Source organism: Rhodococcus sp. BL-253-APC-6A1W (assembly GCF_012843405.1).
Classification (GTDB): Bacteria; Actinomycetota; Actinomycetes; order Mycobacteriales; family Mycobacteriaceae; genus Rhodococcus.
Genome location: NZ_JABAFB010000002.1, coordinates 57,672 through 114,546, shown reverse-complemented (window position 1 = coordinate 114,546; position 56,875 = coordinate 57,672). Strand labels below are relative to the sequence as shown.

The following is a 56,875-nucleotide window of genomic DNA, read 5'->3' as shown; positions in this document are numbered from 1 at the left end:
GACCGAACCGATCTGCTGGCGCGCGAGCTTCGAGGCGATCTCGTAGTTCACGGGGCCGGCCCCGCCGGTGCCCATCGCGCTGCCCATCCCGGCGAGCATCTGGCCGAACTGGCTGAGCATCTGCCCGAACTGGGCGGGATCGAAGCCCTGCGCACCGAACGGGTTGTCGCCACCACCGCCGGGAAGGCCGAAGCCGAACGGCGACCCACCCCCGCCTCCTGAACCCTCGTCCTTTTTGCGGTCGGGGTCGTCGTCGGGATTCGAGAATCCGAAGGGCGTGTCACTCATGTTCTCAACGGTACAAGGCGCGCCGTCGGAGCACGGGCATCGTGGTCACGCTGACCGCGAACACGATCGGCCCGATACTCTGGCCGGGTGAATCGACGCTTCGTGATGCCTCTCGCCGTGCTGCTCCCGGTTCTCACCCTCGTCCTGATCGCATTCAATCTGACCGTTCCCTATGTCGCACTCGGTCCCGGGCCCACGTTCGACACACTCGGCGACGTGGACGACAAGCCGGTCATCGAGATCGAGGGCGTCGAGACGGACGAGACGACGGGCAGCCTGGTGATGACGACCGTCGGTGTCACCGACAATCTCAACCTCGCGCAGACGGTGACGGCGTGGCTCAGCGGCCGGTACGGACTGGCGCCACGTGAGCAGGTGTATCCGCCCAACCGCAGCAAGGACGAGGTGCGAGCAGTCGACCAAGCCCAGTTCGCGCAGTCGGAGCGCAGTGCCGAACTCGCTGCTCTGCACTACCTGGATCTGCCCGTCATACTCCGGGTGGCCGAGATCGCGGACGACGCGCCCGCGTCGGGACATCTGCAGGTGGACGACCGGATCGTGGCGATCGCGGGTGAACCGGTGGAAACGGCCGGACAGGTACAGCGCGCCGTCGGAGCGGTCACTCCCGGCGAGAGCGTCGCGATCACCGTCCTGCGCGGCGACGCCGAGGAAACGATCGACGTCGTGGTGGGGGAGCGACCCGGAGGAGAGGGCGCGGGATTCCTCGGTATCGCAACCGAGGAGATTCCCGACGTGCCGTTCGAGGTGGTCTTCAACCTCGCCGACATCGGCGGGCCGTCGGCCGGGTTGATGTTCAGTCTCGCACTCGTCGACAAGCTCAGTCCCGGCGAGATCAACGGCGGGCTGAACGTCGCGGGGACCGGAACCATCGACTCCGACGGCATCGTCGGCCCCATCGGCGGCATCACCCACAAGCTCACCGCTGCGGACGAGGAAGGCGCCGAGGTCTTCCTCGTGCCCGCCGACAACTGCGCCGAGGCGCTCACCAACGAGCCGGACGATGTCCGGCTCGTCAGGGTCGAGACGCTGGAGGGCGCGGCCGCCGCGCTGGAGTCGATCGCGGCAGGCGGCGACGCGCCCACCTGCTGAGTCCGTCAGTCGTCGTCTTCTTCTGCTTCCAGGGTCGCGTACAGCGCTCCGACCACCTCGGGAGCGAGGTTCTCGTAGGTCCGCAATTCCGCCCCGGCGAACGGATCGTCGTCGTCGAGGGGACGGAGCTGCAGCAACGTCATCGCCGGCCCGTCCCGCAGCACCGCGGCGATGAGCCGCGCTCGTCTGCTGTCGGGGTGCGCGTGCGCCGCGAAGCGGGCCGCCTCGTCCACCGAGTGCGAGTCGGTGACGAGCGGAACCACCGCGTCGTCGAGGTCGGCTTCGGCGTTGGGCGGCAGGACCACGATCTCCTGGACGAGTGCGCAGCCCGCGACCGAGGAAGGCCAGCTCGTGGTCGCGAGGAACTCGCCGAGGGCCGGGCTTCCGCCCTGCACGTCCTCGGGAAACGCTTCCTGCGCGATCGGCGTGTACTCGTGTCCCTCGTCGAGCTGGTCGCCGAGGCTCGGCTCCGACGCCGCGAGCAGCACGGTCGGTACCAGCGCAAACATGACGGGCGGCTGGTCCCATCCCTCGGCGTCGACGTAGTCGATGATCTCGTGGACCGTACGCGACAGGGCGGCTTCGGAAGGGACGGGAAGGTGCTGATTCACACGCCTATCCTGTCATTGGTGGGCCGGATCGGTGTCGGCTGTGGGTCCGATGCCGCCGGCCACGGATCGAGGACCGCGTACCTGTCCTGCGACTAGTCCGTAGAGTGGGGCGAAACGGTCACGCGGTGTGACGCACGAGGTATACATTCGCGGCGTTCTTCTCGCCGCCGGACGATTGGGAGCGTGGCACGTGGGCATGAGGCCCCCGACCGGAGTACCGACGTTGTCGAGACGGAGCAAAGTGCTGCTGGTTCTCGCATTGGTGGCCGCTGTGCTGCTGTTGCTGGGGCCGCGCCTGGTGGATACCTACACCAACTGGCTCTGGTTCGGGGAAGTCGATTTCCGCGACGTCTACATCAAGGTTCTTCTGACCCGAGTCCTGCTGTTCTTCGCGGTGGGTCTCTTCGTCGGCGTCGCCGTATGGCTGGCGATGCTGCTCGCGTACCGGTCACGGCCGGTATTCGTCCCCACCACCGGACCCAACGATCCGGTGGCGCGCTACCGCACGAGCGTGCTGACCCGGATGCGTGCGTTCGGGCTCGGTATCCCGATCGTGCTGGGCGTGCTGTCCGGACTCGTCGCACAGGCGAGCTGGGTGACCGTGCAGATGTTCTTCAACGGCGGAGAGTTCGGCACCACCGACCCGCAGTTCGGGCTCGACGTCGGGTTCTACGCATTCGACCTCCCGTTCTACCGCTTCATCCTGAACTGGTTGTTCGTCGCGGTCGTGCTGGCGTTCTTCGCCAACCTCGTGACGCAGTACATCTTCGGCGGCATCCGCCTCGCCGGGCGTGGCGGCAGCATGTCCACCGCCGCGCGTGTCCAGCTCGCCGTGCTGGCCGGCGTCTTCGTCGCACTCAAGGCTGTCGCGTACTGGCTCGACCGGTACGAGCTGCTCTGGAGCGGACGCAAGGAGCCCACGTTCACCGGAATGGGCTTCACCGACACCAACGCCGTGCTCCCTGCGAAGCTGATCCTGCTCGCGATCGCCGTGATCTGCGCGCTCGCGTTCTTCGCCGCGATCTTCCTGCGCGACCTGCGCATTCCTGCGCTCGCGACGGCGTTGCTGGTGCTCTCGTCGATCCTGGTCGGCGCTGTCTACCCGCTGATGGTCGAGCAGTTCTCCGTCCGTCCGAACGCGGCAGACAAGGAGAGCGAGTACATCGAGCGGAATATCGCTGCCACGAGGGTGGCGTACGGGATCACCGACGACAAGGTCGAGTACAAGGACTACCCGGGGGTGGGCACCACATCCCCCGAGGACGTTCCGGCCGACATCACGACGATCGCGAACGCCCGCCTGCTCGATCCCAACGTCCTGCCCCGAACGTTCACGCAGCAGACTCAGCTGAAGAACTTCTACGGATACCCGGAGTCGCTCGACATCGACCGGTACGAGGTCGACGGCAAGGTCGAGGACTACATCGTTGCGGCTCGTGAGCTCTCGCCGACCAGCCTGACGGGCAACCAGACCGACTGGATCAACCGCCACACCGTGTACACCCACGGCAACGGCCTGGTCACCGCTCCGGCGAACCGGGTCAACGCTGCGGCGAGCACATCGGCGGAAGAAGCCGCGAACAGCAACAGCGGCTACCCGGTCTACCAGATCAGCGACCTCGCGTCGCTCGCCGCCGAGAACCAGGTGATCCCGGTCGAGCAGCCGCGTATCTACTTCGGTGAGGTCATCGCCGAGGCAGACCCGGACTACTCGATCGTGGGTAACAGCGCCGACGCGTCCGGCCCGCGTGAGTACGACACCGACACCGAGAAGTACACGTACACCGGCAGCGGTGGCGTCGGGATCGGCAACTGGTTCAACCGTCTCGCCTTCGCGGCGAAGTACGCCGAACGCAACATCCTCTTCTCGAGCGCCATCGGCGAAAACTCGAAGATCCTGTTCAACCGCGATCCGCGCGAGCGCGTCACCAAGGTCGCTCCGTGGCTCACCGCGGACGGCGACGCCTACCCGGCCGCTGTCGACGGTCGCATCGTGTGGATCGTCGACGCGTACACCACGCTCGACAACTACCCGTACGCGCAGCGCGCGTCGCTCGAGGGCTTGGTCGAGGACAGCATCGACCAGAACACCGGCCGGCTGATCCCGCGCAAGGAGGTCTCCTACATCCGCAACTCGGTGAAGGCGACCGTCGATGCCTACGACGGCACCGTCACCCTGTACCAGGTCGACGAGGAAGACCCCGTTCTGGATGCGTGGATGGGCGTGTTCCCGGATGCGGTGACCCCGCAGGATCAGATCTCCGACGAACTGCGCTCGCATTTCCGGTACCCGGAGGATCTGTTCAAGGTCCAGCGGGAGATGCTCGCGAAGTACCACGTGGACGACCCGCGTGAGTTCTTCACCAACAACGCGTTCTGGTCGGTGCCCGCGGATCCCACCGTGGACACCAGCGCCAACCAGCCGCCGTACTACCTGCTCACGGGTAACCAGGAGAATGCCGAGCCGGCATTCAGGTTGACGTCTGCGATGGTCGGCTACAACCGGCAGTTCCTCTCGGCGTACATCTCGGTGGAGGCCGACCCGGAGAACTACGGCAAGTTCACGATTCTGCAATTACCCACCGATACGCAGACTTTCGGTCCGGAACAAACGCAGAACGCGATGATCTCCGACACGCGTGTCGCCTCCGAACGCACGCTGCTCGAGAGATCGAACCGGATCCAGTACGGCAACTTGCTCACGTTGCCGATCGCCGAAGGCGGGATCCTCTACGTGCAGCCGATGTACACCGAACGCAACCCGACGGCGGGTAGTACCTCGACGTTCCCGCAGCTTTCGCGGGTGCTCGTGAGCTACCGGGAGCCGGGTACCGGTGGTGGCGTGCGGATCGGCTACGCGCCGACCCTCGCGGCAGCGCTCGACCAGGTGTTCGGTGCAGGCGTGGGCGATGCCGCCACCGCTCCGGGCGGGGTGGCTCTCCCGACCGCCGAAGTCGAGGACGAGGCGCGTGAGGAAGCCGTGCAAGGTGCTGCCGAGCCGGCGCCCGGCGACCAGCCGTCGCCGGCTGCGCCGATCCCGGCGGGCCGCGACGCCGCGGTTGCCGAACTGGATGCCGCACTCAGCGAGCTGGCCGAGGCGCAGAGCAGCGGTGACTTCGCCGCGTACGGCCGGGCGCTGGAACGGTTGCAGCGCGCGACGGACGCCTACGAGTCCAGCGGAGGCTGATCTCCGCGTCCGGTTGAACCGCCCGAGTGAGTGCGGACGACGACGAAGCGGGGCCCCGCGGTTTCTACCGCGGGGCCCCGCTTCGTTTCGTGACGGCGGATGCCGAGGGTCGGCCGGATCAGACGGCGGGCAGGGCGTCGAGGACCTGCTCGAACTGCTCGCCGTAGCCCAGCTCCACGGCCACGCCGCGCGCGACGTCGATGTACTGATGGACCTCGGCGGGAACGGCGGGGACCGCGATGTCGACGTACGGCTGCACCTCGGCCGGGAGGGCCGGTGCTTCCTGGACGGGAGCCGGTGCCGGTGCCGGTGCAACCTCAGGTGCCGGTGCGGGTGCCGGTGCCGGCGCGGGTGCCGGCTCTTCGACCGTCGTCAGATACTGACCGCACACGGGCCATGCGCCCGGCCCCTGCGTCTGCAGCGTGTTCTCCGCGACGCGGATCTGCTCTTCCTTCGTGGCCTGGTGCGGCATGCCGGTGCCGCCGTTGGCCTCCCAGGTGCTCTGCGAGAACTGCAGGCCGCCGTAGTAACCGTTGCCCGTGTTGATGGACCAGTTACCACCGGACTCGCACTGCGCCACCGCATCCCAGTTGTGGGTGGCGGCAGACGCGGTACCGGTTGTCAGAGCGAGCGGAACGGTCGCCAGGACTCCGGTGACGAGCACGGTGCCGACAGTACGTTTGCTGAAGAATTTGGTCATCGGTTTTGTGATCCTCTCGCGCTCGCGGACTGCGGTGGCCACGAAGACCGGCGCACTCGAGGTGCTCGAGGTCTGGGCGCGTGTCCGCGCTCTCCGCCCCTCGGACGTGTCGTAGCCACCGGATCCCGCGGGGCAGAGTGGAAGGCGGCGGGCCGGCGGAGGTTCGGTTGTGTCGAACCGGCACCGAAGGTACAAGTCCCTTTCGGCCGGTTCATCCCGCGAATTGTTACGACGCTCGTCCGATATATGGGAAAGAAAAAACATGTCGTCGCAGGTCACGGCGGCGTGTTGCGCTGGTAGAGACAAGATCGTTACCGCAACGTTATGTGTTGGGGATCATGCGATGGCCGTGGCGGCCCTCACTCGTCGGAGGGGCCGCATCTGTGCATTCGGGGTGGCCGACCGAGCGATTTGCTTTCCGATTCCGCGCTCCTGTAGGTTCGATCATGCAACGCGGGGTGGAGCAGCTCGGTAGCTCGCTGGGCTCATAACCCAGAGGTCGCAGGTTCAAATCCTGTCCCCGCTACCACGACAAGGCCCGGGAATCACATGTGATTCCCGGGCCTTGCACGTTGTGTACTGCGGATCAGCCTGTGGGCGCGGCAGACTCGCCCTCGTCGGCCCCGCTGTGTGGCGGCTCCATCTCGACGAGAACCCGCCGCAGCAGTTTCCCGGTCGCGTTGCGCGGCAGTTCGTCGAGGAAGATCACGTCGCGGGGGACCTTGTACCGCGCGAGGTTGGAGCGTACGAAGACCTTGATGTCCTCGCCGTCGCGGGCGGAGGTCGAGGACGGCACGACGAACGCGCGCAGCCGATGCCCGAAATCCGCGTCCGAGATGCCCACCACCGCCACGTCGAGCACGTCGTCGCGCTCGGCGAGCAGGTTCTCGACCTCGAGCGGATAGACGTTCTCTCCGCCGGAGACGATCATGTCGTCGTCGCGGCCGTCGACGAAGAGCCGTCCCTCCTCGTCCCAGTGCCCGAGGTCGCCGATCGAGAGCATCCCGTCGATGCGCTCCTTGTCGCGGCCGTCGGTGTACCCGGCGAAACTCAGTCCGCTGGAGACGAAGATGCGGCCCACGACGCCGGGTTCGGTGATGCGGCGACCGTCCGGATCGAACAACGCGACCCGGCAGGTCACGGGAGGGCGCCCCGCGGTACCCGGGGCGAGGCGGATGTCTTCGGGTGTCGCGACGGTCGCCACGGCGCACTCGGTGGACCCGTACAGGTTGTGCAGCACATCTCCGAACGACTCGCGCGTGCGGCGGCACAGATCGGGGGAGAGCGCCGAACCCGCCGAGAAGATGATCTTCAAGCTCGACGTGTCGTACTCCGCGATCTTTTCCGGACCGAGGTCGAGAATTCGCTGGAGCATCGTCGGCACCACGACCAGCACGTTCGCGTGGTGCCGATCGATCAGGCTCAGTGTGTCCGTCGGCGTGAAGCGGCGCATCATCACGATCGTCTGCCCCAGGGCGAGGGCGATCGCGAACTGCGACACCCCGGTGCCGTGGAACGCGGGAGCGGCCATCAGCATGGTCTGACCCGGACGCAGCGGCACCCGGTCGAGGAACTGGGCAGAGGCGAGCGGCGAGGTGCGACCGCGCGGTGCGCCCTTCGGCGTTCCGGTCGTGCCACTGGTCAGAAGCACGAATCCTCCGAAGACCGGCGGTGCCGGAGGTGCGGAGACGTCGACTCCTTCGATCGCTTCCTCGAGCGTGGGAACACCAGGGACCTCGTCGTCCTTCCACGACACGTAACGACGCACACTCTCGGGGAGCGCGGCGGCGACATCGGCGAACTCGGAGTCGAACACGAACGTCGTGACCGCCTCCCGCTCCGCTACTTCCGCGAGCTGGCGCGGGGCGAACCCGGTGTTCATCATCACCAGCCGCGCACCGAGCTTGGCGGCTGCGAGCATCGTGACGACGAGCCCACGGTGGTTGCGGGCCATGATCCCCATCGACGAGCCGGGAGTGACGCCGGCGTTCTTCCACGCGTGCACGAGTCCGTTCGACCAGTCTTCGAGTTCCCGGTAGGTGACCTCGCCCCGTTCGTCGATGATGGCGGCCACGTCCGACCCGCGGGCGGCGTGAGCGTGCACGGGCCCCGCGAAGGGCCCGTACTTACGTGCGGCGGCCATGGTGGCGAGGCTCTGGTCGACCCGGGGAAAGTGGAGGAGGCCCGCCCGCCGCATCACGGCGAGAGCACCGACCGCGTCGGTGACGCTGTCGAGGGCACCGCGGACATTTTTGGCGAGGTCGAGCACCGGCATCGGGAGGCCCTTTCGGCGGCATACATGGATGGAGGTAACGGCGTGCGCTCCTCACCCTAGTAGTGATACACGTCACATGGGGCGGAATGTCCGTATTTTCGGGAGCGCCGACCGCCCAGCAGTCTGCGCATGGTGGGACATGTCACTGAAGAACGCCGGCGACCAGGCGATTCGCGCCGAGCGGAGGTCGATCGGGGTAATACGGACGCACCGGGCGTCGATGAAATCGGAGAACACTCGATCGACGTCCGTGGGTGACATGCCCACAGAAAGGGTGCAGGTGCTACGCGTGACCCGCTCCGACAACCCCTCACTCAGCAGGCGAACGATGCTCAAGACAGCGTTCGCGGGCGCAGCCGGACTCGCCGGCGCCGCGGCCCTGGCCACCTCCGCACCGGGCGTTGCGAGGGCAGTACCCCGGGGAGGGTACGAAGAGATCTGGGTGCCCTCGGAGATGGGCCCGATCAAGTGCCAGGTGCAGTGGGCCAAGCGGGGCGGCAGTGCGTCGCTGTACCTGCTCGACGGGATGCGTGCCCGCCCGGATGCCAACGCGTGGTCGTTCGAGACGAACGCCTTCGAGCAGTTCGCGCTCGACGACGTCACGCTCGTGATGCCGGTGGGCGGTGAGTCCAGTTGGTATAGCGACTGGTACAACGCGAGCAATTTCAACCAGCAGGGCGTGACGTACAAGTGGGAGACGTTCCTGACCCGTCACCTGCCCGCCGCGCTCGCCGCACGCGGAGTGGACCGCACCCGCACCGGCATCGCCGGGTTGTCGATGGGCGGCACGGCGGCGCTGAACCTCGCGGCGCACCATCGCGATCAGTTCAAGTTCGCCGCATCCTTCTCGGGATACCTCTGGCTCAATGCTCCGGGCATGCGCTCGGCGATCCGGATCGCGATGCTCGACGCCGGTCTGTACAACGTCGATGCGATGTACGGTCCGCCGTGGGACGAGTCGTGGGCGCGCAACGACCCGTTCACTCAGGCCGAGAACCTGCGCGGGTTGCCGATGTACGTCTCGGCGGGCAGCGGAATCCCCGGATATGCGAACCGGGTCGAGAACATGGTGGATGTGGTCAACACCGCCAACGGCATGGGACTCGAAGCGTTGTCCCTCGCGACCACCCGCGCGTTCCAGGCGCGGCTGGACAGCCTGGGCATCGGTGCGACGTACAACTTCCCGAATGTCGGCACCCACAGTTGGCCGTATTGGTCCGAGGAACTGTGGCGGGCCCGGCCGCACATCCTCAGCGCTCTGCGGGCGGGGTAGGAGCTTTCGACGAGCGATGGGCGGCACCCGAAGGTGCCGCCCATCGCGTCTGTCGGCTTGTGGCGCAGTTGCTGTGCGGCCGGTCTACTTCAACTCGGCCGACGACTTTCCGAGTACGCGTCGCGCGACGATGAGCTGCTGAATCTGCTGGGTGCCTTCGAAGATGTCGAGAATCTTCGAGTCGCGTGACCATTTCTCGAGCAGCGGGCGCTCCGAATACCCGTACGTGCCGGCCAGTTCGACCGCCTTGAGCGACACCGCCGTGCCGGTCCGGCCGGCCTTGGCCTTGGAAATCGACGCCTCGAGGGAATTGGGCTTCTTGTTGTCGGCCATCCACGTCGCCCGGAGGGCGAGCAGATACGCCGCTTCCCAATCTGCCTCGAGCGCCAGGAACTCGGCCGCCGCAGCGTGCTGATTGTTGGCGGGAACGTCGTACGACACCTCGACGCCGGCGTCCTTCAGGATCACCCGCAACTCCTCGAGCACCGCGCGGCCGAGACCGACGGCCATGCCTGCCACGATCGGACGGGTGTTGTCGAAGGTCTGCATGACCCCGGCGAAACCCTTTTCGGCATTCACCTCGGGTGAGCCGAGGATGTTGTCCTTGGGGATGCGGCAGTTGTCGAGCAGCAGGACCGCAGTGTCGGACGCCTTGATGCCGAGTTTGTGCTCGAGCCGGGCGACGCTGAGACCCGGTGCTTCCCGCGGCACGACGAACGACTTGATCGCGGCCCGGCCCTGGGACTTGTCCACGGTCGCCCACACGACGACGTGCGTCGAGCGCTCGCCCGCGGTGACGAAGATCTTCTCGCCGTTGAGAACCCACTCGTCGCCGTCGAGCACGGCGGTGGTGGTCACCGCTGCGGAATCGGACCCGAATCCGGGCTCGGTGATCGCCATCGAGGCCCACACCTTGCCGAAGCGCTCGAGTTGCTCATCGGTGGCGACGGCTGCGATGGCGGAGTTGCCCAGGCCCTGATAGGGGATCGACAACGTGAGGCCGACGTCGCCCCAGCAGGTTTCGATCACATTGAGGAGGCCGGCCATGTTGCCGCCGTTGAGATTTCCGGACGCTTCCGTCTTGGCCTTCGCGTCTCGTCCGAGGGTTGCGCCCGCGGTGCCTTGACCCGAGTCGTTGAGGCCCTCGACCATGGCCGCCATCGTGTCGAGCTCGACGGGGTATTCGTGCTCGGCGAGATCGTATTTGCGGGAGATCGGACGGAAGATCTGCGCGGCGACCTGGTGGGCCTGGTTCGCGGAAGCCTTGAGCTTCTTGGGAAGTTCGAGATTGATCATCACAGGTTCCTTGTTCGGATCGGGCCGCTCAGATGAGGACGACGCCTTCGGCGACACCGATGGCACGCAGGTCGCGGTACCAGCGCTCGACGGGATGTTCCTTCGTGAAACCGTGGCCACCGAGCAGCTGCACGCCGTCGAGGCCGATCTTCATGCCCTTGTCCGTCGCGAGCTTGCGGGCGAGCGCGGCCTCGCGGGCGAACGACAGGCCCTTCTCCGCGCGCGATGCGCCGCGCAGGGTCACCAGACGCATGCCGTCCAATTCGATCTTGATGTCGGCGACCATGAATGCGACGGCCTGACGATTGCTGACCGGTTCGCCGAACGCGTGCCGCTCGTTGACGTAGGGGATCACGTAGTCGAGCACCGCCTGGGAGGTGCCGAGTGCGAGCGACGCCCAGCCGAGGCGCGAGAGCCGCACGGCGTCGGCGTACTGCTCGGCGCGCACGTCCGGGTTCTCGTCGCCGAGCAGGGCGGACTGCGGAACCGCGACGTCCTCGAGCAGGAGACGTCCGAGTCCGGCGGCGCGCAGGCCCATGCTGGGGTCCGCCTCGATGACGACGCCCTTACTCTTCGCCTCCACGATGAAGAACGACGGCTTTCCGTCGAGTTCCGCTGCGACGATGAAAAGTTCGGCGCTACCCGCGGCCGGTACGAGCGCCTTGACTCCGTTGAGGCGGTAACCGCTGGGGGAGCGGACCGCCTTGGTCTGCAGGGCGAACGGGTCGAACAGAGCACGCGGTTCCGCGACCACCACCGACGCCTGGGGGACGTCCTCGCTCGCGAATGCGGGAAGGTAGGTCTGCTGCTGCTCGTCGGTGCCCCACTGGGTCAGCGCGACGGCGACACCGCTCGGGGCGAGGATCGGAAGTGCGAGACCCATGTCGCCGTGCGCAAGCGCTTCGGCGACCAGGGAGTTGGTGACGACGCCGCGTTCGGTGGCGACACCGTCGAACGCCTCGGGGACGTTGACCATGGTGATGCCGAGTTCGGCGGCGCGTGCGAGCAGGTCCGCGGGGGCGGCCGCGGCGGCGTCGGCGTCGTAGGCGGCCGGGCGAATGATCTCCGCGGCGAACTCGCGCACCGTTTCCGTGATCATCTGCTGATCGTCGGTGGGCGTGAGGTCGAAGAAGTCGGCGTTCTTCGCCGTCGTCAGGCGCTGCGGCGAACTGCCGCCCGAGACCTTCTTGAAGGTGCGGGTCGCGGCGCCGAGCGTCTTGAATCCGGTCTTCGTGGATTGGTACGTGACCCGGTCGATGGTCTGCCGGATGTTGTACCGATCGGCGAGTTCGGACCCGGTGATCCGCGTGAGAACGCGCATCGCGGCACCCATGGCGTCGCGTTTGAACGGGTTCAGACCCACGGCGGACGTGTCGCGAGGTGTGTTCCGGGGCACGCTGTCTTGCTTGCTCATGATCACCAGAGGTTTCTCGATGCGGGAGCGGACGGTGACCTATCTTACTTCTGAGTAAGGTCCGGTGTCTACTTTTCGGTAAGTTCTTTCCCGTTCCCGCATCGCCACCCGGTCACCTCACGGCCGCAGGCGCCCGACCACCTCGTCCTGCAGGTGCCCGTTCGTCGCGACCGCGCTGCCGCCGTGTGGTCCGTCGGCGCCCTCGAGATCGGTGAACCGGCCGCCGGCCTCGCGCACCAGCACGTCCAGCGCGGCAAGATCCCACAGCGACACCTCCGGCTCGAGCGCGATCTCGAGCGCGCCTTCCGCCAGCAGGCAATACGAGAAGAAGTCGCCGTAGGCGCGCACCCGCCACACGTCGTCGGTGAGGCCGATGAACTGCTCGCGCACGCCCCGCTCCCGCCAGCCCGTCAGGCTCGAGAAACTCAGTGACGACGCCTCGAGTGCGCGTACCTGCGACACCGTGATGCGCCGAGGTTCTCCCGAGTCGTACGAGACGAAAGCGCCCGCGCCCGCTGCCGCCCACCACCTCCGGTTCAGGGCCGGCGCGCTCACCACGCCGACCACGGGCACTCCGTCGTCGAGCAGAGAGATCAATGTGGCCCACACCGGCACGCGCCGAACGAAGTTCTTGGTGCCGTCGATGGGATCGACGACCCACTGGCGGCCGGAGAACACCGCGTCGCCGCCGAACTCCTCGCCGAGCACCGCATCGCCGGGCCGCTCGGCCCCGAGAACCTCCCGCATCAGCCGTTCGACGGCGAGGTCGGCGTCCGACACCGGGGTCAGATCGGGCTTGTCGTCGACCTCGAGGTCGAGTGCGCCGAAGCGGTTGCGGGTGATCGCATCCGCTTCGTCGGCGAGGCGGAGAGCAAGGTCCAGATCTGCGGTGTAGTCGGTGGGCATGCAGCAAACGCTAGCGGCTACCCTTGAAAATCGTGCACCCCGATGTTTCTGCAGACCTGGCCGAGCTCGATACGACCCTCCGCACCGTGGAGTCCGTCCTCGATGTCGAGGAGTTGCGCCGCCGGATCGACGAACTCGAGCACCAGGCCGCGGATCCCGAGTTGTGGAACAACCAGGAGCACGCGCAGAAGGTGACCAGTGAGCTGTCCCACGCGCAGGGCGAATTGCGGCGTGTCGAGAATCTGCGCGAACGCCTCGACGATCTGCCCGTGCTCTACGAACTCGCCGAAGGTGAAGAGGGCGACGCCGCCGTCGCGGCACACGCCGACGCCGACGCCGAACGTGCGAGCCTGCGTGTCGACATCCAGGCGATGGAGGTGCGCACGCTGCTGTCGGGCGAGTACGACCAGCGCGACGCCCTCGTCAACATCCGTGCGGGTGCCGGTGGCATCGACGCGGCGGACTGGGCCGAGATGCTCATGCGTATGTACGTCCGGTGGGCGGACAAGCACGGCTACGGCGTCGAGGTCTACGACACCTCGTACGCGGAGGAAGCAGGCATCAAGTCGGCGACCTTCGCCGTCAAGGCGCCGTACACCTACGGGACGCTCTCGGTCGAGATGGGAACGCACCGGCTCGTGCGCATCAGCCCGTTCGACAACCAGGGCCGTCGTCAGACGTCCTTCGCGGAGGTCGAGGTGCTTCCCGTGGTGGAGACCACCGACCACATCGAGGTCGACGAGAACGACGTCCGCGTCGACGTCTACCGCTCGTCCGGCCCGGGTGGCCAGTCGGTCAACACCACCGACTCCGCCGTGCGACTGACCCACATCCCGACCGGCATCGTCGTCACCTGCCAGAACGAGAAGTCGCAGTTGCAGAACAAGGTTGCCGCGATGCGCGTGCTGCAGGCCAAGCTGCTCGAGCGCAAGCGCAAGGAAGAGCGCGCCGAGATGGACGCGCTCAAGGGCGACGGCGGCAGCTCGTGGGGCAACCAGATGCGGTCGTACGTGCTGCACCCGTACCAGATGGTCAAGGACCTGCGCACCGAGTACGAGGTCAACAACCCGTCCGCTGTGCTCGACGGAGATATCGACGGTTTCCTCGAAGCCGGAATCCGCTGGCGGATGCGGGAGGAACAGAAGTCGTGAGTGGGGGCGAGAGGCGGTCGCATGGTGTTTCCCGGGAGTAGTCTTCTCGACTGGCTCTCGAGCAACGGGCTGCTGATCGTCCTGACCGTGCTGGGTGCGACCTTGATCGCCCGGTTCGTGTCGTGGGGCGGCGGGCGGATCACCCGGCGTATCGACGAGAGCTACGAGCAGTCCGACGACCTCGTCCGGTCGGAGGCCACCAAGCATCGCCACTCGATGGCGCAGGTCATCACGTGGATGCTGATCTCGTTCATCTACATCGTCGCGACGCTGAAGGTGTTCGACCATCTCGACTTGCCGCTCGGCACCCTGGTGGCGCCGGCGACCGTGATCGGTGCCGCGCTCGGTTTCGGTGCCCAGCGCATCGTCCAGGACATCCTCGCGGGATTCTTCATCATCACCGAACGGCAGTACGGGTTCGGCGACACCGTCCAGATCTCCGTGACCGGCGCCTCCGAGGACGCGGTGGGCACCGTCGAAGACGTGACGCTGCGAGTCACGCGCGTCCGGAGCACCGCCGGCGAAGTGATCATCGTGCCGAACGGGCAGATCAACAAGGCGGTCAACCTGTCGAAGGACTGGGCGCGGGCCGTGGTCGACGTACCCATTCCCGTCAGCGCCGACATCTCCGATGTCACCGACATCCTGCGAGAGGTGGGAGTCGCGGCCTACAACGACGCCCGCGTGCGCGAACTGCTTCTCGACGAACCGAGCGTGATGGGTGTCGAGAGCCTCGAGGTCGATCAGCTGAGCGTGCGGATGGTGGCGCGGACCCTCCCCGGCAAGCAATTCCAGGTGGGGCGCCTGCTGCGTGCACGGATCGCACGCGCTCTGCGAGTCCAGGGGATTACCGTTACACCGCAACTCGGTACCGCAAGCGTCGTCGACCGGTCGGAGGCCGCCCCATGAGCGACGAGAAGCGGTTCTGGTCGCGCATCCCGTCTCACCTGTTCGGTGGAAAGGTCCGCACCGCAACGCTCGGGCTGTGTGTGCTGTGGCTCGCGCTGTGGATGCTCTACCTGTTCCTCAACCAGCCCGACAAGCCTGCCGAAGTTCCCCCGTCGGCGGTGATCATCTCCGAGACGCCCTACGTTCCGTATGTGCCTCCGGCGTCGACCGCACCGACGGCAACGACACTGCCTCCCACGGCGACCACCTATCCGTCCGGGACCGGCACCCCGCCGTCCGTGACGACGACGGTGCCGCCGAACCCGGGCGTGCCGACCGCCACGAGGACCGAACCTGCTCCGCCGGCACCCACGACCGGCACGACCACGACGACCAGGCAGATGCCCTTCGATCTGCAGATTCCGGGACTCCCGAGCGTGGACGAGCAGAGCGACACCTCGGAGACCGGTGGGCCGGAGCAGTAGATCACCGTCCGGTAACGGCTAGCATGGCGTCGTGATCCGGCTGGAGAATGTGTCCAAGTCCTACAAGACGTCCACGCGTCCTGCCCTCGACAACGTGTCCGTCGAAGTGGAGAAGGGCGAGTTCGTGTTCCTCATCGGGCCGTCCGGCTCCGGTAAGTCGACGTTTCTGCGTCTGCTGCTGCGGGAGGACCGGCCGACGAGCGGAGAAATCCACGTCGCGGACTTCCACGTCAATCGGCTGTCCGGTCGCCGGGTGCCGAAACTGCGGCAGAACCTCGGCTGCGTCTTCCAGGACTTCCGGCTGCTGCAACGCAAGACCGTCGCCGAGAACATCTCCTTCGCTCTCGAGGTGATCGGCAAACCCCGCACGGTGATCGAGCGCACCGTCCCCGAGGTTCTCGACCTCGTCGGGCTCTCGGGTAAAGCCGACAGGCTTCCCGCGGAACTGTCCGGCGGCGAGCAACAGCGCGTCGCGATCGCGCGGGCGTTCGTCAACCGTCCGCTCGTGCTGATGGCCGACGAGCCCACCGGCAACCTCGACCCGGAAACCAGCCAGGACATCATGCTGCTGCTCGAGCGCATCAACCGCACCGGCACCACGGTCCTGATGGCGACGCACGATCACCACATCGTCGACTCGATGCGGCGACGGGTCGTCGAACTCGATCTCGGGCGGCTCGTCCGCGATGAGGCACGCGGCGTGTACGGCGTCGGCCGCTAGCACCAGTCCCGCTCCGCCTTCCACCCGGCAACCGAAGGATCCCCCACCCGATGCGTGCCAGTTTCCTGTTCAGCGAGGTCACCACCGGCCTGCGCCGAAACCTCACCATGACGATCGCGATGATCCTCACCACCGCGATCTCTCTCGCGTTGTTCGGAGCCGGCCTGCTGGTGGTCCAGATGGCGGGCAAGACGCAGCAGATCTTCCTCGACCGCGTGGAAGTGCAGGTGTTCCTCACCGAAGACGTCTCCTCACTCGACCCGGAGTGCGAGCAGGAGATCTGCAGCACGCTGCGCAGCGACATCGAGAACACCGACGACGTCGTCTCGGTGCAGTACCTCAGCCGCGACGACGCGGTGGCCGACGCGACGGATCGCGTGTTCGCGGACCAGCCCGAGCTCGCCGAACTCGTGAGCGCCGACAGCTTCCCCGCATCGTTCAAGATCAAGATGTCGGACCCGGACCGGTTCGCCATGATCCAGGACGAATTCGGGACGCGACCCGGAGTCGACAGCGTCCTCAACCAGCAGGACCTCGTCGAGCGGCTGTTCGGCGTGCTCGGCGGTATCCGCAACGCCGCCTTCGCCATCGCGACCATCCAGGCGATCGCGGCGGTGCTGCTCATCGCCAACATGGTGCAGATCGCGGCGTTCACCCGCCGGACCGAGGTGGGCATCATGCGGCTGGTCGGCGCGACCCGCTGGTACACCCAGCTGCCGTTCCTGCTCGAAGCCGTGGTTGCCGCGGTGGTCGGTGCCGCGCTGGCCATCGGAGGGCTCTTCGCGGCCAAGAGCATGTTCGTCGACGACATGCTCTCCGAGGTATACGACGCGAACATCGTCGCCCGCATCACCGACAGCGACGTCGTGTTCATCGCGCCGTTCCTCGTTCTCGTCGGCGTGGGAATGGCGGCGTTGACCTCGTACGTGACCCTTCGCCTGTACGTGCGTGAATAACGAGTTGCCGCGGTTCCTATGCTGGACTGTGTTCTGTATCGACCGTTCGAGGACCGGAAGGGCCTGTAAGTGAAGGAAAAGGGCCGGAAGGTCATCGCGACCAACCGCAAGGCACGTCACAACTACGCCATCATCGACACCTTCGAGACGGGGATCGCTCTCGTCGGGACCGAGGTGAAGAGCCTCCGGGAGGGCAAGGCATCGCTCGTCGACGCATTCGCCACAGTCGACGACGGTGAGGTGTGGCTGCGCGGACTGCACATCCCGGAATACGGGCACGGCACATGGACCAACCATGCTCCGCGCCGCACCCGCAAGCTGCTGCTGCACCGCCGCGAGATCGACACTCTCGTCGGCAAGACCCGCGAGGGCAACCAGACTCTCGTGCCGCTGTCGATGTACTTCTCCGACGGCAAGGTCAAGGTCGAGCTTGCGCTCGCGCGCGGTAAGCAGGATTACGACAAGCGTCAGGATCTCGCGCGCCGGACTGCCGAACGTGAGGTGACCCGCGAACTGGGACGACGCGTGAAGGGTATGCGCCGCTGATCGCGGTCGCCCTCGCGCTGGTCGCGGCCCTCGCGTACGGGCTCAGCGACTTCGCGGGTGGAGCCTCTTCGCGTCGTGCCAGCGCCCTCGGCGTCGTCGCGGTCACCTATCCGATTTCTCTCCTGCTCGCGTTGGCGGTCGCGCCGCTCGTGGGCGGCGAACCGACCGTGTCGTCCCTCGGGTGGGGAGCCGTTGCGGGCGTCGCCGGGGGCATCGCGATCTGGTGGTTCTATCTGGCACTCGCGTCGGGCCCGATGTCGGTGGTGTCCCCGCTCACCGCGGTTCTCGTGGCGGGCATCCCGGTGGTCGTCGGCATCTCGCTCGGTGAGCGGCCGGGCGCACTTTCCTACGTCGGCATCCTCGTTGCCGTCGTGGCAGTCGCACTCGTCAGCTGGGAATCCGACGAGACCGTCGTCGGCACGGAACACCCGCGCTTCACCGCGAAGGTGGCGTGGCTGACCGTGGGATCGGGCGTCGCGTTCGCCCTGTCGTTCATCGCCCTCGGCCGGATCGAGGAGGGAACCGGGCTGTGGGGGCTCGCCGTATCGCGCGTGACCGCGACGCTCGTCGTGTGGTGTGTCATCGGTGCCGTCTGGCGCGGCGTGGTGTGGCCGACGAAATCGATGATGCCGGTCCTGATCGGGATCGGTGCGCTCGACGTCCTCGCGAACGGTGCCCTCATCTTCGCGTACCAGCAGGGCATGCTGTCCCTCGTGAGCGTCGTCGCAGCCTTGTATCCCGCCGCGACGGTCCTTCTCGCGATGATCGTGCTGGGCGAACGCGTGGGTCGGCTCCGGCTTCTGGGCATGGTCGCGGCCGGTGTCGCGGTCGGGCTGATCAGCGTCGCCGCGTAGCTTCCTGCTCCGCAGGTCACGGTTTTCCCCCGCCTATCCGGGGTAGTCGCCCGTGTGAAGGCGCATCCGCGCGAAATCACCGGCGAGGAGGAAGACCGTATGGCGTTACGCGAGGTGGGCGAGGAAGCAACGGCGACCGGCGAGCGCAAGGCCGCGGTGACGGATGTCGCCCGGTTGCTGAGCACCGTCGGAGCCCCCTTCCTGGCGGGCGGTCCGATCGCGCGGCGTCGCCCCGTGATGGGTCTGCTCGAGCGCATGAACTCCGACGCCGCGACCGTGCGCGAGGTCGCCCGGTTGCGCGGCCGATACGGCTCCGCCCCTTTGCCGATGAACATCGTCGGCCGTGACGTGGCGGTCGTGCTGTCGCCCACCGACGTCGACCGGATTCTGCGCACAGAGGCGGATGCGTTCACCGCGGCGAACCGCGAGAAAGAGGCGGCACTCCGGCCGTTCCAGCCGCGAGGCGTGCTGATCTCGCGGGGCGAGATGCGGGCGGAGCGCCGTTCGGTCAACGAGCGTGCCCTCGACACCGACCGTCCCCTGCATGGGCTGGCAGCGCCGTTCGAGGAGGCTGTGGCCGACGAAGCCGAGCGTCTTCTGCAAACCGCCCGTTCGACGGGGACTCTCGATGCGGAGCAGTTCACGGTCGCGTGGTGGCGGCTGGTCCGCAGGATCGTCCTCGGCGACGCCGCTCGCGACGACGACACACTCACGGACGAGCTGTGGACACTCCGGTCCAACGGAAACTGGTCGTTCGCACATCCCGTCCGGCACCGGTTGCGGGACAGATTCACGCAGCGTCTCCAGCACGCCGTCGAGGCGGCGCCGAGCGACAGCCTTGCCGGCGTCATTCGGGATATGCCGGTGAGCGCGTCCGTGGACGCGGTGGGGCAGATCCCGCACTGGCTGTTCGCCTTCGACGCCGCAGGAATGGTCACCGCCCGCACCCTTGCGGTACTCGCCACACATCCGGAACACCGCGAGCGCGCCCGAGACGACATCGCGAGCGGAGACCGGACACAGCCGAGGACCCTGGATTTCGTCCGCGCCTGCGTCCTCGACACGACTCGCCTGTGGCCGACCACTCCGGCGATTCTGCGTGATTCCCTCGTCCGCACCGAATGGGAAGACGAGCGTGGCCGCTTCGCGATCCCTGCGGGAGCCGCGTTCGTGATCCTCGCGTCGGCCTTCCATCGCGATCCGGATGTAGTCCCCTTCGCCGATCGTTTCGACCCCGAGATCTGGCTCGACGGACGCGCCGAGGAGTATCCCGCTCTCGTGCCCTTCAGCGCCGGCCCGGCAGGGTGCCCCGGCCGGAACCTGGTGTTGTTCGTGACCAGCACACTGCTCGCATCGCTGCTCGACAAGGCGGATTTCACCCTCACCTCGGGGCAGCGCCTCCGCCCCGACGAGCCGCTGCCCGCGACTCTGAACAATTTCGGGCTCGAGTTTGCCGTGAAGTGAGGGCACCGCGGACGCAGAATGGACCGACGACCGGTTCGAGCCCTACGCGCACCCCGGAGATGAGCGATGACGCAAACCCCGACCCTGTCCGAGACCGTCGCGCGCAGGCTCCGTGACGAGTCGGTGGTGTGGCTGACCACCGTGAACGCGCAGTCCTCGCCGGTACCGACCCCGGTGTGGTTCCTGTGGACCGACGCCAGTTTCCTGGTGTTCTCCCAGCCCGGCACCCACAAGCTCGCCAACATCGCGGCGCACCCTCGCGTGGCGCTGAACCTCAATTCGGATGCATACGGCGGTGAGGTCGCGGTGTTCACCGGGCAGGCCGTCGTGGATGCCGGGGTCTCGGAGGACGAATGGAACACCTTCGTGGGCAAGTACGAGCGGCAGATCGCGTCCCTCGACTACACGCCGCTCGGCTTTCGTGACGATTACTCGGTCCCGATCCGGGTGACTCCGGTCCGGGTCCGCCAGTGGTAGCGGATGCGGTGTGAGCAGGCTCATTCCCTTCGGTCGGCGCTCTGCGACAATGAGAATGACAACGGACGGATTCGTCGCTAGAGTGGGTAGTCCTGCGGGGTTACACGACCTCGCAGGGACGTGCGGGGCTGAACGGTTTCGACTGCGTACGTTGAGCTAGGGGAAGCGTGTCGGTGCAGGCAAGAGACCACCGTAAGCGTCGCTGCAACCAATTAAGCGCCGAGACCACTCAGCGCGAGTACGCCCTCGCTGCCTAAGTAGCGATTGCGTCTCTGTCAGACCGGGTTTGCTCTCGACCCGGATCCTGGCATCGACTAGAGAGCTTTACCGTTCGGCTCGGTCGCGGAGTCGGATGGGACATCAAACAGCGACTGGGATCGTCATCTCGTCTTGTTCGCGGGAACGGGAGATCCAAGTAGAGACATAGCGAACTGCACACGGAGAAGCCCTGGCGAGGCGGCGGAGGACCCGGGTTCGATTCCCGGCAGCTCCACCGAAACCCCGGGTGGGAGACCTTTCGAGGTATCCCACCCGGGGTCCTTTTTTTGACGAGGGAAGGCTAGCTAGCTCGTCAGCAGATCCGTCATCTTGTCGAGGCATTGCTCGAGCCCTGCCTTCGACAGGTCGCGTGCCTGTTCATCCGCGTACCCGAACTCCGTGACGGTCAGCATTGTCCGGCCGTCGCTGCCCGGCACGAACGTGATGACGTGCCGCACGTCTTCGGGGACCCCGGGCGGGGATGCGACCCGCGTGCCCGACGCATCGGTGAAGGCGAGGTCGAACTCGAGGAGACTGGTCGGCTCGATCCTGCGGTAGGTCCAGGTGTTGAACATGTCCTGTCCGCCGTACTCGGCCGGAGCGCGCATGCCTACCAGTGACGTGCCACCGACTCGGAAGTCGAGGTCCGCGACCGGAACGGTGAAACCGTGAGGTCCCCACCACCTCTTGACATGTTCCGGGTCCTGCCACGCGCGCCACACCTCCTCGGCGGGTGCACTGAACGTGCGGGTGCTGACGACATCGAAGGAATCGGGCACGGTGCCCTCCTGTCGGGGTGGATCGGACGCGGTCGTCGGGTATGACCTGCGGGCCGGGAAGAAATCATCGGATCCCGCGGCTGTGAGAACCGAATACGTGTGACCGCCGACGTCGACGGATGTTCCGCCGGCGGGTCGCTCGATGGATACAGTCGGCAGGCATGAGGACCGCCCCCGCTCCGCTGCCCCGTCTGCGCCTGGCGTCGGCCGTGTACCGATTCCGGGAAAGCCTGTTCGCGTTGCCCGCGCTCATCGTCGTCGCAGGCGTGGTCGCCGCGGAGGTGACCGCGGTGCTCGACCGAACCGTCGAGGACGCGGACTCGGCGCCGTGGACCGTGGACATGCAGACCAACGCGGCGACGTGGTTGCTCAGCACCGTCGCCGGCGCCACCATCACCACCGCGGGAGTGGTTTTCTCGCTGACGGTCGTGAGCCTGCAACTGGCGAGCAGTCAGTTCTCTCCTCGCGTGATGCGCTCGTTCATCCGGGATCGCTTCAGCCAGACCGTAATAGGCATGCTCGTCGCGACGTTCGTATTCTGCGTCCTCACCCTGCGTCACGTCGGTGGTGACGCCACGTCGCCCGCACCGAGCATCGCGATGACGGTGTCACTTGTCCTGACCGTCGCGACGGTGATGCTGATCGTCGCGTACCTCGACCGGCTTGCACACCGGCTACAGGTCGGCGAGGTGGTCCGGTCCATCAGCAACGAAGCGGACCTGGTGATCGAGGCGATGACCCGTGCGGCAGAACGAGAAGTCCCGGCCGGGCCGGTGCGGTTCGACGAGTCCGCAGACGACGTCACAGTGCTGGCCCATGCGGACGGGTGGGTCTCGCAGGCGCCGACCGAGTACATCCTCCACGCGATCCCGCCGTCGACGGTCGTGCGACTCGAGACGCGACCGGGCGCGTATATCCGCCGCGGGGAAGTTCTCATGCGCATTCATCCCGCACCGCAGGACGCCGAACGTGTACGCGCCCGCCTCCTCGCCACGGTCACGATCGGCGACGCCCGAACCATGCAGCAGGATTTCGACTTCGGACTGCGGCAACTCGTCGACATCGCGTTGCGCGCGCTCAGTCCCGCGATCAACGACCCCACGACGGCAATCGAGGTCGTTCTGCGACTGGGCAGTCTGCTGCGAATCGTCCTCGTTGCACCGGAGCAGGAAGTGTCGGTGGGTGGCCCCGACGGGCGGGTGCTGGTGCGACCGTGGCTGCTCTCGCCCGACGAATACATCGGGCATGCGTTCGACGAGATCCGTCGCACCAGTGCCGGTCAGGTGCATGTGACGCTGGCGCTGATCCGGGTGTTGCGGATGCTGGTCGAGCACGTCCGTGACGCGGGCCGGCCCGAGCATGTGCCCGCCCTCGAGCGGCAGATCCGGATGGTTCTCGAAACCGCCTCCGACCGCACCGACATTCACCCGGAAGATCTGGCGCTGCTCGAGGCGGTGGCCCGGTCCGCGGTCGATCCGGCCGAGCACCGTCTCGACTGATCGCCCAGCTTACGTCGGTGGGTACTCCGCGCATGCGTAGCTGATCTTGTGGGCAAGAACAGATTTCGACGGCACTGGTCGGTTGTCCGAGTGGCGCCGACGACCGAACAGAGGTAGAAAGAATAGGTCTTCTCCGGCGCGATCGCGCCGGGAGACCCGGGTACAGCCAGTTGCCCGCCTGTCTGGGGTTCTCTCCCGGAGCGGGCTTACCCGTCCTCATCGAGGCGGTTCTCCGGTCAGGCACAGAGGTCGTATCGAGCTATTGCCCTGAAAGGACCACCCGGTCGAGATGAGTGATTCCACGTTTTCAGCTATCGGCACGTCGTCTGGTTCGTCCTCGGACCCTGTTCGCCATACCAGCCGAAGCGGATCGATGAGTACAGCAGAGATCAAAGCGCGCCTCGCGGTCATGTTCGGCGACGCCGACGAGGCCTCGTCCTCCGCAGAGGATGGGGATTCCCGGTAAGTACGAAGTGGATCGGGACGTCCGGTCGCCTCACGGCGAAAGGCATATCGCAGCTCCAGCCCAACGGAACTCTGCGACGGCAACGGGATTGAGCCCGGGGGACACGGTGCCGTCCCGATCCGCCCCGTTCAACACACTCTCGTTCCGCGGTATTCCGGGTACGCGGGTGTGATCGCGATCAACAGGGACCGGCGACATCGTGTGCCGCCGACCGGTCTACTGCCACGAACACACCGGAAGGGCCCGGCATCATGCCGGGCCCTTCCGTGCGTGGGCTACGAGTTACCGCCGCCGCTGTTCTCGCCTCCGCGGGCCTTGGCCTCGGTCGGCTGCGCCTGGGCGCCCTTGCTGCCGGCCTCGCTGGGGTCGGCACTGTTCTGGTCGCCGAAGCTTCCGGTACTGGCTTCGCCTCCGCGACGGGCCTGATCTTCGGTGTCCTCACGATTGCCGAACTGTCCGGGATTGTTCGAATCTGCCACTGGAACAGCTCCTTTCGGATGAACTTCCTGTCTTGCGAGAGCCCTCATTGCGGCTCGTTCGGATCTATACCCGAGTCGCCGGGGCATACACGCGAGACCGGAGATTTTTTTCGGGTCCGGCGCAACGGGGCGTGGGATGCCGCCGTGCATTGGTTGGACAGTGTTTGGCATACACGCCACCGGCTATGCCTTCGGAATGCACTGGTTCGACACGCGCTGTGTAGAAGGAGGCCGACGATGACAGAAGAAGATCTGTTCGGGCGAATCGAACAGTTGGTCCAGCGGGAGCAGGAGTTGCGCAGACAGGCAGGTAGCGACGGGGTCACCGGCGAGGACCGCGAGGAACTGCGCATGGTGGAGCAGCGTCTCGATCAGTGCTGGGATCTGCTGCGGCAGCGGCGGGCCAGGGCGGAGTTCGGTGGCGACCCCGACGATGCGGAGCCGCGCCCGGTGGGAGAGGTCGAATCGTATCGGCAGTAGGCGCGAGTGTTCGTCCCGAAAATTTTGGGGCACCGTGGTTTACGGGACGGCGGCGCCGGCAGGTGGCGATATGAGCGGGTGAACGGTGCTGCACCGAGATCAATCGAACGCGGGAGGGTTCGGCATTTCTGCCGAGCCCTCCCGTCCCTGCATGCGAGGTTACGAGGTTCCGCTGTTCTTGCCGCCGCGGGCCTTGGCTTCGGTGGGTTGCGCCTGCGCGCCCCTGCTGCCCGGCCTCGTTGGGATCGGCACTGTTCTGGTCGCCGAAGCTTCCGGTGCCGGCTTCGCCACCGCGACGGGCCTGTTCTTCGGTGTCCTCACGGTTGCCGAACTGTCCGGGGTTGTTCGAATCAGGCATCGGTACTTCTCCTTTCGGATGATCGTCGTTCGGTCCGAGAGCCCTCTCGCGGCGTCTCGCCCGCCGCGGTACCCGGCACGTGAGGGGCTACGCCCGTCGTTCGAATCGTGTTCTGTCGGCTCTCGATCAGGGGTGTACCTCGCGCATGCCTCGGCGCACACGGGCAAGATGAGACCTATACCGTCGACGAGGAGGTCACATGGCGCACGAACGAGCGGGGCAGCGGGCGACTGCGGAGGATCTGGAAGACCTCGCACACTTGGTCACCGCGTACTACACCGTGAAACCGGACCCGGAAGACCCACTGCAGCAGGTGGCATTCGGAACGTCCGGGCATCGCGGTTCGAGCCTCGCCGGTGCGTTCAACGAAGACCACATTCTCGCCACCACGCAGGCGATCGTCGAATACCGCGCGGGGCAGGGCACCGGGGGACCGCTGTTCCTCGGCCGCGACACGCATGCACTGTCCGAACCCGCGTGGGCCACCGCGCTCGAGGTGCTCGTCGCCAACGACGTCGAAGTCGTCATCGATTCCCGCGATCGTTACACCCCGACGCCTGCGGTCAGCCATGCGATCCTGCGGCACAACGCAGGGGCAGGCCACCGTGCAGACGGGATCGTGGTGACCCCCTCCCACAACCCTCCGCGCGACGGCGGCTTCAAGTACAACCCGCCGTCGGGTGGTCCTGCCGACAGTGACGCGACCTCGGCGATCGCGGCACGCGCCAACGAACTGCTCGCCGCCGGACTCGCCGGAGTGAAACGGGTTTCGGTGGCTTCCGCCCTGGGCGGGGCAGGGCGATACGACTTCCTCGCGACCTATATCGACGACCTGCCGAACGTCGTCGACCTCGGTGCGATCCGCGCCGCAGGACTGCGCATCGGTGCCGATCCCATGGGCGGCGCGAGCGTCGACTACTGGGGCGAAATCGCCGAACGGCACGATCTGGACCTGACGGTCGTGAACCCCCTCGTCGACGGAACCTGGCGTTTCATGACACTCGACACCGACGGCAAGATCCGCATGGACTGCTCGTCGCCCAATGCGATGGCGTCCATGATCGAGGCGCGTCACGATTTCGACCTGGCGACCGGCAACGACGCCGACGCCGATCGGCACGGCATCGTCACTCCGGACGCCGGTCTGCTCAATCCGAATCACTACCTCGCGGTGGCCATCGACTACCTGTTCCGGAACCGGCCCGGGTGGTCTGCCGAAAGTAAGGTCGGCAAGACCCTGGTCAGCTCGTCGATGATCGACCGGGTCGCCTCGGGTCTCGGCCGGTCCCTGCTCGAGGTACCGGTCGGTTTCAAGTGGTTCGTGCCCGGCCTGCTCGACGGCTCGCTGGGTTTCGGAGGTGAGGAGAGTGCGGGTGCGTCGTTCCTCCGGCACGACGGCTCGGTCTGGACCACCGACAAGGACGGCATCGTCCTGGCTCTGCTCGCTGCCGAGATCACGGCCGTCGCGGGCAAGAGCCCCTCGCAGTACTACGGAGACCTCGCGGCCCGGTACGGCAGTCCGTCGTACGCCCGGGTCGACGCACCGGCGACGCGCGACCAGAAGGCGGTGCTCGCGAAACTGTCTCCCGACCAGGTCGACGCCACCGAACTCGCCGGGGAGCCGATCACCGCGACGCTCACCACCGCCCCGGGCAACGGGGCCCCTATCGGTGGCCTGAAGGTGACCACGGAGAACGCATGGTTCGCCGCCCGGCCCTCCGGGACCGAGGACGTCTACAAGATCTATGCGGAGTCCTTCCGGGGACCGGAGCACCTCGCGGAGGTACAGCAGGCGGCCCGGGACCTCGTCTCGTCGGTCCTGTCCTGATCGGTCCCGTCCCGGTCGGCGTGCGGCGCGGGGATCCGCGGCGCCGGCCGGGTCGTGCGCGTAGCTAACATCGTGGGCATCATGCGTACACGTGAGGCGGCGTTGCCGCGGGAGATCTGGGTTCTGGTCGCGGCGAGTTTCGTCATCGCGCTCGGCTTCGGCCTCGTCGCCCCGGCACTTCCGCAATTCGCACGCAGCTTCGACGTGGGAGTGACCGCCGCATCGGTCGTGATCTCGGCGTTCGCCGCGATGCGCCTGATATTCGCCCCGTTCAGCGGGCGGCTCGTCCAGAAGCTGGGGGAGCGGCCCATCTACATCACGGGGCTGCTCATTGTGGCCGTCTCGACCGGCGCGTGCGCTTTCGCGGAAACCTACTGGCAGCTGCTCGTCTTCCGGGGGCTCGGCGGTATCGGTTCTACGATGTTCACGGTGTCGGCACTGGGCCTGCTGGTGCGTATCGCGCCGCCCGATGCCCGTGGTCGCGTCTCGGGCCTGTACGCCACCAGCTTCCTGCTCGGAAATATCTTCGGCCCCCTCGTGGGCGGCGCTCTGACAGGCCTCGGTCTGCGGGCACCGTTCCTGATCTACGCCGTGGCCCTGCTGATCGCCGCCGCTGTGGTGGGCGTGATGTTGCGCTCGTCGCACCTGGCGCAGCCCACCACGGGCGAAGGGCTCCGGATCATGGGGTTGCGGGAAGCGCTGGGCTCCCCGATCTACCGCGCCGCTCTCGGTTCGAACTTCGCCAACGGCTGGGCCGTGTTCGGGGTGCGCGTCGCGATGGTGCCGCTCTTCGTCGTCGAAGCCCTGGGGCAGGGAGAGGCGTTCGCAGGCATCGCTCTCACCGCATTCGCCGTGGGCAATGCTGTCGTGCTCATCCGCGCGGGCAGGTGGTCCGACCGGTACGGACGGCGGCCGTTCGTCCTCGCCGGACTGATGATCTGCGGTGTCGGCACCATCGTGATGGGACTGACCGAGAGCGTGGCGCTCTTCCTCATCACGTCGTTCGTGGCAGGGCTAGGGTCGGGTCTGTCGAACCCGTCACAGCAGGCCGCGGTCGCCGACGTCGTCGGCAGCAAGGCGCGCGGTGGCCCAGTCCTCGCCACGTTCCAGATGACGGCAGACGTCGGCACGGTGATCGGGCCGGTCGTGGCGGGACTGCTCGCCCAGCACCTGTCGTTCTCGACGGCGTTCGCCGTGACGGGCGTGATCATGCTGGTCGCCGCGGTTCCGTGGTTCCTCGCCGGCCGCCGCACCCCCGACCGCATCGCCCCGGCGGACGAGGTGATCAAGGACACTGGCAGCTGAGCACGGGATCGGTAGTGTCGAACCTGTGTGGATTCGCATCGTCTCGACGGCTGCGCGCGTGGGTTTGGCAGCCGTGTGGCTGGTGTCGGGGTGGAGCAAGTTCTCCGACCCCACCCAGACCGTAGTCGCGGTACGGGCATACCAACTCCTTCCCGCCGACCTGGTGCGGCCGTTCGCCGCAGTCTTCCCGGTGGTCGAACTCATCCTGGGACTGTTGCTGCTCATCGGGCTGGCGGTACGCCCGGCGGCGGTGGCGAGTGCGATAGGCCTGGTAGTGCTCATCGCGGCGATTGCCTCGGCATGGGCACGCGGCTTGTCGATCGATTGCGGATGCTTCGGTGGTGGTGGCACCGTCGCCGACGCCGGCGCGTGGGATTACGCCTCCGAGATCCTGCGAGACCTGGGATTCCTCGCGGCAGCCGTCTGGCTCATGGTGTTCCCGCGCACCCCCGCCGCGCTGGGCCCCGGATCGCGGACGCTCTCAGTGCGTCCTCAGCCCACAGTGGCAGAGTGAACCCGGACATTCTCCGACGAACAAAGGGCAGAAGTCGTGAATGCGAAGAAGGTCAAACCGGTGAAGTACACGCCGGAACCGACGTCGAACAAGTTCACCTACATCCTCGGCGGCGTCGCTGTCGTGGTGATCGCCGCGCTCGTCATCGGCGGCGTGCTGTGGACCTCGGGCGGTAGTGACGCCCGGAACGACGGATACGGGACGGTGCAGAACGCCGCGGTGGAGGTGAGCCTCGACGACGGAGCGATTCTCCTCGGTCGGCCCGACGCCGCGGCCACCATCGATCTGTACGAAGACCCGATGTGCCCGTACTGCGCCGAACTCGAGCACAAGCACTCGCAGGAACTCGCCCAGGCGATCGACAACGGCGAGGTTGCTGTCCGGTACCACATTCTTGCGTTCCTCGACCGGCTGTCCAGCAGCGGCGATTACTCGACACGTTCTGTGGCCGCAGCGCAGTGCGTCGCGGAAAGCGGTGACGCGGTGGTCTTCTCCAAGTTCCACGACACGCTCCTCTCGCCCGATACGCAGCCGGCGGAGGGCGGCGACAGCGACCTCGACAACGCTGCACTCGCGCAACTGGCACGCGATGCGGGCGCATCCGACGAAACCGTGCAGTGCATCGCCGACGGAGCCCGCGTGGAGCAGGCGGCCGCCGACGCGGAGGCCGGTCGGCAGAAGCTTGCTACGACCGGCGCGACCGGCACGCCTGCCGTGATCTACAACGGCACCGTCATCGATGCCCTTGGCAACGAGAACTGGATCGCGGAACTGTCCGGATAGCGGCGCGGTGGGAGGCCCCGGCAGGGCGCCTCCCACCGTTCCCCCGCCGACCAGGCGATTTGTTGGCGGCGAGCGCAATGGTGTAACTTTCTTTCAGCGCACGGGGTTGCCCCCGACGCGCAGAAAATGGATACGGGGCTATGGCGCAGCTGGTAGCGCACCACACTGGCAGTGTGGGGGTCAGGGGTTCGAGTCCCCTTAGCTCCACGTAACCCGAACACAAACTTGCCCCGCCTGATGGCGGGGCAAGTTTCGTTTGTGGGTGGGTCGATGAGGTCGACTCGTTCATCGCTCACCGTGCACCCCGTAGTCAGCTTCGCGGAGTCGCCGCCACTTCAGAGATACCGGCCCGTGATGCTGTCAGCGTCCGCGGCGATCTCGTCCGGCGTTCCCGTGGCGGTGATGCGTCCCCCTGAGGTGCCCCCTCCCGGACCGAGGTCGATCACGTAGTCCGCGTTGCGGATCATGTCGAGATCGTGCTCGATGATGACGACGGTGGCGCCGCGGACGATGAGACGGTCGAGCACACGGAGAAGCGTCTGCACGTCGAGGGGATGCAGTCCGATCGAGGGCTCGTCCAGCACGAACAGGGTGTCGTGCTGATCTCGGTCGATGTCGGCGGAGAGCTTGAGCCTTTGTGCCTCACCACCGGAAAGGGTCGTGGTCGCTTCACCGAGGGTGAGATACCCGAGGCCGAGGTCCGCGAGCACCCGGAGCCGGCTGTGCACCTTTCTGAGGTCGGCGAGTTCGGGAAGGGCCTGTTCGACGGTGAGCCGGAGTACCGCGGGTAGCGAGAGTGCTTCTCGTTGCTCTCCGTCGGCATGGCGCACGGTGCGGACGATGTCGTGGGCAGCGGCGTTGTAGCGGGCCCCCTCGCATCCGGGACAGACGATGTCGACGTCGGGGAGGAACTGCACGTCGAGAGAGATCTGCCCGGTGCCGTCGCAGTCCGGGCACCGCAACGACCCGGTGTTGTAGGAGAAATCGCCGGCTTTCAGGCCGCGTTCCTTCGCGTCGGGGGTGGCGGCGTACGCGCGCCGCAACTCGTCGAGGACGCCGCTGTAGGTGGCCACGGTCGAACGGACGTTCAGTCCGATGGGGGCGGCGTCGACAACTGCGACGCTGCCGATGCCGGCGGGATCGACGCTCGTCACGTGTGGGGGAAGCCTGTTCCCCGCGGCGACCGCGGTGAGCGCCGGGACGAGGCTCTCGAGGATCACGGTCGTCTTACCCGAACCGGACACGCCCGTGACAGCGGTGAGTCGTCCTTTGGGCAGGTCGACGTCGAGGGCATGGACCGTGTGGATCGGGGTGGTGGACATCCGGATATGCCCGTGATCGAACACCGCACCGGCCTCGGCCAGTGAACGGACACGCTCGTGCACCGTGTCCGTGAGGAACGGCGCGATACGGGACCGTGGGTTGCCCTCGAGTTCCGGCAGCGTGCTGGATGCGATGACGGTGCCGCCCTCTGCGCCGGAGCCGGGACCGATCTCGATGAGCCAGTCCGCTTCCCGGAGGACCTGGGTGTCGTGGTCTACGACCACGACGGAGTTCCCGTCCGCGAGCAGCTTCCTGATGACCGCGATGAGCCCGTCGATGTTGGACGGGTGCATCCCGATGGAGGGCTCGTCGAGCACGTACAGAACGCCGGTGGTGCGATTGCGGACGGCGCGCGAGAGCTGCACGCGCTGACGTTCCCCCGTGGAGAGAGTCGACGACGCGCGGTCGAGGGTGAGGTAGCCCAGCCCGAGGCCGAGCAGCATCCGGGCGGTCTCGACCATCTGGGTGACGATGCTGTCCGCCATCGCCGTCATGTCCGCGGGCACGAGGGCCGGGAGAGTCCGAACCCAGGCCGTGACGTCTTCCAGGGTTTTCGCTGTCGCGTCGGCGAGGGATATTCCGTCGACGAGAGTCGAGCGGGCCCGGGTGCTGAGTCTCGTGCCCTCGCAGGCCGGGCAGGTCTGCACGCTCAGGAATCGCTCGATCCGTCCCAGACCCTTCTCCGTCTCCGCCTTCTTCAACGCTTCGACGACGGACTGGTGGGCATTGCGGTAGGTGACGTTGAGGTCGAACAGCTTCCCGTTCTTCGACGGGTACAGGATCGAGCGCTTCTCCTCCGGGCCGGCGAACACGATCTTCCGTTCCTGCTCGGTGAGTTCGGCGAACGGCACCGTGGTGCGGACACCCATCTCGGCGACAACTTTCGGGTTCGCCACGAGTCCGAACATGCCCCAGGGCGCGACCGCGCCCTCGTCGATGGTCAGCGACTCGTCCGGGACCAGGGTGGTGTCGTCGACGTCGCGCACGATGCCGGTACCGCCACAACGCTCGCACGCGCCTTCGCTGTTGAACGCGAAGGACTCGGCGCTCGGCGGGCCGAACACGACCCCGCACACCGGGCAGGTCAGTGGCAGATCGCGGGCGACATCGATCGTGGGTTCCATCAGGTGCCCGTTGGGACACCGATGGTGGCCGAGGCGGGAGAAGATCAACCGGAGGCTGTTCAGCAGCTCTGTGGAGGTTCCGAACGTGGATCGCACGCCGGGGACCGCGGGCCGCTGGCGGAGTGCGAGCGCGGCGGGGACGTGCTCGACGCTGTCGACTGCCGCGCGCGTTGCCTGCGTCAGCCGCCGACGCGTGTACGTGGACAGCGCCTCGAGATAGCGTCGCGATCCTTCCGCGTAGAGCACCCCTAGAGCGAACGACGATTTTCCGGATCCGGAGACGCCCGCGATGGAGACGAGCGTGTTCAGCGGTAGATCTACGTCGATGTGCCGCAGGTTGTTCACGTGCGCGCCACGCACGCGAATCGAGGTGGGGAGGGAACTCTGCGGTTCGTCGTGCTCGGCCATGCTGTGAGTCCCTCCGCGCAGGCGGTGAAGAAGCAGCCGCCTCGCCGACCCTTCTGGTCAGGGGAGCGCGCTGTCGAGACTGCCGGTAAGGGATTCCGTCCGGAACACCTACCGGTGTCAGGATTCGGACCGGTCTGTCCTCACGGTACTGGAGCAGAAGAAAAAACTCGGCGCCAGGACTCGCGGTACGGCCGCGGCGCTCGGGGAGGCCGGGGTCGAAGCTGCGAGTACTGGCGCCGAGTTACCTGGTGGTCAGGAAACGGGCTGCGGCGACGGGGTCGTCGTAGGCACCGTCGTGGTGGCCGGGGCGGTGGTGCCCGTCGGCTGCTCCGTCGTCGGCTCACCGGTGGTCGGCTGACCGGCGGTGGTCTCGCCCGTCGCCGGCGCCGGCGCGCCGGCACCTTCGGGAGCGGGAACTGTGCCCGGAGCCGGTGCGACGACGGGCGGCGTGCCCGACGGTGCGGCCGGTGCGGGGGCGACGCTCGGTGCGGGAGCACCCGGTGCCGGAGCGGAGGGTGCCGGTACAACGCCGTCCTGTGTCGGCGAGGTGTCCGTCTGCTCGCTGGGAGCGGGCGCGGGTGTCGTCTCGGAGGTCTCCGGGGTCTCGGAGCCTTCCGCAGCCTCGGCGGCGGCCATCATCCGCATCGCCTTGGCTTCGGCGTCCCTGGACACGGGCTTGCCCTGCTTGGCCTGCTCGGCAAGGTGGTTGAGCCATGCGGCCGCATAGTCGACGGTGCTGGTGCCCTTGCCGTCGATGTCGTCGTCCCAGTAGTCGAAGTGGTGACCGTAATGGTCGTCCGTCTCCTTGTTGTAACCGAAGGTCTGGTCGTACGGATCGCTCATGATCACCGCGAGGGTGTTCTGGTTGCTCCGCACAAATCCGACGACTTCCTTGAGGAGCTTCTCCGGGAGGTACGCGAGGTTGGCCAGGCGGTCCGCCGGGATGGGTGCGGAGCCGTCGGCTGCGACCGGCGTGGTCTTGGGAGCCGCCGGGACGTAATCGGGGTCGGACACCTTGATCAGAACGTCGAGGAACGTCTCATCCGACTGCATCCAGTCCTCGTTGGCGGAGACATCGGCGAGGGCCAGCAGCGCGACCCGGCCCACGACCTGCGCGAGATCGGCACCCGTGGCAGGGGACAGCCCCTCCCGCTCGAATGCATCGCCGTTGACCTGACGGCCGAGGTTGACCAGCAGTTCGATCAGGGCGATGTTGTCGGGCGTCGAGCATGCGAAGTCTCCCTCGGAGCAGAAGGAGGCAACCTTGCCGTCCAGATGGCCGAACCCGCCGCCCGTTCCGGGCAGCACTCCGCCACCGGGAGCGGGGCCCGCGCCCGGCTCGTAGGGACGGTCGAAGCCGTTGGGGTTGCTGGGATCGTCGGCGCCCGGGAAGAATCCTCCGTCGACGCCGCGGCCGGCGTCGGACAGAATGACGACTCCCGTGACCGCAGAAGGATCGCCGTTCGGCCAGGTGCCGTCCGGGTTCTGCTCCTGGTTGCCGATCTGCATCGCCGCACGCCGGGCGACATCCGCGCCTTCGCTGAAGCCGACGATGGCGAACTGCGTATCGGGGCACGAGGCCTGGATCGCCTTCATGACCTTGATGGTGTTGTCGGCGCCCGTGTTCACGGCGTCTTCGTAGCTCGACAGGTCGGCGGGGTACTCGACGTAGATCGCCGCGTACCCGTTCTCGCCCTCGTGGTCCTTCATCGGCGCGTTGATCACCGGATCCACCCAGTGGCTCCGGTACGCGCCCTGCTGCGCCGCGGGCAACCTGTTGCCGTTCTCATCGACGAGCATCTTGGTCTGGTCGCGGGGGGTGTCTCCACGTCCGCCGACGCCGATGCTGACCATGTCATGGCATTCGGTCGTCGAGGCCATACCCGCCAGAGCGGGGTCGGCGACGGTGGGCGGGGTCGGTTGCGGCCACGCGATGGCGACTGCCGCCGCGACCCCGAGCGCGAGAGGCGCGAGCACGCCCGCGAAAATCTTGCCGCGTGACGGCGACGTTCCATTAGCCATGGGCTTTTCCAATCCGTTTCACCTGTCGAACATCCGGTGCGAGGATGCGGGCGGGTCACATCACACGTCGTACAAACCCGTCCCTGTGTTACATCGAAGCCCGCGGCGGAGGAGAGACGCATGGACACATCCGACGGCTCGTCCGGGACCGAGCTCCCGGCCGCGATGGGAAAGGTGTCTCGGCGTGCCCTGTCCAAGCACGGATACACGCGGTTCGACGACCTGACCTCGGTGACGTCGAAAGAACTGCTGACCATCCACGGCGTCGGCCCGAAGGCGATCCGCATTCTGGGTGAGGAACTCGCCGGACGGGGCCTGCGCTTCCGGGACGAGTGATCCAAATCCAGCGTTCGCCCGCCGGGCTGCCCGTTCTGATCTTTCCCCCGGCCGGGCTCCTCCTCGACGACGCGTTGGGGCCTGCCGGGAGGCGATAGGGTCGATATCACCGATCGGCGCGAGCCACAGTACGAAGGAGACATCACCATGTCGCAGACAGTCCGCGGAGTTATCGCACGCGCGAAGGGAGTCCCCGTCGAGGTCGTCCCCATCGTGATACCCGATCCCGGGCCGGGCGAAGTCGTCGTCGCGATCGCTGCGTGCGGTGTGTGCCACACGGATCTGCACTACCGCGAGGGTGGAATCAACGACGAGTTCCCGTTCCTGCTCGGACACGAAGCGGCAGGTGTCGTCGAATCGGTCGGCGAAGGTGTCGAGTCGGTCGCCGTGGGCGATTTCGTGGTCCTGAACTGGCGTGCCGTGTGTGGGCAGTGCCGCGCGTGTAAGCGTGGTCAGCCCCAGTACTGCTTCTCGACGTTCAACGCCACCCAGAAGATGACCCTCGAGGACGGCACGGAACTGAGCCCTGCGCTGGGTATCGGCGCGTTCGCCGACAAGACCCTCGTGCACGCCGGCCAGTGCACCAAGGTCGATCCGAGCGCGGATCCCGCCGTGGTGGGCCTGCTCGGCTGCGGCGTGATGGCGGGCCTCGGTGCCGCCGTGAGTACGGGGGGCGTGACGCGCGGCCAGTCGGTCGCGGTCATCGGATGCGGCGGCGTCGGCGACGCCGCGATCATGGGTGCCCGGCTCGCCGGCGCCGGCAAGATCATCGCCGTCGACCGCGACGACAAGAAGCTCGAGTGGGCCACCGACTTGGGAGCGACCCACACGATCAACTCCACCTCGACCGACGCGGTCGAGGCGATCAAGGAGATCACCGGGGGCTTCGGTGCCGACGTCGTGATCGACGCCGTCGGTCGCCCGGAGACTTACAAGCAGGCCTTCTACGCCCGCGACCTGGCGGGCACCGTCGTTCTGGTGGGTGTTCCGACTCCGGACATGACCCTCGAGATGCCGCTCATCGACTTCTTCTCGCACGGCGGCTCCCTCAAGAGCTCGTGGTACGGGGATTGCCTGCCCGAACGTGACTTCCCGACGTACGTCGACCTGTACCAGCAGGGACGTCTGCCCCTCGAGAAGTTCGTCACCGAACGTATCGGCATCGACGATGTCGAGAAGGCGTTCGAGACCATGCACCGCGGTGAGGTTCTCCGATCGGTGGTGGTCTTGTGAGCACCGTGTCCCCGATCCGGGTGGATCGGGTCGTCACCCGCGGGATCTTCGCCCTCGACGGCGGGGAGTGGGAAGTCGACAACAACATCTGGCTGGTCGGCAACGACGACGAGGTGGTGGTGATCGACGCCGCGCACACAGCGCAGCCGATCATCGATGCCGTCGGCGGCCGCAACGTGGTGGCGATCGTCTGCACCCACGCGCACAACGATCACATCACCGTCGCACCCGAGCTGTCGGAAAAGCTCGACGCGCCGATCCTCCTCAACCCCGCAGACGACATGCTCTGGGAGATGACCCACCCGGGCGTCGCCCACGGCACAATCGAAGACGGGCAACGGATCTCGGTGGCGGGTACCGACATTCAGACGATCGCGACACCGGGTCACTCACCGGGTTCGGTCTGCCTGTACCTGCCCGAAGCCGGCGAATTGTTCACCGGCGACACGTTGTTCTCGGGCGGCCCGGGTGCGACCGGACGCTCCTTCTCGGATTTCCCGACGATCATCGGGTCGATCCGCGACAAACTGTTCGCGCTGCCCGCCGAGACCACGGTGCACACCGGGCACGGTGACGGAACCACGATCGGCACGGAGTCTCCGCACCTCGAAGAGTGGATCAAGCGGGGTAGCTGACACCTCTCGCGGGTGGTTCCGGGGCCGGACGCCGCCGGAACCACCCGCGTGAGCGCCGTAGTGCTCGCCGCTACCCTCACCGTATGGCGAAGAAGCAGATACCGGTGGTGGTGGTCGCCGGGTTCCTCGGCTCGGGAAAGACGACCCTCCTCAACCATCTCCTGCGCAACACTCGCGGCGCGCGGATCGGTGTGATCGTCAACGATTTCGGCTCGGTCAACATCGACTCGATGATGGTGGCCGGCCAGGTCGACTCGATGGTCTCGCTCAGCAACGGATGCCTGTGCTGCGCAGTCGATGTCAGCGACATGGATGCGATGCTCGACCGGCTCGCCCATCGGTCGTCGGATCTCGATGTCATCGTCGTCGAAGCCAGTGGTCTCGCCGAACCCCGGAACATGATCCGTCTCGTCGTCGGGTCGGAGAATCCGTTCGTCACCTACGGCGGCCTCGTACTCGTTGTCGACGCCGTGGAATTCGACGGGGTCCGGGCAGCACATCCCGAGATCGAACAGCACGTCGCGCTCGCAGACCTGGTGCTGCTCAACAAAACCGACCGTATCGACAGCGACGCGCACGACGACCTGCTCGGCGTAGTGTGCGGCCTCAACTCCCGCGCCGCCGTCGTCTCGACCGAGCACGCGCGGATCGATCCGGCTCTGCTGTTCGACATACCCGACCGGCCCGAACCGCAGCCGGGCGAACAACTCACCCTCGACCGGTTGCTCTACCCGGAAGACGAACACGACCACCTGCATCTGCACGACGGGTACAACGCCGTCACGTTCGAGACCCGGGACGCACTACACCCCCGCGCGCTGGTCGATTTTCTCGAGAACCAGCCCGCAGGGGTGTTTCGTATCAAAGGCTATGTGCGCGTCGCCGCCGGACTACGAGTGAGCACGTACCTGGTGCACACGGTGGGCGATCACATCGGGTTCGAACCCGTCGGCCGCGGCGAGAGCGTCCCCGACTGCACCACGTTGGTGGTGATCGGTGCCGATCTCGACACGGACGCTGTCCGCGAACGATTGACGGGATGCATTGCGACCGAACCGGTGTCGGGCGACGCACTGTACGCCGTCCACCGGTTCACGCCACGCTGAACCCGGCTGGGGATCAGCGCGGGGTAGCAGTCGGACGCGTCGAACGACGACGACCGGTGGCAGCGACTCCGCCGTGTCCGGTCGAGGAGCGCTGTCCGGCCGGCGCACCCTGGCGGGTGGCGGAACCGGCGCCCTGACGGGACGAGGAACCCTGACGGGACGAGGAACCCGAGCCCTGACGTGCTGCGCCGCCCTGGGACGGGGTGCGACGGCGTCCGCCGGCGGACCCACCGGACCGCTGCGGACGCGACGTACCGGCGGCCTGAGCCTGGACCGGCTTCGGCGCGACATACGGAGCGATTTCACCGACGAGCGCGAGAACGTGCTCGGAGTTCGCCGTCGACTTGATCGGCGTGACGTTGATCGCGGCCTTCCGCATGATGACGGCGAGATCCCTGCGCTGGTCCGGAAGGACGAGCGTGACGACGTCGCCGGCGCTTCCGGCGCGCGCGGTGCGACCCGAACGGTGCAGGTATGCCTTGTGCTCGGCCGGCGGATCCACGTGGACGACGAGTTCGACGTCGTCGACGTGCACGCCGCGGGCCGCGACGTCGGTGGCCACGAGAACCCGTGCCTCACCCGACGAGAACGCTGCAAGGTTCCGGTCGCGAGCGTTCTGCGACAGGTTGCCGTGCAGATCGACCGCCGGGATTCCCGAGTCGGTGAGCTGCTTGGCCAGCTTGCGGGCCTGATGCTTGGTGCGCATGAACAGGATTCGGCGTCCGTTGCCCGAGGCAAGGGTGCGAATGAGATCCTTCTTGGCGTCGACGCCGGCCACATCGAAGATGTGGTGCGTCATCGCCGCGACGGGGGAGTTCGCCTCGTCGACCGAGTGCATCACCTGGTTGTGGAGGAAGCGCTTGACGAGCTTGTCGACTCCGTTGTCCAGGGTCGCCGAAAACAGAAGGCGCTGGCCGTTGCTCGGCGTTGCGTTCATGATGCGCGTGACGCCCGGGAGGAAGCCGAGATCGGCCATGTGGTCGGCCTCGTCGAGCACCGTGATCTCGATCGCGTCGAGCGAGACGAACTTCTGGCGCATGAGATCTTCGAGGCGTCCCGGGCAGGCGATGACGATGTCGACGCCGCGGCGCAGGGCCTCGACCTGGCGGCTCTGCGACACGCCACCGAAGATCGTGGTCACCCGAAGGCCGGACGCATGCGCGAGAGGCTCGACGACCGCTGCAATCTGCGTTGCGAGTTCGCGGGTGGGCGCAAGTACGAGGCCGCGGGGGCGGCCCGCAGCGCGGGTGGAGCCACCGGCGAGACGCGCGGTGAGGGGGATCGAGAAAGCAAGGGTCTTACCGCTACCCGTACGGCCGCGGCCGAGCACGTCGCGTCCCGCGAGCGTGTCGGGGAGGGTGTCGACCTGGATCGGGAAGGGGCTGGTGATTCCGGAGTCACTCAACGTAGCGACGAGAGGACGGGGAACACCGAGATCGGAAAAAGATGTGGTCATAGAACAGCGCTGCCTTTCACTGCGGCGTGTGTGCACTCGACGGGAAGTGTTCCCGTGGTGCTGACGTGATCGCCGCAAGGAAAGCCGGTGCGTGTGCAGAGAGCTGCAGTATGCATGCGGGTCGGGCACGATCCCGATCCCGCCGGTATCCCACGACGGTGGGTGTCGTCGTGACACCCGAACCACATCACCCTACCGCACACCCGGACGGGTACGGCCCGCTCGGTTACAGGCCGACCCACTCGGTGACACCGTGGGCGAAGTGCTGGCGCTTCCAGATCGGCACTTCGTGTTTGATGCGTTCCACCAGGTCGGCGCAGGTGGAGAAGGCTTCGGCGCGATGCGGCGCGGCGACGGCGGCGACGAGGGCGAGATCTCCGATGGTGAGATGTCCCACTCGGTGGACGGCGGCCACAGGAAGTCCCGACGCCGCGGCGGCCTCCTCGCAGCAGCGGCGCAGGAAGGCTTCCGCGTCGGGATGCGCCTGGTACTCGAGCGCGGTCACGGCCTGGCCGCCGTCGTGGTTGCGCACGACACCGGTGAACACCACCACCGCTCCGTGTTCGGGGCCGGCGACCGCGGCGTCCACTACCGCAGGGTCGAGCGGCTCCGCCGAAATCCTGGCCAGCACTTGGCTCTTGCCGCCGGTCTCGTCGGTCCGTCCCGTCGTGCCGACGCCGTCTGCTTCACTCATGTGCTCCGCCTCCTGCCACTTGCGCCAGTAGATGATCGAGGATCGGTTCGAGCGCGGCGAGTCCGTCCTTCACGCCACCGGGCGAGCCCGGCAGGTTCACGACGACCGTGCGGCCCGCGAGCCCGGCGACCCCACGTGAGAGGACCGCGTGAGGGGTGACCTCGAGTCCGCGTCTGCGGATCGAGTCCGCAACCCCCGGTAGTTCGCGATCGAGCACCGCGCGGGTCGCTTCGGGGGTGGCGTCGGTCGGCGACGCGCCGGTGCCACCGGTGGTCACGATCAACGCCGGTGCACCTCGGAGCGCATCTGCAAGGCCCGCGGCGATCTGCGCATCGGCATACACGAGCGGGCCGCGGACGCTGAATCCGTGCTCGCCCAGCCACTTCTCGATCACCGGGCCGGTGCGATCCTCGCGGGTTCCCGCGGCGACGCCGGTGGACGCCACCACGACAACTGCCGAGCGCTCTGCCGAATCGCCACCGTCCGGCGCGGTATCGGCCTGCGGTTCGGCGCGCTGGGTGTCGGAGTCGCCGCGACGCCAGCGACCGTGCTTGCCGCCTTCCTTCGAAACGAGTCGGACCCCGTCCAGGGTCGCGGCGGGGTCGACGGCTTTGACCATGTCGTGCAACGTGAGTCCTGCGACGGCAACGGCGGTGAGTGCTTCCATCTCGACGCCGGTAGGGCCCTTCGTCTTGGCGGTCGCCTCGATGGTGATCGCGGTGTCGGTGAATCCGAACGTCACCTTCACCGACGACAATGCGAGCTGGTGGCACAAGGGAATCAGTTCCCAGGTCCGCTTCGCCGCGGCGATACCGGCGATGCGGGCGGTAGCGAGAACGTCGGCCTTGGGCATGTCGTCGGCCCGCACGAGCGCGACGACTTCCGGCGTGGTGACGAGGTGGCCGGCGGCGAGTGCTGTCCGCGTGGTGTCGGCCTTTGCGGACACGTCGACCATGCGGGCGCGGCCCTGGTCGTCGAGATGGCTCAATTCGCTCACAGTGTCAGCACTTTCACGAGGTCTCCGGCTTCGAGCGAGACGGTGTCGGCGGGGATGTCGAGAAGGACGTCGGCAGCGGCCAGACCGGCCACCTGGTGCGATCCGCGCCCGGCGGCGGGTCTCACGGTGCGACCGTCGAGGACACCGCGCAGGAACTGGCGTTTGCCCGCGATCGAGGTCAGATCGGTGGCAAGGGGAAGCATTTCGGTGACGGGCGGTGGGTATCCCGCTGCGGCTCGGAGTGCTGGGCGCGCGAACACCTCGAAGGAAACCAGTGCGCTGACGGGGTTGCCGGGAAAGGTCAGCACCGGAACGCCGTCGATCACCGCGGAACCTTGGGGGCCACCGGGCTGCATCGCGACCGAGACGAACCTGCCGCCCCTGGGCTGGAGAGTGTCCTTGACGACTTCGAAGTCGCCTTTCGACACCCCTCCCGAGGTGAACACGACATCGGCGACGCGCACGGCGTAGGAGAGCATCGTGGCGAACTCGTCGGGGTCGTCGTGGCAATGGTCGACCGAGACGACATCGGCGCCGTTGGCGGCGGCACTCGCGGCCAGGGCCGGGCCGTTGGAGTTGTAGATGCGGCCGGGGCCGAGCACGTCGCCCGCGGTGACGAGTTCGCTTCCGGTGGAGATCACCGCGACGCGCGGTCGTGCCCGGACCGGGATATCCGTCAGTCCGACTGCGGCGAGCGCAGCGATGTGGCGGGCAGCGAGCACCGTGCCCGCGGTGAGCAGGCAGTCGCCCACCCGGACATCGCTGCCGGCTTCCCGGACGTAGGTGCCCGGCGTCGTCCCGCGGCCGATCGTCACCGTGCCGGCGGCTTCGTCAGCGGTGGTGTCCTCGACGGGAACGACGGCGTCGGCCCCCTCGGGCATCGGCGCACCGGTCATGATCTTCAGTGCGTGTCCCGGTTCGAGGACTCCCGCGGTGTCCCCCGCAGCCACGACGCCCTGCACCGGCAGGGTCACCGGCGCGTCGGCCACGGTGCCGGATGCGACCGCGTAGCCGTCCATCTGCGAGTTCCGGAACGACGGAAGATCGAGCGGAGAACTGATCGTCTCCGCGAGCGTGCGGTGCAGAGCCCGGGAAAGCGGGACGGTCGCGGTGGACCCCGCCCGCAGCACGGCGAGTAGTTCACCCACGTACTGCTCGTGTTCTTCCACGGACCGCCTGCCGCTCGTCATGCGGCCAATCCTAGGCATATCGCCGTCCGCATCCGGCCGCGTACTCGGTTAGAGCGGACTCGTCGGGTGCTTCTGTGTTCACGTTCGCGGGCAATGGGCATACTGGGCGTATGGCGATGGTGATCGGATGACGGCGGTGAACGTGGGGATTCCGTCGGTGCGTCGACGCGCAGACGACACCTCCGACCGGCCCGACGTACCGGATCTTCTCGACCGCTTCGGTCGGGTGGCCCGCGACCTGCGTGTCTCCATCACCGAGAAGTGCTCGCTGCGCTGCACCTATTGCATGCCGGAAGAGGGGCTTCCGCCCATCCCTCGTGAACAACTCCTCACGGTCGACGAGATCGTGCGCCTGGTCGGTATCGCGACCGGCAGGCTCGGCATCCGCGAGGTGCGCTTCACCGGCGGCGAACCCCTGGTACGCCGCGACCTCGAGGCGATCATCCAAGGCTGCTCCCGTGTCGCGCCCGGAATCCCGCTCGCGGTCACCACCAACGCGGTCGGTCTGGAGCATCGGGCGCACGCGCTCGCGCAGGCCGGACTCACCCGCGTCAACATCTCCCTGGACACGATCGACCGCGATCACTTCGCCCAGCTCACCCGCCGCGATCGCCTCGGGTCGGTGCTCGCCGGCATCCGCGCCGCGAAGGACGCGGGCTTTGCCCGGGTGAAGGTCAACGCCGTCCTCATGCCCGAAACCCTGCACGGCGCCGCAGACCTCCTCGGATGGTGTCTCGAGGAGCAGGTGGAGTTGCGGTTCATCGAGCAGATGCCGCTCGACGCCGACCACGAATGGGCGCGGTCGCGGATGGTGACCGCACAGGGCCTGCTCGATGCCCTCGGGGAGCGCTTCACCCTTACCGAGACCGAACGTGAGGATCCTTCGGCACCGGCCGAGCGCTGGCTCGTCGACGGGGGTCCCGCGACCGTCGGCATCATCGCCTCGGTGACCCGCTCGTTCTGCTCGGACTGCGACCGCACCAGGCTCACGGCGGAAGGTACGGTCCGGTCCTGCCTGTTCAGCGACCAGGAGACGGACCTGAGGGCTGCGCTGCGCGGCGGCGCGACCGACGACGAGCTGGTGGATCTCTGGCGGGGTGCGATGTGGAACAAGTGGGCCGGGCACGGTATCGACGCGGCGGACTTCGCGCCGCCGCAACGCAGTATGGGAGCGATCGGTGGCTGACGTGGTGAACGGAATCGAGGTCCGGTATTTCGCGGCCGCGACCGACGCGTCCGGGTGCGAAAAGGAGACCGTGGCATTGCCCGCCGGCTCCGATCTCGGTGCCCTGCGCACAGTGCTCGTGGAGCGGTACGGCCCCGCAATGGAGCGGGTTCTGTCGGTCGCGGCGTATCTCGTCGAGCCGGGAGACGGTGGTGCCGGGGAACTCACCCGCGATCTGTCCCGCCCGGCGGGTGCCCGGGTCGACGTGCTGCCTCCGTTCGCCGGCGGCTGAGCACCCGCCCGGGCGTCTGCCCTACCTCCACCAGGTGTCGGACGGTGCCACCGGCATCACGCGCTTGTGGTGCGTGTCGAGGAATTTGCCTTCGAGTCGTTTCGCGAGATCATCGGTGACGTCCTTGCCCTCGAGGTAGTCGTCGATCTCGCTGTACGTCATGCCGAGTGCTTCTTCGTCGGGCAGAGCCGGACGGTCGTCCTCGAGGTCTGCGGTGGGGACCTTGCTCCAGGTGCTCTCCGGTGCCCCGAGTTCCCGGAGCAACGCCGCCCCCTGCCGCTTGGTGAGCCCGGCCAGCGGCGTGATGTCGACACCGCCGTCTCCGTACTTGGTGTAGAAACCCGTGACGGCCTCGGCGGCGTGATCGGTGCCGACCACGAGGTGTCCCAGTTCGCCGGCGATCGCGTACTGGAGCATCATGCGCTCGCGTGCCTTGATGTTTCCCCGGACGAAATCGCGAATGGTGCTCCCGTGGCCGGGGATTTCGCCCAGCGCTCGTCCCGCTTCGGCCGCGGTGGCGTCGGTTCCGGGTTTGATGTCCGCCCGCACCGTGTGGTCGGGCTGGATGAAGTCGAGCGCGATCTGTGCGTCGTGCTCGTCGGCCTGCTGCCCGTAGGGGAGGCGCACGGCGACGAATTCCGCGTCGTGCCCGCCGTGTCGAAGCTTCTCGACGGCGAGCTGAGCGAGGCGTCCGGCGAGCGTGCTGTCCTGACCGCCGCTGATGCCGAGCACCAGACCCTTCGCCGGCGTAGCGGCAAGATAGTCGGCGAGAAACTGTACTCGCGAATCGATCTCGCTCCGCGGATCGATGGAGGGCTTGACGCCGAGTTCTTCGATGATCCGATCGCGCAGGTTCGTCATTGCCGCCACATTAGCGTCACCGGAGCCGTGCTGCGAGACGACCGCGCGATACGGTGCGGGACGAGGCCACGCGCATGCACACGGCAGTGTCGTCGGCCGTCGAACACGGAGGCAGCAGGTGAACGGGATCCTCGTCGTATCCGCAACGAAGTCGGAGGCACTGCACGTTCCGGAACGGTACGACACGCTGATCACGGGCATAGGGAAGGTCACCGCGGCCGTTGCGGTGACGGCCGCGCTCGCGCGCTATCCGGAGGGCCGCAGACCGCTGGTCGTCAACATCGGAACCGCCGGCGCCCTGCGGAGTGCGCACGGCGGGCTCTATCTTCCTTCCACCGTCATCAACCACGACATCAGCAGCGAGGTGTTGCGCAGTCTCGGGCACCCGGTGGCCGACACGCTCACCTTCGAGGACGGAGACGGAACGATCCTCGCGACGGGGGATTCGTTCGTTTCCGACGCCGAGGTCCGCGATGCGCTGGCCGCCCGCGCGGACCTCGTCGACATGGAGGGCTTCGCGATCGCCTCCGCGTCGGCACACATGGGAGCGTCCTGCAGGCTCGTCAAGCACGTGAGCGATCACGCGGACGAAACGGCGATGGACTGGCCGAAGCAGATCGACAACAGCGCGCGGGTGCTCGCGGAATGGCTCGTGGACATGTACTGACGGCACCGCTGCCGTCGCGGGTCAGCGGTCGGCGGACTGCTCGACGAGAGTGACCCGGAGGTTGTCCGTCGCGAGCGTGAGCACATCTCCGTCCAGATGCCACCGCGGCCGAGCGGCGAAGAGTTTCTGCACCCACCGGTCGGCCTCGTCGAGCGGGGGCGGGCACGCCATCATCGTGGTGGCGAGGCCATCGGCTTGCACCACCCCGCCGGAGAAGTCCGCAGTGCCCATCATCCGGTTGCACCCTGCGTACGCGGCCACGCGTTCGCGAGCCGGGAAGGCGAGGGTGAACGGGCCCCCGCCCGGGATGGGAGCGCCGACGACCTCGGTGGATACGAAGTCGCGGCCCACGAGATCGGACGCCGAGGGCGCCGTTGCGCCGGTGTCGCACGCACAGAGCAGTCCGCCGAGGGTGAGGACGACGAACGCGCGGAGGGCACCGGTCATGGGGCTCACCGTACCCGGCGGGAACTACCGGTCGACGGGACGCGCGACGCGTCGCGCGAGGTCGGACCAGGCCTGGGCGAGACGCTCGAGGGGATAACCGAGGTCGCGCCACTGATGGAGTACGAGAGACGCATCGAGCGGTGCCAGCAGGGCCTGGGCGAGGACCGGGAGGTCGCCGCCTGTTCCCGCCGCCCGTAGCAGGGTCTGCACGTGGGTGAGCGACACGGTGCGCGCCGGTGCCGAGAACCGCACGCCGCCGCCTGCGGCCTCGGCGGCCCGGAGCAGTTCACCCTGCACGTCGACGAGTGCGATGCGCGCTCGGCCGAAGGCGATGAGCCGGTCGACCGGATCCGCGCCCGGTCCGAGCGGCGGGGGACCGAAGAGAAATGCCTGCTGCAGTTCGCGCTCGCTGTGGTCGAGCAGCGCCTGCATGAGACCGGCGCGGGATCCGAAGCGCCGGAAGACCGTTCCCTTACCGACACCCGCTTTCGCTGCGACGGCGTCCATCGTGATCGCGTCGGCGCCGTGCTCGGCGACGAGCACGGACGCGGCGTCGAGCAGGCGCTTCCGGTTGCGCGCCGCGTCGCCGCGTTCTGCGGGGCCGTCGTCGACCAGCCACAGCGGGTGAGTGTTCACAAGGTCACATTCTACCGTCGCGGGAATGAAAGTGGACCGCGGTCCGTTTATGATTGCGGAATCAACCAACTCGATCGAAGGATGTACCTCATGGCTCAGACTCGAGTCCTCGCCCTCGTCGGAAGCCTCCGCTCCGCCGCTGTCACCCGCCAGCTCGCCGAGACCGCTGCCACTGTGGCCCCCGAGGGCGTCGAGGTGAGCATCCACGAAGGCCTCGCCGACGTGCCGTTCTACAACGAAGACCTCGACGGCGAGACCGTGCCCGCCGCTGCTGTCGCCCTCCGTGAGGCTGTCGCCGGCGTCGACGCGGTCCTGTTCCTGACCCCGGAATACAACGGATCGACCTCGGGTGTCCTCAAGAATGCGATCGACTGGCTCTCGCGCCCCTACGGCGCCGGTGCGCTGTCGGGCAAGCCGGTGGCCGTCGTCAGCGCGTCGCCGAGCGGCAACGCCGCGAAGTGGGCACTCGAGGACACCGTCAAGGCTGTCGGGATCGCCGGCGGCACGGTCGCCGAAGGGGCTTCCCTCTCGGTCGGCGGCACCTTCGGAAAGTTCGGCGACGCACACGCCAAGGAGCATGCCGAGACGGCCACCGAGATCGCCGGCGTCGTCGACGCGCTCGTGAATGCCACCAAGGAACTCGTCGAGGCCTGACGGACCCGAGGTCCGACAGACGTTCGCGTCGCCGCCCGCCGTCCACCCGGGTGCGACGCGACGACCGGCCCCGGTCCCGCATCAGCGGGACCGGGGCTGTTGCGTCTCCGGTAGCTGCCGAGACCGGATTCGAAAGACCCCGGCATCGAAAGACCTCCGACGGCGGGATTGGAGTCGCGGCGGACGGGGAATGCCCGGACGACAGCCCACCGTTGGGAGGACGACCCATGGCATCCGAGACCGCCGACGCGGGCACGGCTCCGCCCGGCCTGCACGAACACTCCGTCACCTTCAGGGTCGACGGCACCGAACGACACTGCACCGTCGATGCCGGCACCACCGTGCTCGACGCCCTCCGCGACCGCCTCGGCGTCACCTCGCCCAAGAAGGGATGTGACCTCGGCCAGTGTGGCTCGTGCACCGTCCTTCTCGACGGACGGCGCAGGGTCACGTGCCTTGCGCTCGCCGTCGCACACGACGGTGCCGAAATCGTCACCGCGGCGGGCTTGGCCGCCGACGGACCGCACCCCCTGCAAGAGCGCTTCCTCGAGCGGGACGCCTTCCAGTGCGGGTACTGCACGCCCGGGCAGATCTGCTCGGCGATCGGCATGCTCGACGAATACGCCCAGGGCGACCCGAGCCATGTCACGGAAGAACTCGGCGTCACGCCCGACCTCGACGACGACGAGATCCGGGAGCGCATGAGCGGCAACCTGTGCCGTTGTGCCGCCTACCCCAACATCGTCGACGCGATCAGGGATGTCGCAGAGCAGGATGTCGCAGGGCAGGAGGCGACCGAATGAGGCCCCTTCGCTACGAACGACCGGCCGACGCCGCGACGGCGGTCGCGACCGTGCACGACAACCCGGACGCGGTGTTCCTCGCATCCGGCACCAATCTCGTCGACCACCTCAAGATCGGCGTCGCCACTCCGGGAATGCTGGTCGACATCTCGCACCTGCCGCTCGACTCGGTGGAGAGCACCGCGGACGGAGGCCTCCGGATCGGCGCGAACGTGCGCAACAGCACGCTTGCCGTGCACCCCGACGTGCGCCGCAACTATCCGATGCTCACGCGTGCACTCCTGTCGGGAGCGTCTCCGCAACTGCGGAACGCAGCTACCACCGGCGGGAATCTCCTGCAGCGCACCCGGTGCGTGTACTTCCGCGACGTGTCCACACCGTGCAACAAGCGTGAACCGGGCAGCGGGTGCTCGGCGCTGGGCGGATACACCCGCTACCACGCGGTGCTCGGCGCATCGGAGGACTGCGTTGCGACACACCCGTCGGATATGGCGGTGGCCATGCTCGCCCTCGATGCGGAGGTTCTCGTTCTGGGCCCGGACGGGGAGTGCACCGTTCCGCTCGAAGAGTTCTATCGTCTGCCGGGCGACCGGCCCGACCTCGATACCACCCTCGACCGCGACGAACTCGTTGTCGGCGTGCATCTTCCGCCGCCCCAGACCACCGTGGCGACGTATCGCAAGGTCCGCGACCGCGCGTCCTACGCGTTCGCCCTGGTCTCGGTCGCTGCCGAACTGACCGTCTCGGGCGGCACGATCACCGGGTGCCGTATCGCCTTCGGCGGGGTCGCGCACCGGCCGTGGCGCGCACACCGCACCGAAGCTGCTCTTCTCGGAGAGCGCCCGGGGGAGGACCTGTTCGCGCGGGCGGCCGATGCGGAACTGGTCGATGCCCGGGCCCTCGACGGCAACGCGTTCAAGATCCCCCTGCTGCGCCGCACGGTCGCCGCCGTGCTCCGCGACCTCGCCGGACTCCACGACGAAGGGGTATCCGCATGACACACAGCGCCACCCGTGCCGTCGGCACATCCACCACCCGGGTCGACGGGCCGCAGAAGGTCGCCGGGACCGCGCCCTACTCCTACGAGCACCCCGTACCCGATCCGGCCTATCTGGTGCCGCTGGTGTCGACGATCGCGCGGGGGACGGTGGACCGCATCGACACCGCTGCCGCCGAGGCGGTCCCCGGTGTCATCACGGTGCTCACCCCGTGGAACGCTCCCCGCCTCACCGACGAGGCCGAGGGTGAATACGTCGTGCTGCAGAACCCCGACGTGCTTTTCCGGGGTCAGCTCATCGGTGCGGTCGTGGCCGAGAGTCCGGAAGCCGCGCGGTACGCGTGCGAGCTGCTGTCGGTGGAGTACACGAGCACCGATCACGACGCCCGCTTCCGGCCCGACCACCCCGACGCCTACAAGCCGGAGACGGCCAACGGGGGATATCCGCCCGACTCCGAGCGGGGTGACGCGGACGGGGCGATCGCCGCTGCCGACGTGGTGATCGACGAGTGGTACTCCACCCCCGAAGAGCACAACAACCCGCTCGAACCTCATACGGTCGTCGCGCTCTGGGACGGGGAAACCCTCACCCTCTATACCTCCACGCAGCATCCGCACGGGGTCGTCTCGGCACTCGCACCGGCCCTCGGCCTCGACTCCTCGACCATGCGGGTGGTCTGCCCGTACATCGGGGGCGGCTTCGGGTCGAAGGGCGGACCCCACGCGCACGACGTGCTCGGTGCGCTCGCCGCCAAGGCGGTGCCCGGCCGCGCGGTGAAGTTCGCCGTCTCCCGGCACGACATGTTCGGGTATGTCGGGTACCGCTCGCCGACGGCCTCGCGCGTCCGGCTCGCAGCCCGCAGCGACGGCCGGCTCACCGGCATCGTGCACGAGGCCTACGTCCAGAGTTCCCATGTCACCGAGTTCGTCGAACAGGCCGCCGTGCCGCTGCGGAATCTGTACGACGCGGCGAACGTGCGCACGTCCCATCGGGCGATCCCCCTCGATGTGCCGGCACCGTTCTGGATGCGGGCGCCCGGTGAAGCACCCGGCATGTTCGCCGGCGAGGTGGCGATGGACGAACTCGCGGTGGCATGCGGGATCGACCCCGTCGAACTGCGCATTCGCAACGAACCGGAGTCCGACCCCGAGACCGGGAAACCCTGGTCGTCGCGCCGGCTCGTCGAATGCCTCCGCGAAGGCGCGGAGCGATTCGGCTGGGATCCGTCCGATCGGTCGCCGGGAACACGCAGCGACGGGCGGTGGCTCACCGGCACCGGCGTCGCGGTCGCGACCTACCCCCACATGGTCAAGCCCGGTTCGACAGCCTCGATCGGGTACCGCGGAAACGGACGGTTCCAGGTCCGGATCGGGGCGGCGGACCTCGGCACGGGTGCGTGGACCGCGCTGACCCTCATCGCGGCGGACGCGCTGGATGTGGCCGCGGAACAGATCGATCTCGAACTCGGCGACAGCGCGCTGCCCTTCGGGACCGTCGCGGGCGGTTCCTCGGGCACGTCGTCGTGGGGCAACGCCATCGTGGCGGCGGCCGGAACGTTCCGGACCCGATTCGGGGACTCTCCGGAGCCGGGAGACGAGGCGTCCGCGACAGCGGGCGAGAACGCCGACCTCGAGAGCTACACCGCCGCCTCGTTCGGCGCGCACTTCGTCGAAGTCCGAGTCGATCGCGACACCGGCGAGATCCGGGTGCCGCGCATGTTCGGCATGTTCTCGGTCGGACGCGTCGTCAATCCGCGCACCGCCCGTTCGCAGTTCATCGGCGGCATGTCGTTCGGTATCTCCATGGCACTGTTCGAGGAGAGCATTCGCGACCCGCGGTTCGGGCACGTGCTCAACCACGATCTCGCGGAATACCACGTACCGACGCACTCGGACATCCGCAACGTGGACGCCGCATGGCTCGACGAAGACGACTTCCACGCCACGGCCGTGGGATCACGAGGCATCGGAGAGATCGGCATCGTCGGCAGCGCGGCAGCGGTCGTGAACGCGCTGTGGCATGCGACCGGGGTGCGGGTGCGGAGCCTGCCCGCCCGGCTCGACGACCTGCTGCCCGCACTGCCGTAACGGGCGCGCCACCGGCACCCCGCGAGGGTGTCGGTGGGTGGCGTCACACTGTGCTCGGGGCCATGGTCGGCGCGCCCCGCCGCGACACGCCGTACGGGCCCCTGAACGTGCATGTCGGCGAGGTGCGACCTGGGAATATCACACCTGTAACTCACAAGATCCTGGGTTCTGTGTATCTGTCGGACACAAGGTGTAGTGTCTAGACCGCTGGAGGGCCCAAGGGTCGCCGGTCTCTCGGGGAAGTGAGATCGGGCGGATTCGGTGGGCATTCGAGCACCGCGCAGCAGTCAGTCGTCAGGCCGTCACGGCCATCGTGAACTAAGGGGCACCCATGAACATCACCGTCTACACAAAGCCTGCCTGCGTCCAGTGCAATGCCACCTACCGTGCCCTCGACAAGGCCGGCATCGAGTACGACGTCGTCGACATCACCGAGAACCCGGAAGCCCGCGACTACGTGATGGCGCTGGGCTACCTCCAGGCTCCCGTCGTCGTCGCCGGTGACGATCACTGGGCCGGTTTCCGTCCCGATCGCATCAAGGCGCTCACGGTCGCAGCCTGAGTGTTCGTGTCGTCCGCTTCCGCGGACCGGTCGCAGTCCGCTGCGGCAGTAGTTCTTTGCCCGACCGAGCCGGTCTTCGCAATCGATTGAAGAGTGGTGAACACCGATGACCTCGCAGGGTCCGTCCCCGGGTACGTCGCTGGTGTACTTCTCGAGTACATCGGAGAACACCCACCGGTTCGTGCAGAAGCTCGGGATCCCGGCGACGCGGATCCCGCTGCAGGACCGTGAGGGCACCTTCGAAGTGCAGGAGCCGTACGTGCTGGTGGTGCCCACCTACGGGGGCGGCACCACCGCCACCGGGCGCGACACGCATTACGTTCCCAAGCAGGTCATCCGGTTCCTCAACAACGAGCACAACCGCGGCCTGATCCGGGGCGTGATCGCGGCAGGGAACACCAACTTCGGAGAGTCGTACTGTTTCGCGGGCGACATCATCTCGCGGAAGTGTCAGGTGCCCTATCTGTATCGATTCGAGCTGATGGGCACGACAGACGATGTCGAGCGTGTCCGAGCCGGGCTCGCCCACTTCTGGGAATCGGAGCTGCAAACCGCATAGGCCGCACCGCCGCGCCCCGAAATCTATGGGGCACACCGTCATTCGTATCCATTTCGACGCGCGTCGCACACGTGACAGCGCGGCCACGTTTCTTTATTCGATAGGTGGGGACAGCACTGTGACCATTACCGATCCCGATCCCGTCAAGAGCCCGAAGCTCGACGAGTCGCTCAAGGGTCTCGACTACCACGCGCTCAACGCCATGCTGAACCTGTACGGCCCGAACGGCGAGATCCAGTTCGACAAGGATGTCGCCGCGGCGCGCCAGTACTTCCTTCAGCACGTCAACCAGAACACCGTCTTCTTCCACAACCTCGACGAGAAGCTCGACTACCTCGTGGAGGAGAACTATTACGAGCCCGAGGTCCTCGACAAGTACTCGCGGCCGTTCGTCAAGACGCTGTTCCAGCACGCGTACGCGCAGAAGTTCCGCTTCCCGACCTTCCTCGGCGCGTTCAAGTACTACACGTCGTACACGCTCAAGACGTTCGACGGAAAGCGCTACCTCGAGCGCTTCGAAGATCGCGTGTGCATGGTGGCGCTGACGCTCGCCGACGGTGACGAGATCCTCGCGACGCACCTCGTCGACGAGATCATCTCCGGGCGTTTCCAGCCCGCCACCCCCACGTTCCTCAACTCCGGCAAGAAGCAGCGCGGCGAACCGGTCTCCTGCTTCCTGCTCCGCATCGAGGACAACATGGAGTCGATCGGCCGCGCGATCAACTCGGCGCTGCAGCTGTCGAAGCGCGGCGGCGGAGTTGCCCTGCTGCTGACCAACATTCGTGAGCACGGCGCGCCGATCAAGAAGATCGAGAACCAGTCCTCCGGCGTCATCCCCATCATGAAGCTGCTCGAGGACTCCTTCTCGTACGCGAATCAGCTCGGTGCCCGTCAGGGCGCGGGCGCGGTGTACCTGCACGCCCACCACCCCGACATCTACCGCTTCCTCGACACCAAGCGTGAGAACGCCGACGAGAAGATCCGCATCAAGACGCTCTCCCTCGGCGTCGTGATCCCGGACATCACGTTCGAGCTGGCGAAGCGGAACGAGGACATGTACCTGTTCTCGCCGTACGACGTCGAGCGCATCTACGGCAAGCCGTTCGCCGACATCGACGTCACCGAGAAGTACTACGAGATGGTCGACGACAAGCGGATCCGCAAGTCAAAGATCAAGGCGCGCGAGTTCTTCCAGACGGTCGCCGAGCTGCAGTTCGAGTCCGGCTACCCGTACGTCATGTTCGAGGACACGGTGAACCGCGCGAACCCGATCGCCGGCAAGATCACCCACTCGAACCTGTGCTCGGAGATTCTGCAGGTGTCCACGCCGTCGACCTACAACGACGACCTGTCCTACAGCCATGTCGGCAAGGACATCTCCTGCAACCTCGGTTCGCTCAACATCGCCAAGACCATGGATTCGCCGGACTTCGCGCGCACCATCGAGGTCGCGATCCGCGGGCTCACGGCGGTGTCCGACCAGACGCACATCAATTCGGTCCCGTCGATCGAGCAGGGAAACAACGATTCCCACGCGATCGGCCTCGGGCAGATGAACCTGCACGGCTACCTCGCCCGCGAGCGGATCTACTACGGCTCCGACGAGGGCATCGACTTCACGAACATCTACTTCTACACGGTGTTGTTCCACGCACTGCGTGCCTCGAACAAGCTCGCCATCGAGCGGGGCTCGTACTTCAAGGGCTTCCCCGAGTCGAAGTACGCGTCGGGTGAGTTCTTCGACAAGTACACCGACCAGACGTGGGAGCCGGCCACCGAGCGGGTGCGTCAGCTGTTCACCGAGTCGGGTGTGGAGATCCCCACGCAGGACGACTGGCGGCAGCTGAAGGCGTCGGTGCAGCAGCACGGTATCTACAACCAGAACCTGCAGGCCGTGCCGCCGACCGGCTCGATCTCGTACATCAACAACTCCACGAGTTCGATCCACCCCGTCGCCTCGAAGATCGAGATCCGCAAAGAGGGCAAGATCGGCCGCGTCTACTACCCGGCTCCCTACCTGACCAACGACAACCTGGAGTACTTCCAGGACGCGTACGAAATCGGGTACGAGAAGATCGTCGACACCTACGCCGCGGCGACGCAGCACGTCGACCAGGGTCTGTCGCTCACCTTGTTCTTCAAGGACACCGCGACCACCCGCGATGTGAACAAGGCGCAGATCTACGCGTGGCGCAAGGGCATCAAGACGCTGTACTACATCCGCCTGCGGCAGATGGCGCTCGAGGGCACCGAGGTCGAGGGTTGCGTCTCCTGCATGCTGTGATCCGACGTCCACGACACCCGTTGCACACGAACACCGATCAGGTAGGTAACCGATGACCTCAGCACCGCACGCGCACTCGCCGGCGGACGGCCTGCGCGTCAAGCTCATCGATCGCGTCTCCGCGATCAACTGGAACCGCGTTCCCGACGAGAAGGACGCCGAGGTGTGGGATCGCCTCACCGGCAACTTCTGGCTTCCGGAGAAGGTGCCGGTGTCCAACGACATCCCGTCGTGGGGAACGCTCAACGCATACGAGCAGCAGCTCACGATGCGGGTGTTCACGGGACTGACCCTGCTCGACACCATCCAGGGCACGGTGGGCGCTGTCTCGCTGATTCCCGACGCGGTCACTCCCCACGAGGAAGCTGTCCTCACGAACATCGCGTTCATGGAGTCGGTACACGCGAAGTCGTACTCGAACATCTTCTCGACCCTGTGCTCGACGCGTGAGATCGACGACGCGTTCCGGTGGTCGGAGGACAACGTGAACCTTCAGCGCAAGGCGCAGATCGTCCTGGACTACTACAAGGGCGACAACCCGCTCAAGCGCAAGGCCGCCTCGACGCTGCTCGAGTCGTTCCTCTTCTACTCGGGCTTCTACCTGCCGATGTACTGGTCGTCGCGGGCGAAGCTGACCAACACGGCCGACATGATCCGCCTGATCATCCGTGACGAGGCCGTGCACGGCTACTACATCGGCTACAAGTACCAGAAGGGCCTCGAGAAGATCACTCAGGCCGAGCGCGACGACCTCAAGGATTGGGTCTTCGAGCTGCTCTTCGAGCTCTACGACAACGAAACCCAGTACACCGCAGACCTGTACGACGAGGCAGGCCTGACCGAGGACGTCAAGAAGTTCCTCCGGTACAACGCCAACAAGGCGCTGATGAACCTCGGGTACGAGGCGCTGTTCCCGAAGGACGAGACCGACGTGAACCCGGCTATCCTGTCGGCGCTCTCGCCGAATGCCGACGAGAACCACGACTTCTTCTCGGGTTCGGGTAGCTCCTACGTCATCGGCAAGGCTGTCGTCACCGAGGACGACGACTGGGACTTCTGACCGGATCCCTCACAGTCGGTCCCGGCGGCCGGGTGCCACGCACACAGTGCGGCGGCACCCGGCCGCCGGGCTTTCGTGGCGTCAGGGGCGGCGGAACCATGCTTCGGGGCGGCCCGCGAGAGCTTTGCCGAGCCGTAGCCGCGAGGTGTCGGTCAGCGGTTCGGGGAGAGAGTCGGGGGAGAACCACCCGACCTCGAGATTCTCGTCGTCGGCCACCCGGGCACTGCCACCCACGGCGCGCATGAGAAATGCCACATCGAGATACTGCGCTTCGTCACCGTTCGGATAGACGATCGGAGCGGTGACGTCGACGCTCGTGAGCCGGACGACTTCCGCGTCGACGCCCGTTTCCTCGTGCACTTCCCGGATCGCCGCTGCCGCAGGTTCTTCGCCTGGCTCGAGGATGCCCGAGACGACGGCCCATTTTCCGTTGTCCGCGCGGCGGGTGAGCAACACCCGGTGATCGTCGTCGACGACGACGGCGCTCACTCCGGGCAGCCACAGCGGTGCTGTGCCGACCTGGGCGCGGAGTCGGAGAACGAAGTCGGGGACCGGCATCGCGTATTCCTCTTCTATCCGGAGTAACCGTTGAGACCCACGCCGAGGTCCTCGAGGATCGCGCGCGCTGCGACGGGACCGGGTGTGGACCACACCTCGTCGGCTACGGAGAACAACCGGTTGTCGGTGACCGCGCCGAGGTCGAGCCACGGATCGGTGCGCATGATCTCGGTGCCGCGCTCGAGTCCGTCTTCGCCGTCGAATCGGACGAAGATCACATCGCCGTCCGCTGCCGCCGGATCGTCCGCGGCGAAAGCTTCGGTCGGGCGGTTGTCGACGACCCCGAACCGCTGTGCCGGCGGCCGTGCGGCGCCGAGATCTCCGACGACCTGTCCGGCGAACGACGCCGTGCCCTCTATCTCTCCACCGTCGGCGGTGAACCGCACGATCGAGGCCTGAGTCTGGGACGACACCAGTTCGCGTCCGAGGGCGGCAGCCTCGGCGGCGTAGGTGTCGAGTACCGCCTGCGCGGCGGCGTTGCGTCCCAGGGCTTCGCCGACGCGGAGGAACTGATCCCGCCAGAACACGGGATCGGAACCGACCAGCACGGTGGGGGCCACCGCGGACACCGATCGGTAGACGCTCTCGTCGGCCGCCGACCCCAGGATCAGATCGGGGCGGGCCTGCTCGATCGCGGCGACATCGGGCGCGCCCTCCGGCCCGACGGTGGGCAACTCGGAGATGCCGGTGCCGAGATACTCCGGCCTTCCGTCGGCGTCGACGGTGGCGCCCACGACACGCTCCCACAAGCCGAGTGCGCACACGGCGTCGAGCGCTGCCTCGTCGAGCACGACGATGCGCTGCGCGTCGGCCGGAACCTCGGTGACCCCGGCGGTGTGGACCATCCGCCGTGTGCCGGTCGGCGGAACGCCCGCATCCAGAGGAGACGGAAGGGCGCACGCGGTGCTGGTGTCACGGTCGATGCCGACCACGGATGCGCCGGCGATGCGGGTGGTCGTGCGCACGATGGTCGAGGCGTCGTCGTCGGCGGGGGTGGAACAACTCGCCAGTACGGTCGACGTCGCGGCAGCGATCGCGAGGGACGCGACGACTGCGCGGGACCGGTGCACAGCTAACACTTCAGACCACTCCTGACGGACGGGCTCGAACCAGGGGACGGCTCAGGCTATCTCGTGTGGCACACGCCGCCGACAGTGTCCCGCAAGCTCGTTGGGACCCGTTCCTGTGATCCGCAGCACAGGCTCTGCGGTGAGTCCCGGGCTCCATGCCAGGTAGCGTGGCGGCGAATACGACAGCGAGTAGGACCCGGCGGGCGACCGGTTTGCGGAGGGTCTACGATTCGATGAGCGCAAGCCAGAGAACGTTCGCCTCCAGCCCGAGGCCGAGCGCGCATTCAGGAGGATTAG

Annotated in this window: 54 protein-coding genes, 2 tRNA genes, 1 other RNA gene and 1 pseudogene (2 of these 58 only partly in view); 37 read left to right on the top strand and 21 right to left on the bottom strand. The window is 67.1% G+C overall.

The window, feature by feature from the left end; translation table 11 throughout:
- Positions 1-288: the beginning of a zinc-dependent metalloprotease gene (locus HF877_RS03075; protein ID WP_169619718.1), read on the bottom strand. 1,149 nt of this gene lie to the left of the window's left edge; 288 of the gene's 1,437 nt are visible here — the first part of the coding sequence; its start codon is at positions 286-288; its stop codon lies beyond the left edge, outside the window.
- A gap of 87 nt (positions 289-375) precedes the next feature.
- Between HF877_RS03075 and HF877_RS03070 the strand changes: the two genes are divergently transcribed.
- Positions 376-1,398, top strand: a complete 1,023-nt coding sequence (locus HF877_RS03070; protein ID WP_169619717.1) for a PDZ domain-containing protein — start codon at positions 376-378, stop codon at positions 1,396-1,398.
- A gap of 5 nt (positions 1,399-1,403) precedes the next feature.
- Here HF877_RS03070 and HF877_RS03065 read toward each other — a convergent pair whose 3' ends face one another.
- Positions 1,404-2,009 carry a PPA1309 family protein gene (locus tag HF877_RS03065; protein WP_169619716.1) on the bottom strand — a complete coding sequence of 202 codons (606 nt, stop codon included), beginning with the start codon at positions 2,007-2,009 and terminating at the stop codon, positions 1,404-1,406.
- 190 nt (positions 2,010-2,199) lie between these two features.
- Here HF877_RS03065 and HF877_RS03060 point away from each other — a divergent pair, with 190 nt between their 5' ends.
- Positions 2,200-5,196: a UPF0182 family protein gene (locus tag HF877_RS03060; RefSeq protein WP_296549982.1), complete on the top strand. Its 2,997-nt coding sequence runs from the start codon at positions 2,200-2,202 to the stop codon at positions 5,194-5,196.
- Between the two features lie 118 nt (positions 5,197-5,314).
- Here the strand turns inward: HF877_RS03060 and HF877_RS03055 are convergent, their stop codons facing one another.
- Positions 5,315-5,896 (bottom strand): transglycosylase family protein, encoded by a 582-nt coding sequence (locus HF877_RS03055; RefSeq protein WP_169619715.1) that lies wholly within the window; start codon positions 5,894-5,896, stop codon positions 5,315-5,317.
- A gap of 452 nt (positions 5,897-6,348) precedes the next feature.
- On the opposite strand from HF877_RS03055, the gene HF877_RS03050 reads away from it, so the two are divergent.
- Positions 6,349-6,425 (top strand) — tRNA-Met (locus HF877_RS03050).
- Between the two features lie 57 nt (positions 6,426-6,482).
- Here the strand turns inward: HF877_RS03050 and HF877_RS03045 are convergent.
- The gene (locus HF877_RS03045; RefSeq protein ID WP_169619714.1) at positions 6,483-8,171 is read right to left on the bottom strand and encodes an acyl-CoA synthetase; all 1,689 of its coding nucleotides are present in this window, start codon (positions 8,169-8,171) and stop codon (positions 6,483-6,485) included.
- Between the two features lie 328 nt (positions 8,172-8,499).
- Here HF877_RS03045 and HF877_RS03040 point away from each other — a divergent pair, with 328 nt between their 5' ends.
- Positions 8,500-9,444 (top strand): alpha/beta hydrolase family protein, encoded by a 945-nt coding sequence (locus HF877_RS03040; protein ID WP_169619989.1) that lies wholly within the window; start codon positions 8,500-8,502, stop codon positions 9,442-9,444.
- An 84-nt stretch (positions 9,445-9,528) separates the two neighbouring features.
- Here the strand turns inward: HF877_RS03040 and HF877_RS03035 are convergent, their stop codons facing one another.
- The 3 genes from HF877_RS03035 to hisN form a co-directional block, all read right to left on the bottom strand.
- Complete coding sequence (locus tag HF877_RS03035) at positions 9,529-10,740, bottom strand: acyl-CoA dehydrogenase family protein (protein WP_169619713.1); 1,212 nt, start codon at positions 10,738-10,740, stop codon at positions 9,529-9,531.
- A 28-nt stretch (positions 10,741-10,768) separates the two neighbouring features.
- Complete coding sequence (locus HF877_RS03030; RefSeq protein WP_169619712.1) at positions 10,769-12,160, bottom strand: acyl-CoA dehydrogenase family protein; 1,392 nt, start codon at positions 12,158-12,160, stop codon at positions 10,769-10,771.
- Between the two features lie 111 nt (positions 12,161-12,271).
- Positions 12,272-13,060, bottom strand: a complete 789-nt coding sequence (gene hisN / locus HF877_RS03025; protein ID WP_169619711.1) for a histidinol-phosphatase — start codon at positions 13,058-13,060, stop codon at positions 12,272-12,274.
- Positions 13,061-13,092: 32 nt separating this feature from the next.
- On the opposite strand from hisN, the gene prfB reads away from it, so the two are divergent.
- The 10 genes from prfB to ssrA all read left to right on the top strand — a co-directional run bounded on the left by prfB (position 13,093) and on the right by ssrA (position 21,098).
- The gene (gene prfB / locus HF877_RS03020; protein ID WP_169619710.1) at positions 13,093-14,211 is read left to right on the top strand and encodes a peptide chain release factor 2; all 1,119 of its coding nucleotides are present in this window, start codon (positions 13,093-13,095) and stop codon (positions 14,209-14,211) included.
- 21 nt (positions 14,212-14,232) lie between these two features.
- Positions 14,233-15,120, top strand: a complete 888-nt coding sequence (locus tag HF877_RS03015; RefSeq protein WP_169619709.1) for a mechanosensitive ion channel family protein — start codon at positions 14,233-14,235, stop codon at positions 15,118-15,120.
- Positions 15,117-15,584, top strand: a complete 468-nt coding sequence (locus HF877_RS03010) for a hypothetical protein (RefSeq protein ID WP_169619708.1) — start codon at positions 15,117-15,119, stop codon at positions 15,582-15,584. Before HF877_RS03015 ends, HF877_RS03010 begins: the two co-directional genes overlap by 4 nt.
- Positions 15,585-15,615: 31 nt before the next feature.
- Positions 15,616-16,305, top strand: a complete 690-nt coding sequence (gene ftsE, locus HF877_RS03005; RefSeq protein WP_169619707.1) for a cell division ATP-binding protein FtsE — start codon at positions 15,616-15,618, stop codon at positions 16,303-16,305.
- 50 nt (positions 16,306-16,355) lie between these two features.
- Positions 16,356-17,261 (top strand): permease-like cell division protein FtsX, encoded by a 906-nt coding sequence (gene ftsX, locus HF877_RS03000; protein ID WP_169619706.1) that lies wholly within the window; start codon positions 16,356-16,358, stop codon positions 17,259-17,261.
- A 69-nt stretch (positions 17,262-17,330) separates the two neighbouring features.
- Positions 17,331-17,807 carry an SsrA-binding protein SmpB gene (gene smpB / locus HF877_RS02995; RefSeq protein WP_169619705.1) on the top strand — a complete coding sequence of 159 codons (477 nt, stop codon included), beginning with the start codon at positions 17,331-17,333 and terminating at the stop codon, positions 17,805-17,807.
- Positions 17,804-18,661 carry a DMT family transporter gene (locus tag HF877_RS02990; RefSeq protein WP_169619988.1) on the top strand — a complete coding sequence of 286 codons (858 nt, stop codon included), beginning with the start codon at positions 17,804-17,806 and terminating at the stop codon, positions 18,659-18,661. Before smpB ends, HF877_RS02990 begins: the two co-directional genes overlap by 4 nt.
- Before the next feature lie 99 nt (positions 18,662-18,760).
- A complete protein-coding gene (locus HF877_RS02985; protein WP_169619704.1) occupies positions 18,761-20,125 on the top strand; it encodes a cytochrome P450 in 1,365 nt (454 codons plus the stop codon).
- 66 nt (positions 20,126-20,191) lie between these two features.
- Positions 20,192-20,602: a TIGR03667 family PPOX class F420-dependent oxidoreductase gene (locus HF877_RS02980; protein ID WP_169619703.1), complete on the top strand. Its 411-nt coding sequence runs from the start codon at positions 20,192-20,194 to the stop codon at positions 20,600-20,602.
- Between the two features lie 124 nt (positions 20,603-20,726).
- Positions 20,727-21,098: a transfer-messenger RNA gene (ssrA, locus tag HF877_RS02975) on the top strand.
- A 67-nt stretch (positions 21,099-21,165) separates the two neighbouring features.
- Here ssrA and HF877_RS02970 read toward each other — a convergent pair.
- The gene (locus HF877_RS02970; protein WP_169619702.1) at positions 21,166-21,639 is read right to left on the bottom strand and encodes an SRPBCC domain-containing protein; all 474 of its coding nucleotides are present in this window, start codon (positions 21,637-21,639) and stop codon (positions 21,166-21,168) included.
- Between the two features lie 161 nt (positions 21,640-21,800).
- On the opposite strand from HF877_RS02970, the gene HF877_RS02965 reads away from it, so the two are divergent.
- Positions 21,801-23,138 carry a DUF2254 domain-containing protein gene (locus HF877_RS02965; protein WP_206036537.1) on the top strand — a complete coding sequence of 446 codons (1,338 nt, stop codon included), beginning with the start codon at positions 21,801-21,803 and terminating at the stop codon, positions 23,136-23,138.
- 741 nt (positions 23,139-23,879) lie between these two features.
- On the opposite strand, the gene HF877_RS02960 is transcribed toward HF877_RS02965, so the two are convergent.
- Positions 23,880-24,083: a hypothetical protein gene (locus HF877_RS02960; protein ID WP_169619701.1), complete on the bottom strand. Its 204-nt coding sequence runs from the start codon at positions 24,081-24,083 to the stop codon at positions 23,880-23,882.
- A gap of 237 nt (positions 24,084-24,320) precedes the next feature.
- Here HF877_RS02960 and HF877_RS02955 point away from each other — a divergent pair, with 237 nt between their 5' ends.
- Positions 24,321-24,563 carry a DUF2630 family protein gene (locus HF877_RS02955; protein WP_169619700.1) on the top strand — a complete coding sequence of 81 codons (243 nt, stop codon included), beginning with the start codon at positions 24,321-24,323 and terminating at the stop codon, positions 24,561-24,563.
- Positions 24,564-24,722: 159 nt separating this feature from the next.
- Here HF877_RS02955 and HF877_RS21250 read toward each other — a convergent pair.
- Positions 24,723-24,921 (bottom strand): annotated as a pseudogene (locus HF877_RS21250) (hypothetical protein).
- A gap of 199 nt (positions 24,922-25,120) precedes the next feature.
- Here HF877_RS21250 and pgm point away from each other — a divergent pair.
- The 5 genes from pgm (at position 25,121) to HF877_RS02930 (ending at position 29,558) form a co-directional block, all read left to right on the top strand.
- Complete coding sequence (gene pgm / locus HF877_RS02950; RefSeq protein WP_169619699.1) at positions 25,121-26,749, top strand: phosphoglucomutase (alpha-D-glucose-1,6-bisphosphate-dependent); 1,629 nt, start codon at positions 25,121-25,123, stop codon at positions 26,747-26,749.
- 81 nt (positions 26,750-26,830) lie between these two features.
- Positions 26,831-28,054, top strand: coding sequence for an MFS transporter (locus HF877_RS02945; protein WP_169619698.1), 1,224 nt, complete (start codon positions 26,831-26,833; stop codon positions 28,052-28,054).
- Between the two features lie 25 nt (positions 28,055-28,079).
- Positions 28,080-28,568, top strand: coding sequence for a MauE/DoxX family redox-associated membrane protein (locus HF877_RS02940; protein WP_169619697.1), 489 nt, complete (start codon positions 28,080-28,082; stop codon positions 28,566-28,568).
- A 36-nt stretch (positions 28,569-28,604) separates the two neighbouring features.
- The gene (locus HF877_RS02935) at positions 28,605-29,351 is read left to right on the top strand and encodes a DsbA family protein (protein ID WP_169619696.1); all 747 of its coding nucleotides are present in this window, start codon (positions 28,605-28,607) and stop codon (positions 29,349-29,351) included.
- A 134-nt stretch (positions 29,352-29,485) separates the two neighbouring features.
- Positions 29,486-29,558 (top strand) — tRNA-Ala (locus HF877_RS02930).
- Between the two features lie 128 nt (positions 29,559-29,686).
- On the opposite strand, the gene HF877_RS02925 is transcribed toward HF877_RS02930, so the two are convergent.
- Both HF877_RS02925 and HF877_RS02920 read right to left on the bottom strand, forming a co-directional pair.
- The gene (locus tag HF877_RS02925; RefSeq protein WP_169619695.1) at positions 29,687-32,206 is read right to left on the bottom strand and encodes an excinuclease ABC subunit UvrA; all 2,520 of its coding nucleotides are present in this window, start codon (positions 32,204-32,206) and stop codon (positions 29,687-29,689) included.
- A 252-nt stretch (positions 32,207-32,458) separates the two neighbouring features.
- Entirely contained in the window at positions 32,459-34,228 is a 1,770-nt protein-coding gene (locus HF877_RS02920) for a cutinase family protein (protein ID WP_169619694.1), read from the bottom strand.
- A 120-nt stretch (positions 34,229-34,348) separates the two neighbouring features.
- Between HF877_RS02920 and HF877_RS02915 the strand changes: the two genes are divergently transcribed.
- The 4 genes from HF877_RS02915 to HF877_RS02900 all read left to right on the top strand — a co-directional run bounded on the left by HF877_RS02915 (position 34,349) and on the right by HF877_RS02900 (position 37,538).
- Complete coding sequence (locus HF877_RS02915; protein ID WP_169619693.1) at positions 34,349-34,564, top strand: hypothetical protein; 216 nt, start codon at positions 34,349-34,351, stop codon at positions 34,562-34,564.
- A gap of 147 nt (positions 34,565-34,711) precedes the next feature.
- Complete coding sequence (locus HF877_RS02910; protein ID WP_169619692.1) at positions 34,712-35,797, top strand: S-(hydroxymethyl)mycothiol dehydrogenase; 1,086 nt, start codon at positions 34,712-34,714, stop codon at positions 35,795-35,797.
- Complete coding sequence (locus tag HF877_RS02905) at positions 35,794-36,432, top strand: MBL fold metallo-hydrolase (RefSeq protein ID WP_346765049.1); 639 nt, start codon at positions 35,794-35,796, stop codon at positions 36,430-36,432. Before HF877_RS02910 ends, HF877_RS02905 begins: the two co-directional genes overlap by 4 nt.
- Before the next feature lie 83 nt (positions 36,433-36,515).
- Complete coding sequence (locus HF877_RS02900) at positions 36,516-37,538, top strand: GTP-binding protein (RefSeq protein ID WP_169619691.1); 1,023 nt, start codon at positions 36,516-36,518, stop codon at positions 37,536-37,538.
- Positions 37,539-37,551: 13 nt separating this feature from the next.
- Here the strand turns inward: HF877_RS02900 and HF877_RS02895 are convergent, their stop codons facing one another.
- The 4 genes from HF877_RS02895 to glp form a co-directional block, all read right to left on the bottom strand.
- Entirely contained in the window at positions 37,552-38,994 is a 1,443-nt protein-coding gene (locus tag HF877_RS02895; protein WP_169619690.1) for a DEAD/DEAH box helicase, read from the bottom strand.
- Between the two features lie 226 nt (positions 38,995-39,220).
- The gene (locus HF877_RS02890; protein ID WP_169619689.1) at positions 39,221-39,688 is read right to left on the bottom strand and encodes a molybdenum cofactor biosynthesis protein MoaE; all 468 of its coding nucleotides are present in this window, start codon (positions 39,686-39,688) and stop codon (positions 39,221-39,223) included.
- Positions 39,681-40,685: a bifunctional molybdenum cofactor biosynthesis protein MoaC/MoaB gene (moaCB, locus tag HF877_RS02885; protein WP_169619688.1), complete on the bottom strand. Its 1,005-nt coding sequence runs from the start codon at positions 40,683-40,685 to the stop codon at positions 39,681-39,683. Before moaCB ends, HF877_RS02890 begins: the two co-directional genes overlap by 8 nt.
- Positions 40,682-41,875 carry a gephyrin-like molybdotransferase Glp gene (glp, locus tag HF877_RS02880; RefSeq protein WP_169619687.1) on the bottom strand — a complete coding sequence of 398 codons (1,194 nt, stop codon included), beginning with the start codon at positions 41,873-41,875 and terminating at the stop codon, positions 40,682-40,684. Before glp ends, moaCB begins: the two co-directional genes overlap by 4 nt.
- 127 nt (positions 41,876-42,002) lie before the next feature.
- On the opposite strand from glp, the gene moaA reads away from it, so the two are divergent.
- On the top strand, positions 42,003-43,061 hold the full coding sequence (gene moaA / locus HF877_RS02875) for a GTP 3',8-cyclase MoaA (RefSeq protein ID WP_169619686.1): 1,059 nt from the start codon (positions 42,003-42,005) through the stop codon (positions 43,059-43,061).
- The gene (locus HF877_RS02870) at positions 43,054-43,332 is read left to right on the top strand and encodes a MoaD/ThiS family protein (protein WP_169619685.1); all 279 of its coding nucleotides are present in this window, start codon (positions 43,054-43,056) and stop codon (positions 43,330-43,332) included. The genes moaA and HF877_RS02870 overlap by 8 nt, the downstream gene beginning before the upstream one ends.
- A 21-nt stretch (positions 43,333-43,353) precedes the next feature.
- On the opposite strand, the gene nadE is transcribed toward HF877_RS02870, so the two are convergent.
- Positions 43,354-44,193, bottom strand: a complete 840-nt coding sequence (gene nadE, locus HF877_RS02865) for an ammonia-dependent NAD(+) synthetase (RefSeq protein ID WP_169619684.1) — start codon at positions 44,191-44,193, stop codon at positions 43,354-43,356.
- Positions 44,194-44,311: 118 nt separating this feature from the next.
- On the opposite strand from nadE, the gene HF877_RS02860 reads away from it, so the two are divergent.
- Complete coding sequence (locus HF877_RS02860) at positions 44,312-44,860, top strand: nucleosidase (protein WP_296549438.1); 549 nt, start codon at positions 44,312-44,314, stop codon at positions 44,858-44,860.
- A 21-nt stretch (positions 44,861-44,881) separates the two neighbouring features.
- Here HF877_RS02860 and HF877_RS02855 read toward each other — a convergent pair whose 3' ends face one another.
- Together HF877_RS02855 and HF877_RS02850 are read right to left on the bottom strand one after the other, a co-directional pair.
- Complete coding sequence (locus HF877_RS02855; RefSeq protein ID WP_169619682.1) at positions 44,882-45,307, bottom strand: META domain-containing protein; 426 nt, start codon at positions 45,305-45,307, stop codon at positions 44,882-44,884.
- Positions 45,308-45,331: 24 nt separating this feature from the next.
- Complete coding sequence (locus HF877_RS02850) at positions 45,332-45,943, bottom strand: TetR/AcrR family transcriptional regulator (protein ID WP_346765048.1); 612 nt, start codon at positions 45,941-45,943, stop codon at positions 45,332-45,334.
- Between the two features lie 90 nt (positions 45,944-46,033).
- Between HF877_RS02850 and HF877_RS02845 the strand changes: the two genes are divergently transcribed.
- The 8 genes from HF877_RS02845 to nrdF all read left to right on the top strand — a co-directional run bounded on the left by HF877_RS02845 (position 46,034) and on the right by nrdF (position 54,950).
- Complete coding sequence (locus tag HF877_RS02845; RefSeq protein ID WP_169619681.1) at positions 46,034-46,597, top strand: NAD(P)H-dependent oxidoreductase; 564 nt, start codon at positions 46,034-46,036, stop codon at positions 46,595-46,597.
- Positions 46,598-46,824: 227 nt separating this feature from the next.
- Complete coding sequence (locus HF877_RS02840; protein WP_169619680.1) at positions 46,825-47,400, top strand: 2Fe-2S iron-sulfur cluster-binding protein; 576 nt, start codon at positions 46,825-46,827, stop codon at positions 47,398-47,400.
- Positions 47,397-48,398 (top strand): xanthine dehydrogenase family protein subunit M, encoded by a 1,002-nt coding sequence (locus tag HF877_RS02835; RefSeq protein ID WP_169619679.1) that lies wholly within the window; start codon positions 47,397-47,399, stop codon positions 48,396-48,398. The genes HF877_RS02840 and HF877_RS02835 overlap by 4 nt, the downstream gene beginning before the upstream one ends.
- Positions 48,395-50,485, top strand: coding sequence for a xanthine dehydrogenase family protein molybdopterin-binding subunit (locus tag HF877_RS02830; protein ID WP_169619678.1), 2,091 nt, complete (start codon positions 48,395-48,397; stop codon positions 50,483-50,485). Before HF877_RS02835 ends, HF877_RS02830 begins: the two co-directional genes overlap by 4 nt.
- A 331-nt stretch (positions 50,486-50,816) precedes the next feature.
- A complete protein-coding gene (locus HF877_RS02825) occupies positions 50,817-51,047 on the top strand; it encodes a redoxin NrdH (protein WP_169619677.1) in 231 nt (76 codons plus the stop codon).
- 106 nt (positions 51,048-51,153) lie between these two features.
- Positions 51,154-51,606, top strand: a complete 453-nt coding sequence (gene nrdI / locus HF877_RS02820; protein ID WP_169619676.1) for a class Ib ribonucleoside-diphosphate reductase assembly flavoprotein NrdI — start codon at positions 51,154-51,156, stop codon at positions 51,604-51,606.
- Between the two features lie 202 nt (positions 51,607-51,808).
- The gene (nrdE, locus tag HF877_RS02815; RefSeq protein WP_206036560.1) at positions 51,809-53,890 is read left to right on the top strand and encodes a class 1b ribonucleoside-diphosphate reductase subunit alpha; all 2,082 of its coding nucleotides are present in this window, start codon (positions 51,809-51,811) and stop codon (positions 53,888-53,890) included.
- Between the two features lie 52 nt (positions 53,891-53,942).
- Positions 53,943-54,950 carry a class 1b ribonucleoside-diphosphate reductase subunit beta gene (gene nrdF, locus HF877_RS02810; protein ID WP_169619674.1) on the top strand — a complete coding sequence of 336 codons (1,008 nt, stop codon included), beginning with the start codon at positions 53,943-53,945 and terminating at the stop codon, positions 54,948-54,950.
- A gap of 81 nt (positions 54,951-55,031) precedes the next feature.
- On the opposite strand, the gene HF877_RS02805 is transcribed toward nrdF, so the two are convergent.
- Both HF877_RS02805 and HF877_RS02800 read right to left on the bottom strand, forming a co-directional pair.
- Entirely contained in the window at positions 55,032-55,508 is a 477-nt protein-coding gene (locus HF877_RS02805) for an NUDIX domain-containing protein (RefSeq protein ID WP_169619673.1), read from the bottom strand.
- A gap of 14 nt (positions 55,509-55,522) precedes the next feature.
- The gene (locus HF877_RS02800) at positions 55,523-56,587 is read right to left on the bottom strand and encodes an ABC transporter substrate-binding protein (protein WP_169619672.1); all 1,065 of its coding nucleotides are present in this window, start codon (positions 56,585-56,587) and stop codon (positions 55,523-55,525) included.
- Positions 56,588-56,874: 287 nt separating this feature from the next.
- Here HF877_RS02800 and ctaD point away from each other — a divergent pair, with 287 nt between their 5' ends.
- Position 56,875, top strand: partial view of a cytochrome c oxidase subunit I gene (gene ctaD / locus HF877_RS02795; protein WP_169619671.1) — a 1-nt sliver only. Its footprint extends 1,760 nt past the window's final position; only 1 of the gene's 1,761 nt is visible here; only part of the start codon is in view: it crosses the right edge, with 1 base visible at position 56,875; its stop codon lies beyond the right edge, outside the window.

Excerpts from the sequence above, each read along its gene's own strand:
- HF877_RS02845 (WP_169619681.1), top strand. The coding sequence starts at position 46,034 with ATGGCTCAGACTCGAGTCCTCGCCCTCGTCGGAAGCCTCCGCTCCGCC.
- HF877_RS02985 (WP_169619704.1), top strand. The coding sequence starts at position 18,761 with ATGGCGTTACGCGAGGTGGGCGAGGAAGCAACGGCGACCGGCGAGCGC.
- HF877_RS02925 (WP_169619695.1), bottom strand. The coding sequence starts at position 32,206 with ATGGCCGAGCACGACGAACCGCAGAGTTCCCTCCCCACCTCGATTCGC.
- HF877_RS02835 (WP_169619679.1), top strand. The coding sequence starts at position 47,397 with ATGAGGCCCCTTCGCTACGAACGACCGGCCGACGCCGCGACGGCGGTC.
- HF877_RS02830 (WP_169619678.1), top strand. The coding sequence starts at position 48,395 with ATGACACACAGCGCCACCCGTGCCGTCGGCACATCCACCACCCGGGTC.
- HF877_RS02900 (WP_169619691.1), top strand. The coding sequence starts at position 36,516 with ATGGCGAAGAAGCAGATACCGGTGGTGGTGGTCGCCGGGTTCCTCGGC.
- glp (WP_169619687.1), bottom strand. The coding sequence starts at position 41,875 with ATGACGAGCGGCAGGCGGTCCGTGGAAGAACACGAGCAGTACGTGGGT.
- HF877_RS02825 (WP_169619677.1), top strand. The coding sequence starts at position 50,817 with ATGAACATCACCGTCTACACAAAGCCTGCCTGCGTCCAGTGCAATGCC.
- nadE (WP_169619684.1), bottom strand. The coding sequence starts at position 44,193 with ATGACGAACCTGCGCGATCGGATCATCGAAGAACTCGGCGTCAAGCCC.
- HF877_RS02920 (WP_169619694.1), bottom strand. The coding sequence starts at position 34,228 with ATGGCTAATGGAACGTCGCCGTCACGCGGCAAGATTTTCGCGGGCGTG.
- HF877_RS02980 (WP_169619703.1), top strand. The coding sequence starts at position 20,192 with ATGACGCAAACCCCGACCCTGTCCGAGACCGTCGCGCGCAGGCTCCGT.
- HF877_RS03015 (WP_169619709.1), top strand. The coding sequence starts at position 14,233 with ATGGTGTTTCCCGGGAGTAGTCTTCTCGACTGGCTCTCGAGCAACGGG.
- ftsX (WP_169619706.1), top strand. The coding sequence starts at position 16,356 with ATGCGTGCCAGTTTCCTGTTCAGCGAGGTCACCACCGGCCTGCGCCGA.
- HF877_RS02890 (WP_169619689.1), bottom strand. The coding sequence starts at position 39,688 with ATGAGTGAAGCAGACGGCGTCGGCACGACGGGACGGACCGACGAGACC.
- HF877_RS02965 (WP_206036537.1), top strand. The coding sequence starts at position 21,801 with ATGAGGACCGCCCCCGCTCCGCTGCCCCGTCTGCGCCTGGCGTCGGCC.
- HF877_RS02895 (WP_169619690.1), bottom strand. The coding sequence starts at position 38,994 with ATGACCACATCTTTTTCCGATCTCGGTGTTCCCCGTCCTCTCGTCGCT.
- pgm (WP_169619699.1), top strand. The coding sequence starts at position 25,121 with ATGGCGCACGAACGAGCGGGGCAGCGGGCGACTGCGGAGGATCTGGAA.
- HF877_RS02840 (WP_169619680.1), top strand. The coding sequence starts at position 46,825 with ATGGCATCCGAGACCGCCGACGCGGGCACGGCTCCGCCCGGCCTGCAC.
- moaA (WP_169619686.1), top strand. The coding sequence starts at position 42,003 with ATGACGGCGGTGAACGTGGGGATTCCGTCGGTGCGTCGACGCGCAGAC.
- nrdF (WP_169619674.1), top strand. The coding sequence starts at position 53,943 with ATGACCTCAGCACCGCACGCGCACTCGCCGGCGGACGGCCTGCGCGTC.
- HF877_RS02945 (WP_169619698.1), top strand. The coding sequence starts at position 26,831 with ATGCGTACACGTGAGGCGGCGTTGCCGCGGGAGATCTGGGTTCTGGTC.
- HF877_RS03055 (WP_169619715.1), bottom strand. The coding sequence starts at position 5,896 with ATGACCAAATTCTTCAGCAAACGTACTGTCGGCACCGTGCTCGTCACC.
- nrdI (WP_169619676.1), top strand. The coding sequence starts at position 51,154 with ATGACCTCGCAGGGTCCGTCCCCGGGTACGTCGCTGGTGTACTTCTCG.
- HF877_RS03045 (WP_169619714.1), bottom strand. The coding sequence starts at position 8,171 with ATGCCGGTGCTCGACCTCGCCAAAAATGTCCGCGGTGCCCTCGACAGC.
- HF877_RS02855 (WP_169619682.1), bottom strand. The coding sequence starts at position 45,307 with ATGACCGGTGCCCTCCGCGCGTTCGTCGTCCTCACCCTCGGCGGACTG.
- HF877_RS03010 (WP_169619708.1), top strand. The coding sequence starts at position 15,117 with ATGAGCGACGAGAAGCGGTTCTGGTCGCGCATCCCGTCTCACCTGTTC.
- HF877_RS03035 (WP_169619713.1), bottom strand. The coding sequence starts at position 10,740 with ATGATCAATCTCGAACTTCCCAAGAAGCTCAAGGCTTCCGCGAACCAG.
- HF877_RS02910 (WP_169619692.1), top strand. The coding sequence starts at position 34,712 with ATGTCGCAGACAGTCCGCGGAGTTATCGCACGCGCGAAGGGAGTCCCC.
- HF877_RS03040 (WP_169619989.1), top strand. The coding sequence starts at position 8,500 with ATGCTCAAGACAGCGTTCGCGGGCGCAGCCGGACTCGCCGGCGCCGCG.
- hisN (WP_169619711.1), bottom strand. The coding sequence starts at position 13,060 with ATGCCCACCGACTACACCGCAGATCTGGACCTTGCTCTCCGCCTCGCC.
- HF877_RS02805 (WP_169619673.1), bottom strand. The coding sequence starts at position 55,508 with ATGCCGGTCCCCGACTTCGTTCTCCGACTCCGCGCCCAGGTCGGCACA.
- nrdE (WP_206036560.1), top strand. The coding sequence starts at position 51,809 with ATGCTGAACCTGTACGGCCCGAACGGCGAGATCCAGTTCGACAAGGAT.
- HF877_RS02915 (WP_169619693.1), top strand. The coding sequence starts at position 34,349 with ATGGACACATCCGACGGCTCGTCCGGGACCGAGCTCCCGGCCGCGATG.
- HF877_RS02955 (WP_169619700.1), top strand. The coding sequence starts at position 24,321 with ATGACAGAAGAAGATCTGTTCGGGCGAATCGAACAGTTGGTCCAGCGG.